We start from the raw sequence: 54,505 nt of genomic DNA on the forward strand, positions 1-54,505 counted from the left end.
ACTCAACCGATGTCTGATTTCGCTTCTAACAAGGTCCAGACACGGAAGAAACCCGTTAGCGCGCCCAGCGATAAGCCCGCCCAGATCGATACCCACATCGATACCGAGCACCCCTGGGAAGACGGTCTAAACATCCGTAAAGGCCAGATCGGGAGCTAACGACACGCCGTCATTAGACCCACTTTTTGTCTATTAACCCCCCTTAACAAGCTGATCGTTAAACGCCTGAATAGATCCAAGGTTGAACACCAGGTTGTTGTAATCAACTACCCCGCTCTTTTCGGCCGCAGGGAACGTTGCTCCAAACCGGATGACCGCTTGCGGGCGGATCTGTTCAATCAGCGTTTTCCAGGCTTTATTCTCTTTGCGGAAACGGTGCGGCTCATCAATCAACACAATCGGACGAGTATCCGCTAAAGCCTTATACGGCACCGATGCTGAACCGAGCACGGCCTGGTCATAATCAGTGGCCATCGTTGTTTTGGACTGCAACATGCCATCAGTCATCAACAAACAATTAATCCGGTTATGTTGCAACCTAGAAGCAGAAGCGAAAGAGCTCACCGCTGTGGGAAACATCTTGCGGCCCTTAGTCTTCTTTTGCGGTTCTAAAACCTCTAAAACAAGTCTAGTCTGCGTTCCGTAAATATCGGCGAAATGTTCACGGGCATAGTCGGACTCGATAAAAGCCCGAGTGCCTTCCTTGATGGCGGTCTTGGGCACCAAGATAATGAACTTGTTAAACCCGAACCGCTTATGTAGCTCGAACATAGCGCGCGTATACACATACGTCTTGCCGGTGCCGGTCTCCATACGCACATCTACACCTAGATAAGCATCCCCCTGTCGGGTGCGCAGATGTTTCGCAATAGCCGGAACGCCCTCTAGCTGGCCCTGCTGAATCTCGGCGATATTCTCCGCAATTTTCGGATCGCCAACATCGAAAACAGGGTTCGCCTCATTATGGGACGAATAATCCAGCTCAACACCATCAAACACGTGCCCAAGCGCGGCAATAGCCTGCGTCTGATGCTCAAGAGTCTGCAGACGAATCTTCATCGGATCTAGAACCTCTCGATCACTTCAACGCTCTGCCCTGATTTGAGCACCGCTAGATTCTTCTTCAACTCATGCATCACGCTAAAGGTCACCGAATACGGGAACACCACCACACGGCTCAACTGCAACTCGTTAGCCTCCAACAGCCGCACAAGCTCCTGCACATCATCCGACGTGATACCCGAATCAATGACGTAAGCAGAATCCTCACAAACATCCAACACGTAACCGGCGAGCTCGACCTTGCGGGGCTTAGCAAGCAGTCCAAAACCGTCCTGATTCAACCAGGTAGTCAAAACCACCTCACGGCCAGGCGTGCCATCAAGATCAAACTTCGACACATAATCCCCAGCCAAAAGATCCTCCACGCTGGGATCGAACGCATCAAGCTCATCCAAAGTCTTCACCGACGGAGACTCAAGACGAACCAGCTTGAACCCATAATCAATATCAGCTCCCGTCTCCTCCTTAATCTTGGCAGCCGCACGCTTAATACGCTCCCGACCAATCTCATCGATTGTTTTATATCCAGATTTATAAGCCGGCTTATTCTCTTCGATTTGTTCGGGCAGCTGAACCATGATGCAACGACGATTACCACTATCTTGAGCATTCATCCGAAGTACAGCGTGCGCTGTGGTTGCAGATCCTGAGAAAAAATCGAGAACTAAACTTTCTGAATCTGCGCCTATTTGAACAATTCTTTCTAGCAGCCCAACTGGTTTCGGATTAGTAAATACGGCTTCGCCGAACAGTCCTTTTATCGTATGCGTTGCTTTCTTATTACCCTCGATATCGTCCCAAAGCGTTTCATCATAAAATGGAATGTCGGTCCAAAGATTGGAAACATTCTTGAGTCGTCCTTCTAGATAATATTTGACATAGGGATTCCATCTGGCTTCTTTATTTTTCTTCCAGACGATCAGACCTGCAGTTTCCCAAGCAAGGTATGTTTTCCTTTCTGCTCTCCAGCGACTTTCATATCCGCCGGGACCTATAGGGAACACCTCAGTTCCATCAGGTGCGGAAAGAGAGTAATAGAGCTTAGGTCGGTCTTCCCGTCTATCGTTATTTCCGGTCTTCCTGAACTGTAAAGTAGAGTATTTACCTTTTTCATCCTGTTCATTAAATCGTTTCGCATCTTCGGTCGACAGTGGGAGCCGATTCAATTGAAATAACTGTTTATTCTTAGCGAAAATTTGCAAGTAGTCAATGCTTGATCCTAAATCACCCGCGTCTTGCCCAGTTGTTGTACCTTTAGCAACAGAAACTGTTCCGATTTCGTTTTCTTCACCAAAAATGTCAAAACATAGGAGTTGGAGATTTGCTTGTTCATTTCCATCAATACTGATGAAAATAACGCCATCATCGCTTAGAAGCTCCCTGGCTAGCACCAGGCGCGGATACATGAAGGTGAGCCATGCAGAATGGGATGATTTGCCTTGCATATCCAGGATGCGTTCGGCTTCGTCTTCACTGATGCCAATTCGCTCCACGAGCTGCTGAGCGGTGAATCCAAAATCGTCGTTGTACACAAATCCGTCGGATCCTGTATTGTACGGCGGGTCGATATAGATGCACTTGACCTTGCCTGTATAAGACTTGACCAGATGTTGGAGGGCGTCGAGGTTGTCGCCGACGATGTAAAGATTCTCGGAGTCTTTGTTCTCGGGTTCGGCATTGTGCTCCAGGTCAGGAACTACGACGGTTTCGGTCTCTAATCCCGCTAGGTATTTCGCGTATGACTTGCCGAGGAATTTCAGCTCGTAGCCTTCGCGTGTGAGGTTCAGGTCGTCTTCTCTGAGCATTTGCTCGAACCTGTCGAGCATGAAGGAGCCTTGCTCATCGAAATACTCAGGAAAAGCAGCTCGCAACCGTTTTATCTGCGCGCTGTTAGGCGTGATGGTTTCGTTGTGCTCGCGGGCTTCACGGTTCATCGTAGGTACCCCTTTCGATTCTTAGGTTGAGCATAGTTCTGGCTCAGATTACGGGTGAGGGAACCGTTGCGGCATGCCCTGTACGTCTTTAGTCTACCCGTCACTCCCAGGGTTTCCCTGGTGGCTCGCTGCTTCTGCTCGGATGCCGCTGGGCTAGGTAGGTGCTGAAGAAGACCGCGAAGGTGGCGAGCCAGAGCCAGGCAAGGGCGGAGTACCAGTTAAGTCCGCCGAAGAGCTTGATGCGGGGCAGCTCGGTTGCGATGATGAAAGAGATGCCGAAGAAAGCGCCGTAGGCGGTATCCAAGGCATAGCCCCACGGGCTCCACACGCCACGCGCTCGGCGCAGCGCTGCCGCGGCCTTGGTGAGAAGCGCGCTCGCCGCGAGGTAAACGAGGGTGGAAATCCAGAACATCCACATCTCCACTTTCGGATCACCGGTGGCCCAGAATAAGAGTATGGCCGCGGCCAGCCCGGCAACGACCACGATGAGCAGAGTAGCGCCCTTGCGGTAGCGGTACGCCCTCTCGGTAGATTTCTCACGGTTCTCGGGTGCGTGTGTGGAATCTGCGGATGCGTGCGCAGAATCGGCGGGTGCTTGCGTGGTGTCTGTGGGCTGCTCCTTAGGTTCTTGTGCGGCATCCTCGTTCATAGGATAATTATTGCCGATATTCAACGGCGAAGGGAACGGTCTATGGCAGACGCACCGCAGCATCGGCAGCTGAGCAGGAAAGTCCCCATCGGCAAGATTGTTAGCTTTCTGATTATCCTCCTGGTCGGCTTCGGGTTTGCCCTCGCGGTGGTTTTCCTTGCAGGCCGGCATTCCTTCCCGCTATGGAGCTTCGTCGTCGTACTTATTCTTTTTAGCATCGCCAGTTTCTACATGACGCGTGCGGTGGGGCGAACGCCGCGGCGCTTCGGTTACCTCCTCGACGCCGGCTACGGAATCATTGCCGGGCTGTCCTTCCTGGTGTTTCAGTACGCGTACGAATCGATTCGGTGGCCGTCGTTTCTGCTGGTGGTGTGGATGCTGGTGACCTCGATGGGGTGCAGTGCGTATATCGACAAGCGGCACCCGGCGCCGCGGGTTGGCGCAGAGGATTAGCGCGCGTTGCGAGCGGCAGTGAGCGCAGCAATACGCGCCTGCAGATGCGCGATGCGTTCCAGGTGGGCCGCGGGAACGGTACCCACGTACTCGTGGGCCCACCGATAAAACTGGTCAGCGCCGCGCAAAACGCCGTGTAGGAAAGATAGTGGCTCGGCGAGGTAGCGCTGGCCGCGGAGCTCGAAAATGAGCAGCTGCCCGCTGCGGGAGAGGGAAAAACCCGCGGTTTCCTCGCTGAAATCGCCGCGCCCCGCGCCGGTATCGAGATAGCTCTCCACCGCATCCAGCATGCTCTGCCAGAACAGCGCGATATGCGTCCACGCTTCGCGCGGCATGAGCTGTTGGCCGTTGAGTTCCAGGGAAATCCAGCCTTCGCCGGCGAACTTGCTGGCGCGTTTTGGTCCGTATCCCCACAGGGTGAGGGTGCCTGCTGGTGGTGCCAGCAGCGCGCGGCTTCATGCGGATCGGTCGCTATGGGCACGAGGTGGTTCGCTGGGTGGGCGGTTAGTTCGCACGGATCCACGATGGTGGTTTCGCGCAGCACGAAAGTTTCGACGTTGAGCTGGGTCGGCGTCGGCCATGAAGGTGTAGTCACAGGTAGTTCTTTAGTGGTCCAAGTGTTGGGTGCATGACCGGCTCACGCGGGGTGGTGGTGTGCTCGGTAGAAAGGTTTCGACCTATTATGAGCAATAGGGTGCCCATAGTGGAGTGCTTTGCCAATCGGGTGGCGCTCCCATGTCGGATATAGAGCATCCGGGGATCCCGGTCGGGAATTCGGTCAGTACCCGGGCGATGGCTCGAATCTCCTCGGTGAATCCTCTGTGTTCGAGTAGGTAGACGGCAATGCTCAGACTGGTGAAAAGCTTTTCTGGCCGACCTAGGCATGGCTTGAGTTTGCCGCAAGAATTGCGGAGATTGGTTGCAGGTGTGACGGCCATTTTGCGATTCCATAGCCTGGCGTGGTGGGCGCAGATATTACGCAGGCTGTTCATAACTCTTAGCCATGACCCCAGTGTGTCCACTCGGGTGGAATATAGATTCGCCACCTGCACTTGTAGTTTGAAAGGAGCGAGTAGGTAAAGGCTAATGAGGGAACCGAATTGCAGAATCTCAGTGATGACCCAAATCGGCATTTGACCGTTGTATGCGTCTTGGTGGTGCTTGACAAATGCCTCACGGGATCTTTTTTGCGTCTCGGCTAAGGTGACTGCAAAATTGCGAGCTTTGTTACGATCACGGTCATTATTCTGGATTTCGAGGATATGCATATGCAGGTAGGGATCTGTTTCACCGAAGGCGTGACCGACATCGACCCGTAACGCAATCTCAAATTTGCAAAGTGCTTGCCAGACTGCTGACCGTAACTTTTCGTCAAATTCGTAAAGTTCAATAACGTGGTGCATCTTCGCGCCCGGAACGAAAAGATCCGAGCGGCGGTGTGTAAGTGTGTGGTTCTGATTCGCAAATTGACGCAGCGGATACCAATAACCTGAGAGCCGGTAATAGCCGACTGATCGTAAGTGTTGTGCGTATTCCGCAGCGTCACTCAGGCCCCGGCTGGTGAGTATCTCAATCTGCTGGTGGAAAGTGGTCCAGGGCTTCGGAGTAGTTGTCATCGCGCCTCGCTGGGCCTCAGTATGTGAAGCCCGGCCCTGACCCACTCTGTAAAGAAAGTGGGCGGGCCGGTTCTGGTACCCAAAATCTACCAGAACCGGAGGGGATGTCAAGACCTTCCTGGATTCTAATTGTGAAGACCGGCCCTGACCCATTCACGAGGCGGATGTGCGGGCCGGTACTGGTGAATGAACTCTAGCAATGCCGCCGCAAAGGCTCAATGCAGCGGCCAAAGTTCATGAGCGCAAAAGCGCAAGAGCTCTGGATGCTACTTCACCCGCAGCGCGTAATAGACCGGCTCCGAATCGGGGGTGGAAAAATCGGTGCCGATGAAGCCAAATCCGGGCACGGCATCGGTGAGGGTGGCTCGAACCGACCAGACTGGCTCCTCGCCCTGGTTCCAGTCGAAAGCGAAAGTAACATCGCGCGAGTCCGCCCGGTAGCCGGACACCACGATGCCGTTGCCCAGCGGAAGGAAATTTAAACTGGCGCTCGCCACTGGCAGCTCACGCGCCTGCCCGCCAGCCACAAGCGCCGTGGTAGTCCCGGACATTGCGGATAGATACCCCAGACCACCCGGGGTGCAGGACGACATCCCCACGTGATAGTTCCCGGAGGTCATCGCCGCGCTCTGGCCCAGCAACGTTTCCAGAACCTCACGTAGCTGCGCGGTGCTCGCCTGCGGAGCCGCGCAATGAGCTGCCCGCACCCGCACGTTCGAGGGCAAGGCAGACCCGGAATTCATCTTCCCATCCAGGGTGAATGCCGCATCATCTTCCGGGAAGAACCAGCCGTCCGTCGCTGTGATAACAGGGGTGAAACTGAGCTGGGTATCCGTCGCAACTCCGGAACCGCGCGTACGGCCCGCGGCGTCGAAAACCATCCACTCAATATTTTTGTCGTTGCGCGCAAGATAGAGAACTTCCCCGTTCGGGGTGACATGGAATTCTCCGTAACTCGCCGGAAGGGTTACCTCCGTGAGTACCGCGCCATCCGTGGGCGACAACCACGAAAAACGCTGCTCCCCGACAGCAGCATCGGAAAGCAGCACCCCCGGCGCGAAGCCCTGCGCCTCCGTTCCGCTTTCCCAGATCACGCTACCATCCGCCGCCGCGCGCAGGGTGGCGGGCACCTCTGAAATATACGAGCTGGCGTAGGGGCTCGTCCACGTATTCGGCGCGCACCACATATTCGCGGTATCCCCCGCCGGTGAACACATGACCGCTCCGGGCAGGGTGTAGCGCAGCTGCCCTGTTTCCGTGTCATAAAAACCGGTGGAATCCTCCTCCGCATCGTAGGTCCCGAAGACGTGCCCCGCCGGAATAACGAAAGTTGAACTAGCGGTTGTAGGAATAACACCTTCCGTACGCACCGCCTGCGCCTCAGCAAGATTCTGCGGGACGGGGGCGTAAGTGGCCAGCGGCTGCGCGCCAGCCTCGGGAGCCGCGGCGCCCCCGGCCGCGCCAGGTTCCGCGCCACCGGAATCTTCAGCGTTCTGCGCGCTGCCCACCTCGGCCGGCGGATCGCTCACCTCATCTTCCATATCGGCAAGGAAAAACCCGGCCGGGAAACACACGAAAACAATGAAAATCCACCAGAAGAGGCCGCGGTCTTTCTTTTTCTTCGGCTCCTCGGGTGGTGGCGCGGTATTGACCCGCGTTGCGCCGTAGCTCGCGGTCGCGCCGGCGGGCTGCTGCGCACTCGCGCTCGCGGGATAGGGGAGTGGCGGGACGGTGGGCAGCAATTGCGCCGAGCTTGCGTGGGCCCGGCCGGCTTCCCGTTGGACGCGCGCTCGCTCCTCCGCGTGCGCGCGTTCCTGGGCTTGCCGGCGTTGGTCGCGTTTGATGCGCTTCTCATAATCTGCGCGCGCTGCCCGCTCATCACGCGGATGCGGCTTCGCACGCGAACCGGAATGCGCCCGCGCCACTACCGGCCGTCCTTCACCCTCCGGCTCCCCGAAGGCCGACCCGGCACTGGCGCGCGGCGGGCTTTCCGAAAATGCTGAGCGGTGCGTGCGGGTCTGCCATTCGGCCAGGTCCTGGGCGCGTTTACGTTGGCGGCGGCGTTTGAACCAGCCGCGTGCGCCGTCGTCGTCACTAAAAGCTGAACCACGCATGGACTCACGCTCCTAAGAGATCCGCGGCGCCCGCGAGCACCGTCCCCACGTCCCCCTCCACGCGCAGATCGGCGTAACGATCCGCGGTGGTGGGGCCAATATTGACAATCGCGCACGCCGCACCGTGCTGGAGCGCCTCGCCGAGCACCCACGAACCGGTCAGCACCGCGAGCGAGGTACCGACCACCAGAGCAAGATCCGCCTCCCGCGCCCACGCAAAAGACTGCTCCATCGCCGCCCGCGGTAGCGCCTCACCGAAAAATACCACCGCGGGTTTGAGCAAGCCTCCACAACGCGGGCACGGTGCCACCCGGAACGTGGAGGCCTCCGCCCCGGTGCGGTCCGCGGAAGCTAAAATCGCCACGTGCGCGGGATCGGGATCCTCCGGCCAGCCCGGGTTGAGCCGGTCCAGCTGCGCCGCAATCTCCGCGCGCGGGAACTCCGCCCCGCACTCCACGCACACGACCCGCAAAAAATTCCCGTGTAGTTCCGCGAGCCTAGTAGAACCGGCCTTCTGGTGGAGATTATCCACATTTTGAGTAGCGACGCCGTTAATGAGGCCCGCTTTTTCGAAACGCGCCAGTGCCGTGTGGGCATTATTGGCGACGACGCCGTCCAGCGCGCGCCACGTTTCCTGATTACGTTGCCACACCCAGCGCTGCCATACCGGATCCGAAACGAAAGCATCGTAATCAATGGAGGGGACATCGGAGGAACCGGTGCCGCGGTAATCGGGAATGCCCGAAGCGGTGGAGACGCCCGCACCCGCGATGACTACGGTGGTGCGCCCCTCCATGAGCTCGGCTAGTTCGCGAGCGGCCTCGGCGGTGTCGCTGGTGATCATGGTGACTCCCTCGTGCTGGCTTCCTCGCTCATCGTAACCCGAATGCCCGGCGGGGTGAATCTTTCGCCTCAGGGCAAAGGTCCGGCCACGGCGGGGCCAAACGTGGGATAATAAAACCTGTTTGAGGAACCCTCAAAGAGTGCCGGTCGCGGCACTCGCACGGAGCCTTCGCCACATCGCGGTGGTTCGCGTGCTCACACAGAAAACCTCTCGGACAGATGGTTCGAGGAACGCCGAATAAAGGAGATCTCAGTGGCTGTTGCAACCCGCGAACAGTACGACGAAATGCTCAACCGCGCCAAGGCGAATAAGTTCGCCTACCCGGCCATCAATGTCACCTCGTCCCAGACGGCCACCGCTGCCCTGCGCGGTTTCGCGGAAGCCGAATCGGACGGCATCATCCAGGTGTCCGTGGGCGGCGCCGAATACCTCTCCGGCTCCACCGTTAAGGATCGCGTGGCCGGTTCCATCGCCCTGGTGGAATACGTGCGCGCCGTCGCCAAGAACTACGATGTGACCATCGCCCTGCACACGGATCACTGCGCCAAGCAGAACATCGATTCCTGGATCCGCCCGCTCATGGAGCTCGAAGCTGAGCAGCACAAGGCAGGCAAGCAGACCTACTTCAACTCCCATATGTGGGACGGCTCGGCCGTGCCGCTGGATGAGAACCTGGAAATCGCCAAGGAACTGCTGGCGCTCTCCCAGAAGGCCAATACCATTCTCGAAATTGAGATCGGTGTTGTGGGCGGCGAAGAAGACGGCGTCGTCGGCGAAATCAACGAAAAGCTCTACACCACCGCTGAGGACGGCCTCAAGACCGTTGAAGCGCTGGGCCTGGGCGAAAACGGCCGCTACATCACCGCGCTGACCTTCGGTAACGTGCACGGCGTGTACAAGCCCGGCCACGTCAAGCTGCGCCCCGAAATCCTCGGTGAGATCCAGAAGGAAGTCGGCGCCAAGGTTGGCAAGGAATCGCCCTTCGACCTGGTTATGCACGGTGGCTCTGGCTCCACCGCCGAAGAAATCCGCACCGCGGTGGAAAACGGCGTCATCAAGATGAACGTGGACACTGACACCCAGTACGCTTACACCCGCCCGGTGGCCGACTGGATGCTGACCAACTACTCCGGCGTCCTCAAGATCGACGGCGAAGTGGGTAACAAGAAGCAGTACGACCCGCGCTCGTGGGGTAAGGCCGCCGAAGCCGGCATGGCCGCTCGCGTTGTCGAAGCGTGCGAGCGCCTCGGCTCCACCGGCACTCGCATGAAGTAAGGGTGGTGCCCGCGAAGCGGTGCCCGTGAAGCGGGCGCGCTGGGGCACTCGACGCGAGCGCGTCATTGCCTCCGCGCATGAGCCGTAACAACGGTAACAAGGGCCGGTAGCTCAATTTGGGCTACCGGCCCTTTGTGCTGCTCGGGGGCACGAGGGTTACACGGAGTATGCACCGAACGAGTCTTGAGCGAGTAACGATCTTGCGTTGGGAGGGTGCCGGTCAGGTGTTGAGTGGGTGCTATCTGGCACCTGGCAGCCCGGGCCCGTCCAGCCCGACCCCGAAAACAAGGTGCGCGGGAGAACACCGTTTCAGAGCGAATTCGTGTTCCTTACGCACACTTCGCGGGGGTCAATGTCCAGGACACGCACTTTGAGGAGGAGAGAGACTCGGTCAGCTAACAAAATGTACATGGGTGACAGTTTTTCCGCGGTTTAGTGTCCGTGGCGTACACTCTGCGGCCCTAACAGTCCAAAATGCACGTTTTGCAGCCTTGACGCTTGAGAATGACCCATTCCGCCTACCCTGGACCGGCGGGAGGCGGGTGTGTTTTTCCGGGGTGTACTTCGCATGTACAACAAATGCAGTACAGCTCTGACAACACATACCACCCCCGCAGGGGTTCGTGTGGCTAGTGAGGTTTGTGAGGTTCCCGGGATTCCCATCGCCGTCTTCCGTGTTACCCCAAAAAACGTAGTGCGGCTGGGGCGCGGTCGCGGCGGTTTTTCTGTTCTGGACTTGCGCTATGCACGCCCTCCACACCAACGGCCATATTTTGAGACAGCTACCTCGGAAGATAAGATTTACCACATAGTTATTTAAGTCGTACATGAACACCTTCCACATGGTTTACAACCACGGGGCGCCGGGAGTGCCTCGAGAAATCAAGGTGTTTCCGCAGCTGGGCCACGTGTTTGGGGCGTCTCACCGCGCCACCGGGGCGCGGAATCCGGTACGAACGGGTAACTAATAAGGGATCTAGGAATGCAAAAATTGAGAACGGGAGCGGCGCGTTCGCGAGTCGCGGTGCACCGGTTGGTCACGGGTGCGGTGGCGGCACTTATTGCTGCCGTCGTCGCGGTGGGTGGAGCGATTCCGCTGACCGCGCCGGCCATGGCCGCGAACGTGCGTGTAGTGGCAGATGATGCCAATTCTGCGAGCGGAACGAACGAATCCGGAACCAACGCGAACAGTGAAAACGCCAACGCGGCCGGCGAGACCGCAGATCGGGCCGTGGATGCGGCCTCTTCTGCGCGCTTGGAAATCGCGGTGGCCGAACCGGCAGAGCAAAAAGCCGCCGGGGTCCAAGCCGGAGCTCTGGCCAGCTATGACGTGCAATGGTCCTGCGCCGGCGTGCAAGGCCAGTGCGAGAACACCGCTCTCAGTGTCACCATCCCCGGCCTGGTTGATTACGTTTCCGATACCGATAAACTCCCACTCACCCACGTGAGCGCCACCAATTCTTCCCATGACCAGGCCGTGCTCCCGGTGCGCGAGGGTGATACCTACACCTGGAATCTGGGCACCGTACCGGTGGGAACCACCGGCGTCATGCGCGTGCAGGTACGCCCGGAGAACCTGCGCTGGCCCGAAGGTGAAGCAATCCGCCCGAAGGCGGCCGGGGAAACCAACGGCCAGGTGGCCGATCCCGTAGCACTCACCACGCCGGTGCATGCCAAGCCCAGCATCGCGGTGCGTAAATTCGCACCCGAATCCCATCCGGCTATCGGCGGTCAGTACACCTACACCATCACCGCTGGTTACGAAGGTGCCTTCAATACCAACGAAAATAAATTTAAGGACCCGGGCACCGGTGTTCCCGGCCTCATGGGCCTGACCGAAATGCGCCTGGTTGACACCCTGCCCGAGGGTGCGGAATTTGTGCGTGCCACCAATGGCGGTACCTACGATCCGGCCACCCGCACCGTCACCTGGGTAGTTCCCGGTTCGCCCATCGTGCGCGCTGTCGCCGATTACCGCGTGACAGTTGTTTTCCCCACCGGTGCTTTCACCGAGGGCGTCAGCGCCACTAACAATGTGGAAGCCACCGGCACCCCGCTTGATCCCACACTCGCGGCCGTCACCGCCACCGATTCCGTGACCCGCCAGCTGCAAAACCTGCGTGCCGAAGGTAATTTCCGCAAAACAGCCAATAAGGCCGTAACCCAGCGCGGCGGGGAAGCCGTGTGGAATATCTCGTGGTCGAATACCGGGAATGTTCCGCTGCGCATGCACGTGGCTGATAACCTGCCCTGCCGCTACGTTTCCCCGGAGAATCCCGGCGCCTGCGCCACCCCGGCCCTGCGTAATATCACGGCCGCCCTGGTGCGCCCGCTCCTCAAGAAGGTTCCCGCCAAGGTCACCTACACCACCACGGGTGGGAAGGAGCTCAGCGTCGACGTCGACCCCACCACCACCCGCAATTTCCCGCTCACCGTTCCGGCGGGAGAGGAGATCACCTCCATCGCCCTGGATGCGGACGTGATGAACGGTGAACGTGGCGATATCACGCTGGAAATCCGCGGCACCGTGGTCGATGACTTCCCGGCCGATGTGCATAACGGCACCACCGCACCCGATGGTGCCACCTACAGCTACGCCCCGAACTACGAGGTCCCCACGCTGGAAAATCGCGCCGTCGTCACCGCGCAATCCCTTGACTTTGCTGGCAATCCCACCCCGGAACTGCCCGCGAATATCACCACGGGGCAAGCCGCGGCGCAGGTCGCTATTGTGGACGGCTACCCCACCTACGGGGTGTCGAAAACCTCGCACCTGGGCGGCCAGATGGTGGGCAACCTCGACACCAAACCCGGTGAGCTCTTCCAAACCGGCCAGACCTACACCTTCGGCCTGGGCTTCTACACCGGCAAGGGCGCCAAGCTCTACCCGGTGATTATGGATCTGCTTGCCCCGGGCATGGAATACGATCCCAAGCAGCAGATCACCACTTCCGCGAACTGGCCAGCCTCCCTCCCGCTGGACAAAATGCGGGTGGAAACCGAGATGAAAACGGTGGACGGCAAGCAACGCCAGCTGGTGCGTTTCACCTGGCCGGACGACGGCACGGGCGACTATTTTGCCCCGCCCAGCACCGGAGATCAGAGCCGTTCCAACTCTTCGGAAATGGTGCTTTACTTCGGCGCGAAAATCACCGCGGCCACCGAGCCCGGCGAAAACACCAACGACATGATCCTCGCGGATGCCAAGCGCCCCAACCTCGGCACCGCCGTCGCCCCGAACCAGTGCATCCGCAACTGGTGGGCGCGCACCGATAGCCGCAAACTCACCGATAACCTCGACGGCCTCAACCGCCCCGAAGCGAGCGGCTGCACCACCTCCACGAAGTTCAACGTGGCGGGCTTGCCGGCGCTCGCGGGCAAGAATTACGTGAAGGGCGACGTCGATACGGAGTTCCAGGCCAACCCGAATTACGGGACAGTTTCGCCGGCCTCCAATGCTGAATTCAAGCTGGACCTCCTTAATAACGGTAATACCGGGGCTTCTGGTGTGGTGGTGTACGATGTGCTGCCCTACCCGGGTGATCACGGTGTGAGCGGGGCCAATACCCCCGAGAATAAACGCGAATCCACCTGGCGTCCGCGCCTGAACGGACCGCTGACCTTCGGGGAGGGCACCCCGCAGCCCAGCTCGGTGCTCTACTCCACCTCCGTGAATCCGTGCCGCGGTGAGGTCATCGCCCTGGGCGGTGAGCCGACATCCGGCCCGGAGAATTGCGAATCGGGCACCTGGAAGACCGCCGAACAGCTGGGCGGGGACTTCTCCCAGGTGCGCGCTTTCCGGGTGGAATTCCCGGATGATGCCAAACTCACTCGCGCGGATACCTGGACGATCAACGCCAATGTGACGGCTCCTGCGGCCGCGCGCGGTATCGCCTGGAATAGCTACGCGGTCACCGGTAAGAATGCTGAAACTGGCGCGCCGATCATCACGACCGAGCCGGCGAAGGTCGGGCTGACCATGCCCTTCGACCTCGACCTCACCAAGGAGAATATTCACGCGAAATCCGCTGATCTCAGCGTGCTGAGCGAGAAAACCGCCGCTGATCCCGCGCACGCCGGCCTGGCCGAAGGCGTGGTGCTGGCTGACCTCGACAAGAACAACGAAACTGATCGTTGGGCCACCGGCTCCGTGGTGGAGTATGTGGTGCGTGCCAAGAACGCCGGACCCGGTTTTGCCACCGGCGTGGAAATCACGGATATGCTCCCTGCGGGGGTCACGTACGTGGGCTACTGGAGCACGAATGGTGGATACGATGCCGCCACCGGAACCTGGCGCATCAATGACACGGTGACCGAGGTGGTCGATCCTCACACCGGCGATCCGGTGGAGGGTGCGGACCCGAATGCCACCGATGATGCCTACCTGCGCTTCACTCACGAACGCGGGATCGCCCCGGGCAGCGAAGAGGTGCTGCACCTGTACGCGGTGGTTGATGAAACCGCGCGCGCCCAGCAGGTCTGTAACGAGGCGCTCACCCCGGCCAAGGAACGCCTCGATTCGAAGGGCCAGAAGTTCGCGGGCAAACAGGCGAATGCCTGCCTGACCGTGGGCGTGGACCTGGGTGATCGCATCTGGGAGGACGTCAATAACAACGGCGCGGACGATCCGGGTGAGCCGGGCCTGGCGGGCGTTACCGTGAAGGTATTCCGCCCCGGTGATACGGAACCATTTATTACGACGACGACGGACGCCAGCGGTAAGTACCTTGTGCGCGGCCTGGAACCTGGCACGTACTCGGTTGTGGTCGACCGCGCTACCCTCCCGAAGCGTGAGGGAACCTGGGAAACTACCCATGTCCGGGAAGGCTCGGGCGATAAGGCGAAGGCCAGCTCCGGGCAGATCACGCTGAGCGATGCGGATGTGCTGGATGCCGATTTCGGCTTCCACTACGTGGCGCCGGTCCCGCCCGTGCCGCCGCAGCCTCCGGTTCCGCCGCAGCCGCCGGTCCCGCCGGCACCCGAGCCGACAACTCCGGAACCAACCGCGCCCGCGCCGCAGCCCACGACCACGGCGCCCGCGCCGCAGCCGACCTCGGATCGCGTGCAGCCGGAACCTTCGCCTAGCGCAACACCGACGGCTCCCGCACCGCAACCCGAGCCGACGACACCGGAACCAACCGCGACGGCAACTGTGCCGGCACCCGAGCCTAGCTCTCCTGAACCGACCACGCCGGTGCCGAGCACCCCGGTGCCCACGCCGACGACCACGGTGCCCGCGCCGCAGCCCAGCGCAAGCACGGACGGGCCGGCGGCGTCGTCGACCCCGAGTGCGACCCCGGCGCTGAGCCCGAGTGGCACGTCGAGCGAGACTCCGACCTCGCCCGCGAATGCTGGCACCGGCCCGCGCCTGCCGCGCACCGGCGCTGGCGTGCTGGGTGCCGCGGGCGCGGCCCTCGCGCTGCTGGCCGGTGGGGTGCTGGTACTGCGCCGTCGTGGAGAATAATCCACCGCGGTAAATCCGCAACCGTGTAGCGATAGGGCGGGAGCCCGAGCGTGAAAGCGCCCGGTCTCCCGCCTTTCGCGTATGCGCTGGGCCTAGGCGCGGCGTGTGGCGCAGGGCCCGCCATCACGCTTCGCGCGCCCGCGTCAGGCACACCTTCCCCAGGTTTGTGTTTCCGCTCACAAGTAATAGAATGGTCAGTGGTCCAGGCCACGACCTCGCGCCGGTGGCCGCCCTCACGTAACTGAACAAGTAAGAAAGAAGCCCGCACATGACGCAATCACCAGTCACTCCCGCGTATCCGGAGCCTGCCGCCCGCGATCCGCACGAGGGCAAGCGTGCGGGCCTTGCCTATTTCAACGATGCCCAGCAGGCTTTCAGCGCCGGCAATCTCAAGCAAGCCGCAGAGCTCTACCGGAAGGCCGCGGATACTTTCGAGCGTGATCCGGAGCTCTATCTTGAGCGTGCTGTCGCCAACGGCCAGCTCGGGATTTCACTCAAGGCCATCGGGGAGATGGATGAGGCCGCGGACCGGCTCGGCCGCGCGATCGCGCTCTTCCAACAGTTCCCGGAAAACGGCGACGCCGCGGTCAGCATGGGCAATTGCTTCTGGCATATCGGGGAGATCAACGAGGAAGCCGGCGATTTTGACGCCGCCCGCATCTCCTACAACCAGGCGTATTCGGCCTACCGTACCGCGCCGAATACCCAGGAGCTCCAGATCGAAGTCCTCCAAAAACTGCGGTCTATCTAGGCCTGCTCATCGATCTCAACGATGTCTATGCACGCCACCGTTACCGAGCTGCTGCGCGCCGGGCTCGCCGCCCTCGAGCGCCACAATGAAGATGAGGCCCGCGCCCGTTTCGTGGAGGCGCGGGAAATCGAACGCCGCGCCGCGGGTGCGAGGGGCGCTGGCGGCGGACTTCCCGGCGGTTCCGCGCCTGAGCTTTTTGCGCAGGTGAGTGACTCGGATGCCCTGTATTTCGCGGCGCTTGCCACCGGGCAGCTGGGGGAGAATCCGCTCAATCTCGCGCGCCGCGCCGTGGAAGCGTATCGCGTGGCGCCGGCGTCCTTGCGGGCCGCGCGCGCCTGGGAAACCTACGGATATTTTTTGCACGACGGCGCTAACGACGCCGCAGCCGCTCAGGCTATGCGGGAGGCGGCCGGCGTGTACGCAGCCCTGGGCGGGCACGATGCTCAGCAGGCTAATGCGCTGTATAACGCCGGGATCTCCTACGCGGAAGCCGGCGATCTCACCGCGGCTATCGCAGCTTTGGAAGCAGCGCTGGTGCCCGCGGGTGCACTGCCGGAGGTGGATCTGGGGCGGGTGGCTATTCGGGCCACCCTCGCCGCGGCGCGCTTGGACGCCGGGCAGTTCGCGGGGGCGGCGCGTGATTACCTCGCGGCGGAAACGGCCTTTGCGGCGCTCCCCGGCCAGGAATTTAATGCGGTTGATTGTGCTTTCGGGCGGGCCCGCGCGGTGCTCGGAAGCGGGGACTACCCGGCCGCCGCGGAGCATTTCGTGCAGGTGGCGGCGCGCGCTGCGGAGCTGGCCGGTGGGGAGCCGGCTGGCGTGGAATCAGCCGGCACCGCATCGGCTGCCGAGCGTGCCGATGCGGCGGGTGCGCCCGAGCCAAACACCACCGCCACCGAAGCCGAGCGCGCCGCCTGGGAAGTTGCCGCCATGTCCTGGCATCACGTTGCGGTGGCCCATGCCAAAAACGGCGCGCCCGCGCAGGGCGTGCCCGCTATGGAGAAAGCTGCCGCTATCTACGCGGGCTTGGGTGAGCAACTTTCCGCCGCCCACTGCCGCGGACTGCTCGGCGATCTGCACGCCGAAGTTCGGGATATGACCGCGGCGCGCACCGCCTGGCAGGCCGCCATTGCGGCGCTGGAAGCCGCTGCGGCACAGGCCGCGGCAGGCGGCGGGGAACTCCCGGCCGGCCCGGCTCGGGACCTGGAAGAATTCCGCCGCAAACTCAGCGCTGCCGGGGGAGCGCTCGCCTAGCTGCCGGCGGCGTCGTACCTATCACGTAAGCTTGGAAGTGCGGTGCTAACCGGCACCGGTTCCCGGCAACGAAGAGGTTGATCGTGACAGCACAACACCCCAGCACTATTATCCACCCGCCCCAGCAGCGCGACCAGTGGTGGCGCGATGCCGTTATTTACCAGATTTATCCGCGTTCCTATGCGTCGAGCGGCGGGCCGCTCGGCACCCTGCCCGGCATCACTGAAAAATTTGATTATTTGGAGAAGCTCGGGGTCGATGCGGTGTGGCTTTCGCCCTTCTATGTTTCCCCGCAATTCGATGCCGGCTACGACGTGGCCGATTATCGCGACGTCGACCCGCGCTTCGGCACCCTCGCCGATGCCGAGCGGCTCATCGAGGCCGCCCACGCGCACGGCATGAAAGTCATTGTGGACATCGTCCCGAACCACACCTCCTGGGATCACAAGCTGTTCCGGGAAGCGGTGCTAGCAGGTGCAGGCGCACCGCAACGCGATAATTTCTGGTTCCGCCCCGGGCGCGGGGAAGATGGGAGCGAGCCACCCACCGACTGGCTTTCTTCCTTCGGTGGCCCGGCCTGGTCTCAGGTCAAGGATATTCCCTGGGTGAAAGGCACCCCGCAGGAGCGTGAAGAAACCTGGTACCTGCACCTATTTGACCGTTCGCAGCCGGATGTCAACTGGGAAAGCCCGGCTATTCATGATGAATTTGCTCATACCATTCGTTTCTGGATGGATCGCGGCGTGGACGGGCTGCGGGTGGATGTGGCCCACGGCCTGGCCAAAGACCCGGACCTCCCGGACTGGCCCTACAAGGTGGAGGAGGTGCGCTATAACCCGGATGTAAGCGTGCCGCCCGCGCCCATGGCCAACCAGCCCGCTGTCCACGATATTTACCGCGAATGGCGCTCGATCCTGGACGAATACGGGCGCGACCGCATGATGGTGGCCGAAGCCTGGGTGGATACCGAGGAAGACCTGGCCCGCTACGTGCGCAGCGACGAAATGCAACAGGCTTTTAACTTCGAATACCTTTCCGCGCCCTGGCGCGCGGACCGCATTAATGCGCTGATTGAATCCTCGCTGCGCGCCACCGATGCCGTGGGCGCCCCCACCACCTGGGTTCTCTCCAATCACGACACCCTGCGCGCCACCTCGCGCCTGGGCCTGGAGGGCGTGACCACCGGCTGGTGCGGAAACGGCCCGAGCGGCATCGGCCCCGATGACCCGCAACCCGATGCGGCGCTGGGAGCGCGCCGGGCCCGGGCCTGGCACACCCTCACCGCCGCGCTACCCGGCTCCTACTATCTCTACCAGGGTGAAGAACTCGAGCTGCCCGAAGCTACCCAGCTGCCGCCCGAATCTCGCGAAGATCCCACCTTCGCGCGCACGGGTGGCGCGGAGCTGGGCCGCGATGGTTGCCGGGTGCCCATTCCTTGGCGCGCGGATGCCCCGGCCTTCGGATTCTCTCCCGACGGGGAAAGCTGGCTACCCCAACCTGCCGATTGGGGCTGTTTTGCGGTGGATACCCAGGAGGCCGATCCGGAATCCGCGCTCGCCTACTACACGGAGCTGCTCCACCTGCGTGCCCGCTACGACCTGGGCCTGGGAGGATTGCGCCGCGCCCCCGAGTATGCCGGAAGCGGCGTCGCGCTCATTAATTATGCGGGCGATTCCGGGAAGGGTGGTTCCGGGAAGGGTGGTTCCGGGAAGGGCGACGCCGCCGCCACCTCCCGCGGGGACCTCTTGATTATGACGGCCTTTGCTGAGCCCCTCCCCCTGCCCGAAGGCTGGGCGGTGCTCCTCAGCTCCGCACCCTTGGAGGAAGAAGGGGTGCTCCCGCCCGATACCACGGTCTACCTGGTGCCTTTCCGCACGGATACCGAGGAGTGATGCTGATGGCGCGTGGCGGCGTCGTCGCCGAAAAGGGGGTGTACCCACCGAAAGGTGCGTGCGCACCGGAACGGGCGGCGGCGCCACGACCACCGGACGCACACGCGAAGGTGACATTAAATTAGAACTGTAGAAAGCAAGATAAGTCACACTGTGGTGTAAACTAGTATCACCACACAGGTAAGGGAGCCGGGCGCTACGGTGCTGTCGCGGCTACGGCTTTCTTGCTCGCATTGACGATCATAGGAGACGTAACGATGCATTCAGTGAAGAAAATTGCTGCTTTCGCCGCAGCTGGGTTGGTGGCCATCGCGGGATTGGGTGGCTGTGTATCCAATTCCGATAGTGGCGGTAGTGACGGTGGGGCCGGCAAGGTTTACTACCTCAATTACAAGCCTGAATCTGACCAGGCCTTCCAAGAATTAGCGAAGAAATACCACGAGCAAACCGGAGTGGATATCAAGATCGTATCCGCGACCGGTGGCTCGTATGAGCCCACCCTCGCCAATGAGCTCGGGCGTGCGGATGGCCCCACCATTTTCCGGGTGGATGGCCCCGTCGGTCTGGCCAAGTGGAAGCAGTACGCCAGTGATATTTCCGATGCGCCCTTCATTGAGGCCATGACGGATAAGGACATGGCCCTCAAGGGCGATGACGGCAAGATTTACGGCGTCCCCCACGCGGTGGAAGGCTTCGGCATCATTTACAACGATGCTATTTTGCAGAAGTACTTCGCGCTACCGGGCGCCAAGGCTAAGTCCGTGGATGAAATCAAGAACTTTGACAAGCTCAAGGAAGTCGCGGATGATATGCAGGCCAAGAAGGATGAACTTGGCATTAAGGGCGCTTTCGCGGCCACCTCGCTCTCGCCCAATGAAGATTGGCGCTGGCAGACCCACCTCATGAACTGGGCACTGCATTACGAATTGCGCGATAAGGGCGTATCGGATACCGGCCAGATTGAAGGCACCTACCTGGATAATATGAAGAAGATCTTCGATCTGTACCTCACCGATTCCACGGTAGAACCCTCGCAAACCACCGCGAAGGCGGTCACCGATTCCATGGCGGAATTTGCGCTGGGCCAGGTTGCTTTCGTGCAGAACGGTAACTGGGCCTGGTCTCAGATCGATGGCGTATCCGGAAATACCGTGAAGCCGGAAGATATCCACTTCCTCCCCATTTACATGGGTGTCAAGGGCGAAGAAAAGGCCGGTATTTCGGTAGGTACCGAAGCTTACCTGACCATCAATAACAAGGCCTCGGATGCCGATAAGAAGGCATCGATGGACTTCCTCAACTGGATGCTCAACGATCCCACCGGCGCTAAGCTCTGCGCGGAGGACCTCGGCTTCATTGCTCCCTTCAAGGAATACGCGAGCTTGTCGCCCACCGATCCGCTCGGTAAGGAAGTCCTCAAGTACATGAAGGATACCGATAGGTACAACGTTGCCTGGGACTTCCAGGTGGCTCCCTCTATGGAGTTCAAGAACGGGCTGGGTCAGCACCTGAGCCAGTATGCCGTCGGTAAGGAAAGCTGGGATCAGGTGAAGGACTACTTCGTGACCCAGTGGAATACTGAGAAGGCAGCCGCCGGGGTGAAGTAGCGGGGCGGCGCGGGCGCTTATTGGCTGTGCTGCGCGCGCCACGCCGCGTGCTACGCAGCGCCCGCGTCCACTGCTACCACACCTGCCTTGCCTGAGGTGAGGCGCGGGGCTCACCATCGCGGTGGGCCCCGCGTGTCACAGGGGGTTTCTCATGAGAACATTGAAAAAACACGGGCTCGCCTTCGTGGGGCCCACGTACGTGGCGTTCGGGATAGCTTTCCTCGCCCCGTTCTTTATTGGTATTTATCTTTCGTTTACGAATTTCACCACGCTGGATGATGCTACCTGGGTGGGCGTGCAAAATTACGTCAATGCCTTCACGGAGCAACAAAATTACGTCGGGGCGTTGATCTTCACCGCCTCGGTGGCAATTGTGTCCATTATTAGCGTTAATATCATCGCGTTTTTCCTGGCGTATCTGCTCACGCAGAAGCTACCCGCCACGAATTTTTACCGCACGATTTTCTTCATGCCGAATCTCATCGGCGGGATCGTGCTGGGCTACACCTGGCAGTCCCTCCTCAACGCGATCCTCTCCAATTACGGCACCACGCTGGTTAATGATTCGAAATATGGTTTCATCGGCCTCATCTTGCTGGTCAACTGGCAGATGATCGGCTACATGATGATTATCTATATCGCCGGATTCCAGAATGTGCCCGCCGAACTCAACGAAGCCGCGCAGATCGACGGCGCCGGGCGGTGGCGGACCCTCCGTTCGGTCACCATCCCCATGATGATGCCCTCGATTACGATCTGCCTCTTCTTGACCTTGGCGAATACCTTCAAGATTTACGATCAAAACTTGGCGCTCACGAACGGCGCCCCCATGCGGGAAACCGAAATGGCGGCGCTCAATATCGTGAAGAGCATGTATGAGCAGGTCGGGCAGCAGGGAGTATCGCAGGCAAAGGCCGTGATCTTCTTCCTCATTGTGTCCTCGATTGCGCTTATTCAGCTGCGCGCCACCCGCACGAAGGAGGTGGACCTGTGAGTACCGAAACTGGCAAACGCGCCGTCGCCGCTGGGTCCCAGGGCGCCGTCGTTCCCGCGGAAACGCGCACGGAGGTACGCGACTCTGCTCGCGCGGGAGCACGCGGCACTGATCCTGCGGCAAAACCGAAGCTCAAGGCTCCGCGCCACCGGGTGCGCATGACCCCCGGGCGCTGGGCGGCTGTGGGCTTCCTCGGGATTCTCTCCCTCATTTACGTGGTGCCGCTGCTCTTCATCCTCGTGAATTCTTTCAAGGGGCGTTTCTTCATCTCGGACGATCCCTTCAGTTTGCCGGCCGGTGAAACTTTCGCGGGGATGGATAATTACCAGACCGCGCTGAACCTGTCGGGCTTTATGCGGGCCCTGGGCTGGTCATTCTTCGTGACGGTGGCCTCGGTGCTGGTGATTGTGTTCTTCTGCGCGATGACGGCCTACTATCTGGCCCGGGTGCGGAGCTGGTGGACGTCGCTGCTGTACTACCTGCTGGTGTTCTCCATGGTGGCGCCTTTCCAGATGGTCATGTTCCCGACCGTGAAAATCGCGGACAAGCTGGGGTTGTCCTCCCCGTGGGGCCTGGTGGTGCTCTACCTCGGCTTCGGGGCGGGGCTTTCGGTATTTATTTTCGCGGGCTTCGTGCGCTCGATTCCCGGGGAAATTGAAGAGGCGGCATCTATCGACGGTGCCGGGCCCTTCAAGACCTACTTCCAGGTGGTCATGCCGATGCTCAAGCCCACGGCGGTCACGGTCGCGATCCTCAACACCATGTGGATCTGGAACGACTTCCTGCTTCCGAACCTCGTGATCGGGCGCGAGGAGGCTTACCGGACCGTCCCGGTGGTCATCCAATTCCTGGTGGGCTCGAACGGAAATAAGGATCTGGGGGCCCAGATGGCGGTGCTGGTGCTCGCCATTATTCCGATTATTATTTTCTACCTCTTTGCGCAGCGCTATATTGTGGAAGGCGTTGCGGCAGGTTCCGTCAAGGGTTAAGAAGTACGACGACGCCGCGGCGCCGCGCACCCGATACCGGGAGCGCGGCGCCGTAAGTCGGCCACGTGGGGCTTTGGCCCTGCGGTGCCGGTCCGCGGGGCTTCGCTCGCCGCATAGGCTCGTAACGTTTCCGCCCGCGGGCGCGGGCGTACCGGGAGCGGGCGTACCGGGCGTTGGGCGTACCGGACCCGGGCGTACCGGGCGAGGATGTCCACCACGAGGATGTCCACCAACCGAAGGAGATGTATGCGCCGGATTTTCGATCCTGACTCACCTTTCCAGCGCGGGCTTTCCGACGCCGTCATCCTGGTGGAGCTTAATATCATGACGCTGCTCGGGCTGCTCCCGGTGGTGAGCGGCGGCGCGAGCCTGGTGGCCTCCGCGCGAGTGAGTGCCCAGTTGCTCCGCGGCGAGGCACCCCGGCCGTGGCGCCTGTGGTGGCAGCACTTCCGCGCGGCTTTGCTGCCGTCGCTGGCCTGGTGGCTGCCCACTCTCGGCCTTCTCGGTCTGGCTTGGTGGGAAAACCGCTGGGTCTCCGGCCTGGCCGGCCCCGGCAAAGCCGCCCCCGCGGCCGATTCTGCCGCGGCTCTCACTACTGACCCTGCGGCTGGGCTCAGCACCGACGCGGCCGCTCACGCCGCCGATTCCACCCTTGCTGGGAGCTCGGTTGTCGACTCCGCAATCGCCGCGGATCCGCGCTTAGCTGGCATCCTTTCGGGCCTCATTATCGTGGCCCTCCTGCTTGTACTCGCAGTGCTGGTCTGGCTGGTGACGCTCCAGGCATTCTTCTCCAACGCCTTCCTCGAACACCTAGGTAACTCGGTGCTCCTCGCCATCACCCGGCCGCTACGCACGGCCGCGTGCGTAGCGGCCGTGGTGGCGCTCCCGCTGGCCTGGCTTTATGCGCCGGTGTCGCGCTTGGCCATTTTCTGGGCTTTGGCGCTGGTCGGGCTGAGCGTCCCGCTTTACCTCACGGCCTGGCTGCAACGCCCGGTCCTCGATGCTCTCCTCGCCGAGGCCGAAGGGTAACCCGCACCGCCGGCAGTTGCCAGCGGCCCGGCATTCCCGGCGCGGAAACAAAGTGGTATTGGAGCTACAGCCAAACCCTGAATTTCTGTCGTGCAGTACCACTCTGTTCGTTCCGCTGTCGTGGAGTACCACTTTGTTGGGCAGCAGCGGGTGGAAACGGGTTAGCCCCGGCAGCCCCGAAATGAAGTGCGCGGGAGAGCACCGTTTTGGGGGCGAATTCGTGTCTCTAACGCGCACTTGACCGGGGCCACGGTTCGAAACGCGCACTTTGAGGAGGAGAGAGACCAGGCCAACTCACGGAATGTACGTGGGTGACAGTTTTTCCGCGGTTTAATGTCCGTGGCGTACGCTCTGTGCCCCTAACAGTCCAAAATGCACGTTTTGCAGCCTTGAAGCTTGAAACTGACCCATTCCAGCTACCCCGCCCCCCGGCGGAGGCGGGTACTTTTTCTGAGGTGTACTTCGCGTGTACGACATCTGCACTACAGCTCGGACAATACACACCGCACCCGCGAGGACTGGTGTGAATTCTGAGTTTGGTGTGACTATTGATGTTTGTAAGGCCCGTGAGAATATCGCGGGGCTGCTTCCTGCGGAGCTCGCTGTCAGGCGGTTGCATTCTTCTGGGCGGTGAACGACGCCGTCCTTCTCGCCGGTAGGTTCCTCGCGGATGGCTTGGCCGAAGTCTTGGTTCACGCTATCGCCACCGTTGATCAGGATGCACACCGACTCCGGCGTGACCAGCTCACCGCGCGGGTCACGGTCTCCATCCGGTTCACGGTTGGCCAGCAGGCGCGGCGTCGTCGTTCTTAAATATGAGAAGCAGCCTGCGCATGAACGATGATAGCGGGCAGGCCGGGCCGCGAAACAAAACAAACTCGGGCGGCGGGATGTGCCAGAATCACACACCCGCCGCCCGCTTAGTTTGCGTGCGCTTTGCGTCGCCGCCCGCGGTTCGCGCAGCTGCATAGCCGCCCGTCTAGTTTGCGTGCGCTTTGCGTCGCCGCCCGCATGGGTTGCATCGCACGCAGCTACACGCGCTGCACGCGCTACTTAATCGGCGCTGCCTTCACGCCCCAAATATCGCGGCCGTAGTCCGCGATGGTGCGGTCGGAGGAGAAGCGGCCCGCGCGGCAGATATTGATCCACGCCTTGCGGCCCCACTCTTCCTGCTTGGCGTAATCCGCGGCCATGCGGTCGCGGGTCGCCCGGTAATCAGCGAAATCGCCGAGGACGTAGTACACGTCCGGGGTCTCCCACGAAGAACCATCCAGCAAGGACCCGAGGAGGTCGTGGAATTCGCCGGTTCCGCCGTCGCTCACGGTACCGTCCACCAGGGCGTCGAGCACCCGCTTGAGGCCGGGCACGGTTTCGTACTGTTCGCGCGGATTGTAACGCGCCCGCAATTCCGGCAGCTCTTCTTCGCGAGCCCCGAAAATATAGGCATTTTCTTCGCCCACGGCATCCACGATTTCCACCGTGGCCCCGTCCATGGTGCCCAGCGTCAGCGCGCCGTTCATCATGAACTTCATATTGCCGGTACCCGAAGCTTCCTTCCCGGCCAGGGAAATCTGCTCGGAAATATCGGTGGCTGGAATAATATGCTCGGCCGGCGACACATTGTAGTTCTCCACGAAGAGCACGGTGATCTTCCCGCGCGTATCGGCGTCGTTATTCACGAGCTTCGCCACTTCGTTGATGAACTTGATAATCGCCTTGGCGCGCTTGTACCCCGGCGCGGCCTTCGCCCCGAAAATGAAGACCCGCGGCGGGACCTCCAGGCTGGGATTGTCCTTAATCCGGAAGTACAGATCGAGAATGTACAGCGCATTCATGAGCTGGCGCTTGTACTCGTGCAGGCGCTTAATAATCGTGTCATAAATAGCATCGGTGGGAATATCAATGCCGTCACGCCGCTTAATCCAACGCGCGAAATCACGCTTATTTTCCGCCTTGATCTCCATGAGACGGCGGTAAATATCCCCATTCCCGCGTTCCTCGATGGTGGCTAGCTTATCCAGATCCGTGACCCAGGAATCATCCCCGAGCACCTCGGTGAGCAGCGCGGCCAGGCGCGGATTGCAATTATGCAGCCAGCGGCGCGGCGTCACGCCATTCGTCTTGTTATTGAAACGCTCGGGCCAGATGTCGTACCAGTCGTGGAGGGTATCGCGCTTGAGGATCTCACTGTGGATCGCGGCCACCCCGTTAATAGAGAACGAGGCATAGCACGCGATCCAGGCCATATGAACCAGCCCGCCGGACAGCGGCGCCATGTACTCAATCTTGCCCGGGTGGAAACCGGCCTCCGCCAGCTCTGCGCGGAAACGGCGATCCATTTCCGCCACGATGTCATAAATACGCGGGAAAAGCTTGGTGAAAATCGAAGTTTCCCAGGTCTCCAGCGCCTCGGCCAGCACCGTGTGGTTGGTGTAGGCGAAGGTCTGGGAAACAATCTTCCAGGCATCCTCCCAACCCAAGCCTTCCTCATCCATGAGCAGGCGCATGAGCTCCGGAATAGCGAGCACCGGGTGAGTGTCATTGAGCTGGATCGAGTTGTACTCCCCGAAGGAACGAATATCCCCGTGCGCTTCCTTATGCTCCGCGATCAGGCACTGGAGGGAAGCCGAGCAGAAGAAGTACTGCTGGCGAACCCGCAGTACCTTGCCTTCGTAGGTGGTGTCATTCGGGTAGAGCACCCGGCACAGGTCATTCACGCGCTCGCGTTCCACAATCGCATCGGTGAAACGCTGGGAATTGAAAGCGTCGTAATCGAATTCTTCCAGGGGCTCCGCCTTCCACAGGCGCAGTGTATTGACATTCGCGGTGCCGTAGCCGGTGATCGGCATATCATAAGGAACCGCGCGCACATCCATATCCGCGAACTTCACGTGCTTGGCTTCCGCCTCCCGGCGCACCACAAAAGGCGAACCGTTTTCCATCCACGGATCCGGCTCTTCCTTCTGGAAACCATCCACGAAGCTCTGCTTGAACAAGCCGTAGCGGTAGAGGATCCCGTAGCCGACCACGGGGAAATTGAGGGTAGCGCACGAATCCATGAAACAGGCAGCCAAGCGCCCCAGCCCACCGTTACCGAGCGCGGCATCGGGTTCTTCATCGAGCACATCGGTGAGGTTGAGACCGTAATCTTCCAGGGCCTTGCGGGCATCTTCCACCAGGCCAAGGTTGACGAGATTATTGAGAAGTGCGCGCCCCATGAGGAATTCCGCGGAGAAGTAGCTGGCGCGCTGACCCTCCCGGTATTTCTTTGTGGTGGCTTCCCAGTTATCGGCCAGCCGGCTCATGGTGAGCTCGGACAGCCCCTCCCAGTAATCGCGCAGGGAGGATCCGGAGGTTGAAACACCGGATACCGAACGGGTAAAAGCCCCGAGTGGTTGAGTCAGTTCAGACATTTTTCTCCTCGAAAAATATTCGGGCACGTGCCTTCTCTACCTTAGCTGAGAAACTTTCCGAAAATGTGCAAAGATGCCCGCGGCGGGCTGTGGCGGTTATTATTGTGTAGTAAAGCGGGACGTTCGCCCGGGCTGTCCAACGGCGGCGGCACGGTAGCCGCACTGCGGCACGGGTGGCGGAGCTCTTTACACCTGTTTGATATAACGAGGAGATTAGATACTATGCCCGCGGTCATTATTCTCGGCGTCCAGTGGGGCGACGAAGGAAAAGGCAAGGCAACTGACCAGCTCGGCCAGCGTGCCGATTATGTTGTGAAATTTAACGGGGGTAATAATGCCGGCCACACGGTCAGCGTGGATGGCCAGAAATTCGCTCTCCACCTCCTCCCGTCCGGCATTCTCAATTCAGATTGCATCTCGGTGATTGGCAACGGCGTCGTCGTTGATCCCGAAGCGCTTTTCGCGGAAATGGCGGAGCTGGAATCGCGCGGCGTCTCCACGAAAAACCTCCGCATCGCCGGAAATGCCCACGTCATCACCTCGTACACAAAAATGTTCGACCGCCTCAACGAGGAAGTCCTCGGCGACGGCAAAATCGGCACCACCGGCCGCGGCATCGGCCCCACCTACGCGGATAAAGCCAATCGCGTGGGGATCCGAATCGTAGACCTCGTGCACCCGCGGCGCTTGCGTGGGCAGGTGGAGACCGCGGTGGCGCAGAAAAACTTGGTGTTGCGGGCCCTGGGGCGCGAGGAGATTAATGTCGACGACGTACTCACCGAGCTCCTCGCCTATGGGGAACGCCTCGCACCCATGATGATTAGCGCCTCGCGTGAACTCAACGAGGCCCTTGATGACGGCAAGACGGTCGTTTTTGAAGGCGGGCAATCCACCCTCCTGGACATCGACCACGGCAACTATCCCTACGTGACTTCCTCGAATGCCACGGCCGGCGGGGCGGTCACCGGCAGCGGGGTGGGCCCTACCCGAATCGACCGGGTGGTGGGTATCGTCAAGGCCTATGCCACCCGCGTGGGCGAAGGACCTTTCCCCACCGAGTTGCACGGAGATACCGGCGATTGGCTGCGCGAAGCGGGCGGCGAATACGGGGTGACAACCGGGCGCCCGCGGCGTTGTGGCTGGTATGACGCCCCGGTGACACGCTACGCGGTGCGGGTCAATGGCCTCACCGACCTGGTCCTCACCAAGCTGGATGTACTCACCGGCGTGGAAGAGATCCCGGTGTGCGTGGGCTATGAGATTGACGGCCAGCGCGTTCATGAATTCCCCATCGATACCTGGGATTTCGCCAATGCCAAGCCCATTTACGAATATCACCCGGGCTGGACGGAGGATATCTCCACGGTGCGTGAATTCGCGGACCTGCCCGCCAATGCGCAAAGCTACGTGCGCTGGCTGGAGGAGATGGCCGGTTGCCGTTTCTCGCTCATCGGGGTGGGCCCGGATCGCGAACAGACGATTGTGCTCCACGACCTGCTGGGCTGAGCTTGGCGGCGCGGCCGCGTGACGCGGAGCGGTAGCTCGCGGGCGCGCCGCCAGCTGCCCCACGGGCAGCTGCGCCGTCGTGCTTTACCCCGCTTGACCTGCGTAAATGCGATATAGGTGACTTAGCTCCCAGGACAGGCGGTGAAGATTCCTTTACTATAAGGAAAGAACGTTGTGTGGGGAGAATCACCGTTGGGCTGCGGTACGTGATGCGGAGCCCGCGGTGACCCCTCGCGCAACACCGGAGCGGGAACGCGAAGGAGCCTCCCGCGTGAAGAGATTGAGGGGCGGGAATGTCTACACACACCACAGGTAGCCTTGTCCCCATTCGGGGATGGCAACGCACCTATTCCGGGAAGGTGCACGATTTATACCGGCCCGTGCCCGGGGGTGCGATGGCCGGGATGGATACCTATCTTATTGTGGCCTCGGATCGCATCGCGGCTTTCGACCACGTTGTTCCCACATTCATTCCGGATAAGGGCGAAATTATCACCCGGATTGCCCGCTGGTGGTTCGACCGTACCGGGGATATCGCAGAAAGCCACTACCTACCTGGCGGCGTCCCGCGGGATATTGCCGCGCGCGGGATCCTGGTGCGGGCCCTGCGCATGCTCCCGTACGAAGTAATGGTGCGCGGCTATCTGACCGCGGGCGCGGTGCGCTCGCTCGGAACCCTCGGCACGCTCGATGCCATGCCGTACGACGGCGCTATCGAGGTGGGCGCCAAACTAGAACTACCTTGGGTCGGGATTGCGGAAAAGCGCCGGCCTGGCTACCCGGATATCCCCATTCCGTGGGAGGAATTCATACTTCGAGTGGGGGAGAGCACCGCAGAGCGAGTGCGCGTGCTGGCTCTCAATCTTTACCGGCACGCCCACGCCATCGCGCTGGCCCGCGGGCTGGTGCTCGCGGATGCCAAGCTGGAATTCGGTACGGATATGGATGCCGGCTCCAGCCGGCTCATCCTGGCCGACGAAGCATTCACGCCGGATACTGCCCACTACTGGCTTTCCACCGACTACCGCGCGGTGAAATCCGGGGAGGTGCTGCCCACCCCGGAAGCGCTGCGTTCTTTCGATAAGGACGCTGCCCAGGTCTGGCTCATGTCCCCGCAATCCGGGTGGAATGCGGAGCAAGGCACCCAACCGCCAGCCCTTCCCGCCGCTGTGGTGGCCGATATTCGCGACCGTTACCTGCGTGTTTGTGAAATGCTCACCGGGGAGCGCTGGCCCGGGCGGTAAGTGTGACGTGCACCGCGGAGTCGTGTTCGCGGTGCGAAATCTTACCGTGAAAGCACTCGGACGTTTTACCATTTTGATATGCATTACGCGAATAAAGTTTACGATCAGGTCGTCGCCGCCAACCCGGGCGAACCCGAATTCCATCAGGCCGTGCGCGAAGTTTTCGACTCCATTGCGCCGGTCCTCGATGCTCACCCCGAGTACGCCGACCAAGCCATCCTGGAACGGCTCGTCGAACCCGAGCGCATCATTGCCTTCCGGGTGCCGTGGGTGGATGACGCCGGGAAAATTCGCGTCAACAAAGGCTACCGGGTGCAATTCAACTCCGCGCTCGGGCCCTATAAGGGTGGCTTACGCTTCCACCCCACCGTCTACCTGGGCATGCTCAAATTCCTCGGCTTCGAGCAGATCTTCAAGAACGCGCTGACCCGCCAGCACATCGGTGGCGCCAAGGGCGGGGCGAACTTCGACCCCAAGGGTAAAAGCGATAACGAAGTGATGCGCTTCTGCCAGTCCTTCATGACCGAGCTGCAGCGCCACATCGGCCCGGATATTGATGTTCCCGCCGGTGACATCGGCGTGGGCGGGCGCGAAATCGGCTATCTTTTCGGCCAGTACCGCCGCATCCGCGATAGCTTCGACGCCGGCGTGCTCACCGGCAAAGGACTCGGCTTCGGCGGCTCGCTCGCCCGCACCGAAGCCACCGGTTACGGCGCGGTCTACTTCGCCGACGCCATGCTTGCCGCGCACGGGGAAAGCTTGGACGGGCGCACCGCGGTGGTATCCGGTTCCGGGAACGTTGCGCTGTACGCGATTGCGAAGGCGCAGCAGCTGGGCGCGCGTGTCGTCACCGCCTCGGATTCTTCCGGGATGGTGTACGACGACGCCGGCATCGACGTCGAGCTCCTTCGCCATATTAAGGAAGATCTGCGCGGGCGGGTCTCTGATTACGCGGCGCAGCGCCCCGGGGCCCGGTACCAGGCCGGGGCGAAGGTCTGGAACCTGGCAGACCTGGGGATTCGCGCGGATATTGCTTTCCCGTGTGCCACCCAGAACGAGCTCAATGAGGCCGATGCGCGCCAGCTTCTCGACGGGGGAGTGCGCGCGGTGGTGGAAGGCGCGAATATGCCGACCACCCTCGAGGCCACCCACCTGCTCCAGGAGAACGGTGTGCTCTTCGCGCCCGGCAAGGCCGCGAACGCCGGCGGGGTGGCCACCTCCGCCCTGGAAATGCAGCAGAATTCCGCACGCCAAAGCTGGGACTTCGAGAAAGTGGATGCCAAACTACACGATATTATGCACGATATCCACGACACCGCCCTGGATGCCGCCGCCCGCTACGGCCACGAAGGTGACTATGTGGTGGGCGCCAATGCCGCGGGCTTCGAGATGGTCGCGGAGGCGATGATTGCCCAGGGCGTGATCTAAGAGCGGTATGCCCGGAGCGCTCGGTGTGCCCGGAGCGCTCGCGGTGCCCGGCGCGCTCGCGGTTGCGCCGTCGTACCTTAGGTGCCGTTGTGCTCCGACGCGTCGTAGAGTGGATCCGTGACACGAAAAATCGATAGCGCGGACGCGCTGCCCCTCCTCACCCGTTTTCACGCAGGTGAGGAGCTGAGCGCGAGTGAATCGCGCACGGCTGTGCGGTTCCTTCTCGAGGAGCTCGCGGCGCGGCATCCCGGGCACGCGGTGGAAATCCGAGTCCCTTATGTTGGGGCGGTGCAGGCGGTTGCCGGGGTGCGCCACCGGCGTGGTACCCCGCCGAATGTGGTCGAATGCGATGCGGGCACGTTCTTGGGATTGTGCGTGGGTACTCTGAACTGGGATGATGCCGTGGCTTCCGGGTGGGTGGACGCCTCCGGAACCCGCGCGAACCTCTCCGAGTTTCTCCCCCTGGTGCATGTGGCCGGCTCGGCTCGATGAGCCGAGGGTGTGGCGCGCTGATCGTGGGAATCCCATAAGTCACACAAGTCTCTGGAGTCTCAATAGTCACACGCATCCCGGCGGGGGTGGTAGGTGTTTTCCGAGCTGTAGTGCAGATGTCGTACATGCGAAGTACATCTCGGAAAAACACCCCGTCTCCTGCCGGGGCGGGTAGCATCTCGAGCCAACAGCCCTACATTCCGTGGACCGACTTCCCGCGGGGCAGGGTAGGCGGAGTGGGTCATTCTCAGGCGTCAAGGCTGTAAAAGGTGCATTTTGGACTGTTAGGGCCGGAGAGTGTACGCCACGGACATTAAATCGCGGAAAAACTGTCACCCAGGTACATTTTGTTAGCTGACCGAGTCTCTCCCCCTCAAAGTGCGCGTCCTGGACATTGACTCCTGTCAAGTGCGCGTAAGGAACACGAAATCGCTCTGAAACGGTGCTCTCCCGCGCACTTTGTTTTCGAGCTTGGCTTAGAAACAATTGTGCCGGCAGCCTTAGGGCCGCCGGCACGTTCGTTAACGGAATGAGTACCTATTTGGTGGCTGGTGGAATATTGTTCGGATCGTAGTCGTCCGCCCAGTCATCGTCATTGTCATCTGACTCGTCGTAATCTGCGTAGTCTGCGTAACGAGCGTACGGATCATCCGAGGAATCGTAGTGGGATTCCTGGCGCGCATCACGATTAATACCCAGCTCACGTTCGAGAGCGGCGTAATCAGTATCCGGTGTAAAGTACTTGAGATTCCGGGCTACCTTACGCTGCTTAGCCTTCTGACGGCCGCGCCCCATGAGCTCGACCCCCTTCATCTCATCTGGGCTCTTCTAGCCCGGTTTACTATTTCGTGACCTATATTAGCCGCTGTAGCCCATAGATGGCTATGTGACATACGCGGAAATAGTACGGCGCTCCTCACCTTTCCCAGGTAGATGGCCTGTAAAGGGCCTGGCGAGCCCGCGACAGGTGTCACGCGCCACGCCCGCAGTTCAGGTCAGACAGGCCGCGGAAATGATTCGCCCCACCTCGGGGCAACGTACCTCCCGGCGAGCAACCCGCGGGTGAAGGCGCCGCGCAGCTACTTGCGCCGGTGCCCGAAGAGGGCACTACCCAGTAGTGTGACTGCACCCAAGGCGGCAATCCCAAGACCAGCCACCACGGCCAGCCCGGTTTGTTCCCCGCGCCGAGCATCGGCAATAACATCCTGGGCTACCTGCGCGGGCGAGGGAATTCCTGCGGAGCAATGGCCGGCGGGGGAATGCCCTGCGGAGCAATGGCCGGAGCACCCGTGGCCGGCGGCGTCGTCGTAATGGTGCGCGCCACCGCATTCGCACGCTCCACCGCACGTCCCGCCGCCCTCGCATTCTGCAAGTGTCACGTCGGTATCGGCGCAACCGCAACCGCACGGGCCGCAGTCATCAGCACCCGCGGCGCTGGCGCCCACGCCGGCGAAACGCTCCTTCGCGGAATCAGCCAGGCCGTTCACTTTCTCCTTCGCGGTGGACGCGAAATCGGAGGCCTTGGCGGAGGCCTCGGCCGCGGTGCTCTTCGCGCTATCCGCAAAAGCCGAAGCCTTATCCTTCGCGGCTTCTGTCAAAGCAGCAGCCTTATCTTTCAGGGTGGCCGTGGTGGAAGCCACCTTGTCTTTAGCGGCATCCGTAGCGTTTTTGATATTCGTGCGCGGATCGAGGCGATCCACCAGCTCATTGACGGTGGCGGTTAGCTCCGCGCGGGTGCGTTCGATATCGCGCTGGATGTCCTCAGGTTTACGGTTATCGGAAGCGCTCACTTCGATAGGCCTTTCTTCACGGCGTCGACGTCCTTGCTCAGGCCGCCAACAAGATTAGTTGGATACTTTCCGGATTTCTTGAGTTTGCGCAGCCCCAGCAGCGCGAGCACCGCAATAATAAGGAGCAGAATCCCGGCAACCGTCAGGTAACCGGCCCACCAGCGCCCACCGAAGACCATCGTGAAGAAAGCCGCGGCCGCGTGCAACAGGAAACCGAACATAAACAGCGCCAGCACGCCGGCCACCGCGAGGAGCACTCCGCCCATCCCGAGATTGAGGACCTTGTGCTTGAGACTGGCCTGGGTGTACTGAATCTCGTCACGAACCAGGGTGGAGAACTGAGCTGTGGCGGAGGAGAACAATTCGCCCACGGTGCGGCGGTTCGGTTCGCGTGCCGCGGCTGCTCGCGCTTCTTCGGAGGAGGACGCTACGTAGCCGGAGCCCGGAAGTGGCCCGGTGGTGCTTGCCCGTGCGTTCTCAACATCTTTTTGCGCCATCACATCCCCTTTACGTCGGCTAATAACGTGGCGATAGATACATTCTAGTGTGCCCCAGAAAGCTTTAAATAGATAACGGAAAGCTGAAAATTTCTTCCTGAGCGAGGACGCGGCGGTTTCACGGCGTGCGGGGCGGTGCCGTTCCGATGACGGGGTGATCCCTCAGTGGTACGACGCCGCAGCAGCCTCCCGCGCGGTGCGCCTATCTCGCAATGGCGATTTCTCGGAAAATTCGCCCCACATCGGCGCGGGCTACCAGTCCGATCAACACCCCGGTGGCATCTCCGGTGCGGGTGATCAGTACGGCGGGGTGGCCGCGGTCGGTGAGGGCCGTGCATACCGCCATGGCGCGGTCGGAAGGTTTGGCGTAGAGAGGAGCATCATGTGCACCGCTGTGGGCGAGGATCTCCCCGGCCGGTACCTCAGCCAGCTGTGATTCCTTCCCGGCCGCTACCATGCCGGCCACCCAGCGGGCCACCATATTAGTGGTGAGTAGTCCGGTAATCGTGGCGTCTGTGGATTCCGTGGAGTTGTCCACCACCGGCAGTTGGGCGTAGCCGTGGGCGTGCAGAATGGTGGCGACAGTAGCGAAGGTGTCCGCGGGGGAGACGGTAGCGACGTCGTGAACCATGAAGTTCTGGATTTGAGGTTCGTTACGCACCTGGAATAGTAACCGTTCGGCGGCCTCCACCAGATCGGCGCGCGGGGTGGCAATGGGCTGGCCATTCTTGTAGTTGTTATGCGCGATGGTATTACGCAGGTTGCGCAGCACCTCTCCCAAGTCATGATTGCGGACCACCGCGGGAACCCGCTTCGCGTACGCTTTCGCCCAGGCATCCCCAAAACCGCGCGAATCTAGCCCGGTGGCATGGTCAAGCTCGGCCCGGAGATCTTCCACCGCGGAAAGGAAACGTTGGGTGAGGGAGTTCGCGGTGGAAGAAGTAGCGTCGTCGTGCATATCACCATGGTAGCGAAGCGGCGGTGCCGCGAGTCGCCTGGTGGCCCGCCCCGCGCAACCGATCCGCCTAGCCCGTAAACCCGGTACCCAGGGTGCCCACCGGGCCGGGCGCGCCGTGAGTATTCGCATGCCCGGAGCGCACCACCCACCAGCCGCCTAGCAGTCCGAGCACCGCGATGGCGCCCCAGACACCCACCACGGCCCAGCCCATTCCGGCCAAAGCCATAACGGGCACGAAGGACACCGCGGAAATCTCCACCGGTACCACGGGTAGGTAGGCGTAACCGAATTGCTCGATGGTGCCCGATTCCAGCTTGGGATCCACGATGCGCAGCAGCGCCAGGCCGGTGGAGACCGAGCCGGTGGCCCAGCCCCAGGTGAAGAGCTGGCGTTCGAACCAGCCCTCGCCCATGAGCCGCGGGGCCACTACCAGGCCCAGAACCGTGCACAGGATAAGGCCGAAGAGGAACAGCAACCCGAGAGCAAGAATGTGGTCAGATACAAATTCCGGATGAATGGACGCGATACCGCACACGATAAGAATGTCTGTGCATAGGCCGGATACCGAGCGTAGGGTGCCCGCGTCGAGCAGATGGGAGGCACCCACCCCGTTCATGACGATACGCACCACGATGCCCACCAGGAAAGCGATGGCGAAAAGCGGGAAGGAAATGCCGGGGAAAAGATGCTTGAGGAGCTGGCCGATGCCGTAGCCAGCCACCGCCACCAGGCTCACAATTCCAACCTCGAAAGAGAGCGTCTCAATCGAGCCGCCGGAGAAGGTGTGGTATCCCAGGGCCGGGCGGCGTTTATTGGCGTCGAGCACCCCGGTGCGGAGTTCATCGGGCAGGGAATCCATGCCGCGGAAAGCCTTGGCCTGCCCGCGCCGCGCCCCGAATTTCGCGAGAATAATCCCGCCGATCACCCCGACCAGCAGGCCGACCGTGGCCGAGGTGAAGGCCAGTGAGGCCACTTCCGGTTGCCCATTTTCCGCGTAAATATTGCCCACGGCGGCGGCGGTTCCGAAACCGCCCGCCCATCCGGTGAAGAGCATAATTCCGAGCACGTCCGGCGAACCGAGCACCGGGGTGAGGAAAAGCAGCGCGAAAGCCATGCCGAGCGCCACCTGCGCCCCGTACATGAGCACCCCGTAAGAGGCGAAACCGCCTACCGCTTTATTGACTTTGCGGATGTCGAAATCATCGGTGAGTGCCATGCAGGCGAATACGATGACGATAAGAATCGAGGCGTAGGTGCCCATATGCTCGGAGAACGGAATCCCGGTTACCTGCCAGGAGCCGATATGCCAGCCGCGGTTTTTCGCTATCGCACCGAGTACATTCGGGCCGAGCACCAGCCCCAATGCGCCGGCGATCACCGAGGCGGGAACCAGCATATTCTGCAGCCACTTCACTCGGGCGCGCAGGAATACCCCAATGGCGAGCAGCAGGCCAATCATTCCGGCGTCGACCAGCATGGCCCACGGCGTATATGCGTTCATCGTCCCTCCTACGGTTGCGATAGTTGCGCGAAGCTTAGGGGAGGGGTGCGTGGAACCTCCTCCCATTGGTAAAGATACAGTAAAACTCCTGTGATGTTTTAGTTAGGTGTGGTGCTGGGGGTTGTGATGTGCGGAGTTTCACGCCGGGGCTTGCGTCTCGTTGTGGCTTGCGCTGTGTGCTTTTTCCTTTATTAACGACGACGCCGGACCTCTTCTCCCGTGCGTGCTCCCCCTCGATATGATGGCTATGGTGACCGCCACGCACGCGGCGCCGGCGCACCAGGCCGGGGCGGCGGGGCGCGGGCGGCGTCGTCATCAAGGAGGAAAAATATGACGGATTTGGTGACTTTCGGCGAATCGATGGGGGCTCTGACCTTTACGGAATCCCCGCAGATCGGGGCGCGACCGCGCGCGTCTTTCGGCGGTGCGGAAACGAATGTGGCCATCGGGATGGCGCGGCTGGGCCATTCCACGGCGTGGGTTGGTAGCGTCGGCAAGGATCTGTTCGGTTACATGATTATGCGCACCCTGCGCGGCGAGGGTGTGCGTTGGGATCACGCCCGCCAAATCACCACCGCGCCCACCGGGGTGCTGGTGTCGCGCCACGCGGGCTTGGGGACTTTTGCGGTGGATTACCATCGTAAGTTCTCCGCCGGGCGGCTCATTACCGCCGAGCAGATCCGCGCCATGTTTGAGCTGGAACCAAAAATTGTGCACCTCACGGGTATCACCCCGGCGCTCGGGGAGGAAGCGCGCGCTGCCACGATGCTCGCGGTGGAGCTGGCCGGGGAGCGCGGGGTACCGGTCTCCTTCGACGTCAATTTCCGCTCGCGCTTGTGGGAGGCGGCGGATGCGGCCCCGGTGCTCGCGCGGATCGCGCGCGGGGCGCATGTGGTCTTCGGCGGTACGGAGGAACTTGAGCTGCTCACCGGTGAATCCGAGGTGTCCGCGGCAACTCAGCGCCTGCTGGACTGGGGCGTTGCGGAAGTGGTGTGGAAGGATTCGACGACGGCGCGCGTGACCACACCCACCGAGTCGGTGGAACGACCCGGGCGGCGGGTCACCGTGGTGGACACCATCGGGGCTGGTGATGCCTTCGTGGCCGGGTATCTTTCCGGGTGGCTTGAGGGGCTTTCCTTCGCGGAGCGCCTGGATCGCGGGCACCTCCTGGGAGCCTTCGCGGTGGGCACCATCGGCGATTGGGAAGGCGGGCCCACCCGCGAAGAACTCACCATCGCGGAGATTTCCGGCGGCGAAGTGGCGCGCTAGCACATAGGTTGCGGGCCTTGGCTAACGCGCCACCTCGGTAGCGGTTCGGAGTGTTACGGGCTAGCGGCGAACGGCGGGGGTATCGGTACCGTTGCCGTCCCAATCGCCCACGAAGAGCTGATCGGAGGCCCGCCCGTAGGTGAGGACCTGATCCGCTTCTCCAGCGGTCAGCGAGTTCTTCACATAAACGGTATTGCCGCGGCGCACCGCCAGCGTATCTACGCCGTCGCCATCGAAATCGCCCAGGATTGTGGCGTCACCCGCACGGCCGTAAGAAAAAACGGTATCCGCCGCGCCACCCCCAATAACGTTCTTGACGTAGTACAGGTTGCCGCGCCGCACCGCGAAGGTATCCTTCCCGTCCCCGTCGAAATCGCCGGTGAGCACAGTATCGCCCGCGCGGCCGTAGTGGACCACCTTGTCGGCCTCTCCGCCGTGCAAAGAATTGAGGACGTAGAAGGTATTGCCCCGCCGCACCGCGAAGGTATCCTTCCCATCGCCATCGAAATCGCCCACCAGGATCTCATCACCGGCACGACCGTAGGAGAATTCAACATCGGCAGCCCCGCCGTCGACGCTGTTCTTCACGTAGATCTTATTGCCGCGCCGCACCGCGAACGTATCGACACCGTCGCCGTCCCAGTCACCCACGAGAACCTCATCGCCCGCGCGCCCGTAGGAGAACACATTGCTGGCCTGGCGCGAGGTCCAATCATTGGAAACATAGAAAACATTGCCGGTGGCGGGCATATCCGTACCGGGGCCGCCCGGCGTGGGCTTGGGTGCGGGCGCCGGAGAGAGACGATCCACATCGGCCTGAGCGCGCGCCACATCAGCTTCGGCGGCGGCAAGCCGCTGGCCAAATTCGCCGAGCTGTGCGGCGCGGGCGGCGGCACGATCACGTTCCGCGCTTGCCGCGGCGAGCTGTTCTGCCAGTTTCTGGACAGCTTGCTTTGCGGACTTCGCGCTCTCATAGGTTTCGGTCGCAGCAGTGAGCTTGGCCTGCCCGGCATCGAGTGCGGCTTTGGCGGCCTCGTATTCACGCGTGGCAGTTTCTAGTTTCGCCTTCGCGACCTGGGCTTCGACAGATTCGGTGGTGCCTTGGGTAGCTGCTTCAAGTTCGGCTGTGGCATCGGCCAAATTCGTGCGAGCCGGGGAGGAGCCGTGTGCCATCTCATCTTTGAGACCATTCATGTAGCGCTGCAATGAATCGGAGTACTCGGCAACCGTTTGCGCTTCGGAGTGATCCCCGTAGAGAGGAGTGTGATCAAAGGTATTTGCCTGAATATTGGGAGCGTAAGCCATTCCCGTCACGGTGTAATCGCGGTTGACAATATTAAGGTAATGCCCGACTTTTGCGAAATCCGTGACGCCCTGATCGTGGAGGGCCTTTTCGTTGTGATACCAGAGCTTGAGAGAGAGCTCATCTCCGGCATAGCGGGCGGAAGCGAGGTTCTCCGCCACATTGAACGCCTTAATATGAGCCATCTTATTGGTGCGGGACTGCGCGTTCACCTGCAGCTGCGCTACCGCCATAAGGTAGTCCGTGACCTTGAGGGGCTCGAGCTGATGCTGCGCGCGCAGCTCGTTGATCTTATTTATAAGGTTGAGGGTTTTCGCCATGGAATCCAGGTTCGTAGCATCATCAGCTGCACCCGGATGGGTATAGGAGGCCAGCGGCTTACCCAGGTAGTCCTTGTCGGTGCTGAAAACATCCAGAGCTTTTTGGGCGCTCCGTGTTTCATAGAACCCGAGGGCACCTCGGTCCCATTGCTGCTGCGCTGCGGCCTTGGATTCTTCAAGCTTAGCCCGGGCAGCGTCAACCTTTTCCTGGGCCGCTTTGGCAGCCTCAGGATTGGGCGCGATGGCCTTATCGTAAGCGGCCTGTGCGGCATCGCGGCGGGCCTTAGTTGACTCGGCATTTGTGGTGAGATGGGGCATGGCGGCTGCGGCGTCGTCGTACCCCTTCTTCGCGGAATCGAAACCGGAAGCTTTCGCTACCGCGGCATCATAAGCCTGCTGCGCGGCCTCCGCCTGCGCATTCGCCCGCGCGTAGGCCTGCGCGGCGCTCTGGATATCCGCGGTGCTCGCGCCGCTCTCCTTCATCTCGGTGAGAATGGAGTCGCGAGCCGCGATGGCGGCGGTGAGCCGGGCGCGAGCCTCGGCGAGCTGCGCTGCGGAATTGTCACCGGGCGTGGATTCGCTGGCGGCGGCGGGAGCGGGACTGAGGACCGGCAGTGCCTGGGCGGCGAACGGGACCAGCAGAGCCCCCGTCATGAGGAGCGCCGATGTGCGCATAAGAGTTCTCTTTCTGTTTCGACCGTGAAAGTGAAAGGGATGATTCCCGGTGCGCAGGCTAGTGGGCGTTCCTGGGTATAAACCGGACATAGATTGGGAAGATGCTGGCCTAGCGGAAGGCTGCTAGCGCGCGGAGCGGGGCGGTTAACGCATGCACGGCACCGGCGCCGCGAAATACCCGTATATGACACCGGCACCGCGCAGCGAATCGGATTCCCGAGAGGGGAGATCACGCTTCGCCACACGGCGCCGACGGAGAGTTCAGGACTTGCGAGAGCTAGAGAATTTATTACTTACCGGTGGAACCGGGGCTGGCTTTACCGTCAGTGGTGTAGGACTTTGCGCCGGTTCCGGCGAGCGCCCCACCCTGGACGATAATGTAGGAATCGCGCAGCTGGCGGCCAGCGAAGAAATCTTCAAGAATTTCGCGGGTGCCGGCAGCGTAGCGAGTCTGTGCGGACAGCGAGGAACCGGAGGTATGCGGGGTCATCGCGTTACGCGGCATAGTGCGCCACGGATGGTCCTCGGCCGGAGGCTGCGGGTACCACACGTCCCCACCGTAACCACCGAGCTGACCGGATTCGAGAGCCTTGACAATGTCGTCGCGCACCACAATTTCAGCGCGGGCGGTATTGACAATGTAGGAGCCGCGGCGCATCGAATTGATCATCTTCTCGTCCACCATATGATAGGTATCCGAGGTGAGCGGGGAATGGATGGAAACCACGTCCACGCTGCGCATGAGATCCTCGACGGTTTCATGATAGGTGGCACCGAGTTCCTTTTCCGTCTGCGGATCGAGACGGTACAGATCGTAGTAGTGCAGGTTGACATCGAAGGGCTTCATGCGCTTGAGCAGAGCCCGGCCGATACGCCCGGCGGCGATAACACCGACGTCCATGCCCTCCAGGTCATAGGACCACTTGACGGCATCGGCAATGTTCCAGCCCTTTTCGTCGGTGACGATGCGATGGGCGGGAACGAAATTACGCACCAGGTTGAGGATGGTCATGGCCGCATGTTCAGCCACTGAAATCGAGTTCGAGTAGGTCACCTCAGCAACCGTAATATTGCGCTTCATCGCTTCGGTGAGGTCCACGTGATCAGAGCCCACGCCGGCGGTGATAGCAAGCTTGAGGTTCTTGGCCTTCTCCAGGCGATCCTTACCCAGGTAAGCGGGCCAGAACGGTTGAGAAATAACCACGTCCGCTTCCGGCAGGTGCTTCTCAAATTCCGAATTCTCGCCTTCCTTATCGGAGGTGACGATGAGTTCGTGCCCGTTCTCCGCAGCCCACTTCTTCAGGCCCAGGGCGCCGGATACACATGCCACCATCTCACCCGGAGTGAAATCGATGCCCGACGGCGTAGGGGTGCTGGAGCCACCCGGGTAGGAATCAATCGTGGGGATGGAATCACGAATGTACTTGGGCGGGAAGCCGTCCACGGGATCCGGGTACAGCACCATGAGAATTTTCGCCATTAAAAATCACCTCTTTTAGTAGTGAGACGCCAGCCACTTCGCCGGCTCGGTTAGTACTTTAGTCCCAGGTGGTGTGTGCGTGTCAAGCCTTTTTCTTTAGTGTCGCTAAGGTTCGTGATCTGTCGCAAAAAAGTGCGGAATAGAGCGGCTATGTAACGGTTTTACGACAATAATTACCTTATCTATTATTGCAATTGCGAATATTTCCGATAGTGGAGGTGGTACTAACGTCCCGGATTTGTGGGCGCGGGTTCGCTGTTGTTGGGCGGGCTCGGCTGTGGTGTGGTCATTGCGCGGAGGTGCTGAGATGCGCCGAAGGCCCAATTGTACGTTGCTAGTGGGGATGATGCAGCGCACAGGGTTGGGGATGTTTTTGGTAGGCATCTCGAACTGGGTCACCAAAGCAAAGATAAGGAGGTGGCGTGAGTGCGAGAAATTGTTGTTGTAGCAAGGGGATCGGGTGGTGGCTCCGACCGGCGTCGATCCGGTGACCTTTCGATTTTCAGTCGAACGCTCTACCAACTGAGCTACAGAGCCGAAAGAGAAACACCCGGTTTCCCGGGCGTTCTTCCTTCGCGACCCCGACGGGACTTGAACCCGCGACCTCCGCCGTGACAGGGCGGCGCGCTAACCAACTGCGCTACGGGGCCATTTGCTAGGCAAATAACCATCGCGTACCCCCAACGGGATTCGAACCCGTGTTACCGGAGTGAAAGTCCGGCGTCCTAGGCCTCTAGACGATGGGGGCTCAAGAACGTTGTTCTCAAAGCGTCCCCGCTGAGGGAACGGGTATAAGCTTACGTAGGATTCCAGGTCTTAGCAAATTGAACGAGAGTGTTCTCGATCACCAACCTAGTTTTCCGCGGTAACTCGCGCATTCCGGGAAGTGACCACGCTGCGTGCGGGCGGCGTCGTACCAGATAGACGCTACGTACGCGCCTCGCAGTTATCTCACGCCGGAGGCGAAAGAAGTTCGACGCCGCTTTTTCTGTCGCAAGCACCTACTAGGCTTTCAGACATGAACGCATCGGTACTCGCGGGGGCCTTGGCCGCCTGGAAATCTCACGTGCTCGCGCCCTTGGTGCGGGCGGAAACTGAGGTGCCCACTCCGGAACCCACCCCCACCTCGGATCTGCACGAAGTCGCGGAACAGGCCGTCGCCGCCACGGTTGATATCGCGCAGCTACTCGGGGTGTGCTTGCTAGGTGCGTTTATCGGCTGGGTGATCGCGGTGGTGGTTGTCGCGGTGGTCAAAGCCGGTTTCCGGCGCCATACCGGGCTGATTGATGTGGTGCGTGGCATTCAAGTACCCACGCAATTCACACTTGCGGTGGTGGGTGCCCGCTTTGGATTGTTCTCCTACATGGAGAATTTCCCAGAACAGGATCGGCCCAATTGGTCGCCCGTGCTCAAACACCTGCTGCTCCTCCTCATTATCGCGGGCCTGACCTGGCTTCTTGTTGGTGTGGTCAACGGTGCAGCGCGCTCGTACCTCAAATTCGTGGAGCGGGTGGCTGAAACGCGCTATCGCCGGGTCCAAACGCAGCTGCAGATTTTGCGGCGCTTAGCGGTGGCCCTCATTATCGTGATCGGCCTGGCTGCCATGCTCATGACTTACCCGGGTGCAAAAGCCGCCGGCGCTTCACTTTTCGCATCCGCGGGCGTGATCTCCCTGGTTGTTGGTATTGCTGCGCAATCCACCCTGGGTACCCTCTTCGCTGGGCTGCAGCTGGCCTTCTCAGATTCCATTCGTGTCAATGACATCGTCATCTGGGATGGGAATATGTGCACTGTTGAGGAAATCACGCTGTCCTACGTGGTCCTCAAAGTATGGGACGGCCGGCGTCTCATTGTGCCTTCCAATAAACTCACTTCCACCACGTTCGAAAACTGGAGCCGGCGCGATCTGGACATCATGGGTTCGGTGGTCCTTCAGCTGGACTGGAGTGCTCCCATAGCGGAACTACGTGCCGAACTTGACCGTATCCTCGCTCATACTGACCTCTGGGATGGCGACACCGGCACCCTCGTGGTGGGGGATGCCTCCACCGCGAACGGCCTGCAAGTCTCCGCGATTGTTTCCGCCTCCTCGCCCGGCGAACTTACCGACTTGCGAAACCACGTGCGCGAAAAGCTCATCGTGTGGTTGCAAAACAACGCCCCGGATGCTTTCCCGCACACCCGTTTTTATAACGACGCCGCTGAATCTCCCACTCTCGGTGCTCTTCCCGCGGGAAGTGATGCGGAGCAGGCAGAATCCGATGTGGAACAGCGCGGAAGAGATGCGGCTGGCGAATCACGCGAAGCTAAGGCTGAAGAAGCTGAGGAAGTCGTGGCCGAGGAATCCGCGCGATGCGCGTCTGTGGAGTCGGGGGAGTCGGGGGAGCCGGCCAAGCCTGCAGCTCGCGAAGTCACCCGCACCTCCATCGGTGCCCAGGAACAAAGCGACGCGGATACCACCTTCGACCCGCAGGATTACCGGGAAACCCGGATCCTCTCCGCAGCTGATATCGAAGCGGCGGTACGCCCGGAGCGGGTACCCGTAGCAAGCCGCCCCGCAAGTACGGCTGGCACGGAAGGCCCGGCCACCCGCATCCGGGAAGGTCACGAAGCTTCGCTGTTCACCGGATCTATCCAAGCAGAAAAGCGCGGCCAAGAATTCTCCGGGCCGGGAGCCGAAGTTCTGGCGGAGCGCGAACATAATGCCGCGCGCCGCACCGGTCAGCAAGAACCTATTCACGAAACCGGCAAAGTCCCAGCAGAATCATCGGCTCCTCCCACCGCGGTATTCCCGGCCATTTCCGAAGAAACAGATGGAACTGACGCCACAAAGCAACCTGACAACAATAAGGAAACTGAAGAAAGGACAGCACATGGCACGGATGCTCCCGCAAAGCGATGAAGAATGGGCCCGGGTTCTCACCCCAGCAGAATTCACGGTCCTGCGCCAAGCCGGAACCGAAGCGCCCTTCACCGGCGAACTCCTGAACGAAGAACGCGAAGGTATCTACCGGTGCCGGGCCTGCGGGGCAGAACTTTTCCGCTCCACCACCAAATTCGATGCCGGATGCGGCTGGCCCAGCTTCTATGACCCTTCCCGCAGTGATGCCGTGCGAACAGACGTTGATTACAAACTCGGATACCCGCGCACTGAAGTCCGCTGTGCCACCTGCGATTCCCACCTCGGGCACGTCTTTCCAGATGCACCTCATACCCCTACTGGGCAGCGTTACTGCATGAACTCCGTAGCACTCACCTTCGAACCCGAAACTGAGCCCGCATCCGGCTCCCAGCCCTCGCCCGCGTCCGGGCCACTATCCAAACCCGCAAGCACGTCCACCACCGCATAGATTCGGTAGAATCACCGGTGTTGCACACCGCGGCCAACGGGGGCTCTTCCCGGGGTGGCGGTGTCCACCGGGTCGCGACAAAGGAGAAACCATGCCGAGCCTTCATGTCATGTCCGCAAACCTCCAGCAAGGTAAGCCCTCACGGCGCCCGCGCCCGGGCACGGACAAAGTGACATGGCAGCGCGAATCCATTAGTAAAGCCATTCGGCAGATCACCGCCGCTGGCCCGGACCTCCTCGCCCTCCAAGAACTCAAAGTCACCACTGCCGGAGGGGACCTCTACGCACCCCTCCTCGCCGCAGGTAACTACCACGAAGCCATTTTCGCGCCCACCAAGAATGAACGCGGCCGGCTCCGCTCCACCAAAAAAGGGCAGGCCCGCGGCGTTGGCACTGCGCTCCTCTCCGTCTACCCCATCGGCGCTCGTGAAGTCATCAACCTCCCCGTCCACCAGCAAGAAACATGGCTGAAAACCCTGCGGACAAATATCGGGATTGGTGAAATCCCCCGGGTTGCGATCCTTGCGGAAATTAAAGTGGCGCCCGGGTACTCCGTCGTCGTCGCTGCAACGCACCTCACTTACACGTACCGCCTCAACGTTACGCAACTACGCACCGTAGCCGGAGCCCTCGCCGGGTTCGCCCAGCGCCACGGTCTGGAGAAGGCCCCGCGCCTCATTATTGGGGATCTCAATATCCGCGGCTGCGATGTACCCCTAGCCGCCACCGGATATGAAGCGGCTGCCGAAGCCCTCACCTACCCCTCCGATGAGCCGGAAAGCCAAATCGACCATATCCTCGGAACCGGGGTAGATGTGCGCGCGGCGGAAAACCTCTTCTTGCCGCTCTCCGACCATCGCGCTTTGCGTGCCACCGCCGTCTGGACATAGGCTCGCCCTGCGCTGCGCTGCGCTGCTACACCGTCGCACTGCTGCGCTGCCGCACCGCGCGCTCGAGACGCGCCCTCACACCTGAAGAAGTCTGTCTACACTAGTGCTGTTATGGCCTCTGTACTGCTCAACTTTTGGGTGATTATCGCGATTATGCTCGTCGGCTACCTCGTCGCGCGCTGCAAAATCGTGCCCCCGGGAAGCGACCGCACCCTCACTCAGCTCGTCTTCTACACCACCCTGCCGGCACTTATGTTCACCACCCTCGCGAACTCCGACCCGGCCTCCTTCTTCGGTGTCAACGGGCTCGCCAATATCATCTCCTCGGTAGGAACCGGACTCATCTATACAGCCCTGGCCGCCACCCTGCTCAAAAGCCGAGGAACCGAACTCACCGTCGGCGCGCTCGTTGCCTGCTATACCAATATCGGCAACCTGGGCGTGGCCTTCCTCGTGGCCATCACCGGCGACCCCACCCCGGCCGCCCCCATCCTGCTTTTCCAAATCCTCGTGATGGTGCCGGTATTCTTCTCCATCCTCGACAACCAAACCGGGAAGAAAACCGAAGGGCTGTGGCGCACCATCCTCTCCCGCCTCAAAAACCCGCTACTCATCGCGGTCTTCGCCGGGCTTATGGTCGCCCTCCTCGAAATACCCATTCCGGAACTCATCTCCGCACCGCTCACCAAAATGGCAGGTGCGAACGTTCCCATTATTTTGCTGGCTATGGGAATGTCCCTACGCGGGGCGCACCTGCCCCGCTTCGGACGCGAAAGCGCACCCCTCATGCTCGGCATCTTCTGCCGGCTCGTCCTCGGGCCGCTTATTGCCTTCGGGGCTGGTTATCTCCTCGGCGCGCGCGGCGAAGCCCTCATGGCCATCGCCATCATCGGAGCCTTCCCCACCGCCAACAACGTGTTTGTTTACGCGCATCGCTACCGTTCCGGCGTCACTATGGCTCGCGACGCCGTCATTATCACTACGGTCGGTTCACTCCTCGTTATCCTCCTCATTACCGTCATTGCCCAAACAGTATGAGGTCACGATCCTTTCACAGGATTGTAATCAGGCCCGGGTGCCTCCCCGTCCACCTCAAAATCAGGCTGATCGTAGGTGTAATCCGGATCCGGAGCCGCGGGAGTAGGGGAGTTCATATCGGCGGTATCGAGTACGCGATCCTCCCCACCAAGGGTGTGCGACGCCGCCCGTGCCGTGACCGGCGAGGGCGATTCCTCCGCGCGGGTATTGAGCTCCTTCGCGTTGTATTCCAGCAGCTGCTTCGCCACCGCGGTACCCGCCAAATCGCGCAGATCCAGATCCGGGAGCTCCGTAAGCGGCTTGTCCGGGGTACGGCGCAGCACCTTGAATACTTCCCACACGATAGAAATAAGTGGAATCACAATAATCGCACCCAGCAGTCCCGCCACGAACGTACCGGCCGTCACGCCCACCGCAATAACGACCGGGTGGAGCGAAACCTGATGCCCCATAATCAGCGGTTGGAGCACATGCCCCTCGAACTGGCCAATGAGCGCCACGCCCACCAGCACTACCAAGGAAATAACCACACCCTTCGTGGCCAAAGCCACCAACGCTGCAATAATCATGGCCGCCGGGGCACCAAAAAGTGGAATAAAGGCACCGATGACCACCAGCACAGCCAGGGGAGCGGCCAGCGGAACCCCGCAAGCCACCAGGAGAATCGCGGCCATAACGCCGTCGCATAACGCAATAAGAATCGTGCCGCGCGCATACCCCGAGAAGCTATACCACCCGGCGGTAGCAGCCGCGTGGGTACGCCGCCGCGCCCGATCCGGGAGCACATTAATGAACCACAGCCACATATTCTTCCCGGCCGCCAGGAAGAAAATCGAGCAGAAAAGCGCCAGCGCAATCAAGGTGAAAGCCAGCGCAACCGTGCCGGCCTGCGAGAGCGCCGTCGACGCAATATTTCCCGCATTGTCCTGCAGATACGCGGCCGCGCGTTCAATGCCCTCATTCAGGGCCGCGCGCAGCTCATCGACCGTAATATTAATCGGAATTGGCCCGTCCGCAATCCAATTAAAAATCCCGTCCAGGCCGCGCTGCATCTGCTCGGAAAGACTCGACCACTGATTCGCCACCGAATCAACAATCCAGTAAATAATCCCGCCCAGCGCCGCAAACAGGCCGAGCAAAGCCAGCGCGGTTGCCAGCGCCCGCGGCATAATCCGATCCAGAATATTGACAATCGGATGGAGCAGCGAGGTCATCACCAGCCCGAGGAACACCGCCACCAGCACCCACTGCACCGAGGCCGCCATGTGGAAAATACCCCAGATGGCAATCACCACGCCGATGAGGAGCCAGGCGCTCACGCCCCATGTCACAAGAACCGGCTGCACCCCGGCCGGATGAATCTCCACAACGGTGCGCTGCGAACGCCCGCTACTATCGGCTGGGTCCTTCGCGTAACGCTCCACGGCCTCTTCGGCCACGCGCTCAATCTGTTCGCGCCGCGACACCGCCGAGCGAATCCGATCCATCAGGGAGGGTGACTTCTTTGATTCCTTCACAAGCTTTAGCTTACTGAAGAACAGTCTGTGCCGCGGGTATTAGTGCGCCGGTGCGTTACGGCGCGGCATTGGACTCGCGCTGCGCGCGGTAGTACGACGACGCCGCCACCCGCCGCGCTACTCATTTGGCCGCAGCAGGTCAATTTCGCTTTCTAGCCACTGAGCTAGCTCGCCAGCGGCAATTCGCGCGTCGATCTCACGCTGTTCTTCCGGCTCCTCAATGCCGACGAGGAAAGATTCCCCGCATTCCCCGAAAGGCACTGCGATGACTTCGCCATCCTCGCTGCCCGCCCACCAGAACTCGGGGCGGTAGCCGGCCGCTGTGAGCGTCTCCCACACCACCCGGGCACGTTCTTCATATTCGGGAGTGAAACGCCCCACCGGCGTATTCCACGCATCGGGCAAACCATCCGGAATGCGCGGGAACACCGCCGCGGGATCGCGCCCTTCAAGCATCTCGGCCGGGATAATACGCGGAGTATCCCGCTCGCTCACCCGCCCCGGCGCCACCGGCCGCAGCGCCAGCTGCCCGCCGGTAGGCTCTCCCAACACTCCCGCCTGGAAGCGGGCGGTTCCCACAGCTACCAGCTGCCCGGCCAGCGATTCCAGATCCACTTCGTTCTCGGCTACCTCGCTCTCGCCCACCTCGGTGAGAAGCGCCAGCGCAGCTGCATCCGCGGCCGGAGTCGCGGAAAGGACGAGAGCGGCGTCGTCGGCAAGAACACGGCGCTGCTCCGAGCCGTTCGCGTACGTGATAGCAACAAGGCAATAACCCTGCTCCGGAGTGGCGGTGATATCGAATGCGGCAATCGGTTGCCCGGAAACGGTGAGCGAGGTGATATTCATGCTTCGAGGATACTCCCCCGACGCGTGTGTTAGCCTGGCCGCGGGCGCGCAATAACCGCCGCGGACGAGGGAGCCGTACCCGCCCAGCGCAAAGACGGCCACAATACCTATGGCGTGGATAATTTTGCTGTTCTCCGGGGCGCTTGAAACCGTCTGGGCGGCGGCCCTTGATAAATCTGAACATTTCTCGCGGCGCGGGCCGGTAGCGGTCTTTGTGCTGGCCCAAACACTCTCGCTCCTCGGCCTGGCCTGGGCTATGCGCGAGATCCCCACCGGCACGGCCTACGCGGTCTGGGTAGGTGTGGGCGCGAGCCTCACCGTGCTGTACGGCTGGCTGAGCGGCCAGGAAAGCACCTCGCGCGCTCGCGTATTGCTGCTGAGTGTGCTCGTCGCTTCGGTGGTGGGACTCAAGGTGGTGAGCTGATGGCCTGGGCGATTCTGGTAGGTTCCGGTATTTTCGAGGCCGTATGGGCGACGGCGCTCGGTGATTCGCGCGGGCTCACCCGCCCGGTGCCGGCCCTAGTATTTGCCTGCGCGCTCGTCATTTCCATGTGGGGGCTCTCGCGGGCGCTACGCGAGATTCCGCTCGGCACGGCCTACGCAGTGTGGACGGGGACCGGCGCGGTGCTCACCGTGGCAATTGCTGCCGCGCGCGGAGTCGAGCAACTCACCGTACTGAAAATGGTGTTCCTGTGCGGGGTTGTTGGCGCGGTGGTGGGGCTGCGGCTGGTGGAGCGGTGTGAGCGTGCGGGTGGATGACACCATAACGCTCTTCGAGCTTTATTCGCCCGACTATCCGGATGTTCCTGCCCGCACCCTCATTGCGTATGTGGATGACCCCTTCATGTATGACAGGTGGGAAAGTGGTGATGACGAAGAATATACCGGGTATGAGGACTACCGGCTGAGCGCCGTCGCCAAAAAGATGGCGGTGTATTCCTCCTGGGAGGAATGGAACGGCGGCCGCGAAGTTAATGATAACGGCGTCATGCGGCCGGTGGCGAAGGACGATCCTCTTGTGGGCGATCAACTGATTCTCAGTGTGAGCCTTGCGATACATGGTGAAGAATTTGAGGCTGGTGAGGTGGATAACCTCACCCCGGACGTTATCCTGCGCGGAACGGTTCGTACTGCGGAACTGGTTGCCAATGCTTTAACCGGTCAAAAATGGTGGCGCTGCGAAGTAGATTGCGGGTTCTTGATTACGCTCGCTCTGCCGGGCGATATCGATCCTGCTCCGGCTCCGGGCACGCTCGTCGATGGCCAGGCGCTCCTGCTAGGATCCACGGGATTTTGGGAAGATAAAGAGCCTGGTGTGTACCAGCTGCGTGGCCAGGGCGAACTGTGAAGTAGTGCCCTTCGGCGAACGAAGAAAATGGTAGGCCCCGTGGGATTCGAACCCACAACCCTTGGTTTACTTGCTTGGCTCACCCCACCCTTTTTAAAATAATGCGACATTTTCACCACGTTCGCTAAAAGTGAACTATAGGGCGGAGAAAAGTTCAATCTTTCCGCCTAGCCATTGAGGCAAAACTGAAAAATGTACGCATGAACAAACTTAACAAATGGAACGTTCCCGCAGGATGGGAAGAAGCACTTTGCGATTGGGGAAAGACTCAAACTCTCGCTGGGCACCGCGAAAGTTCTCGCGCGTACCGCACCGCAACCCTGAGAAGCTTCGCAAGAACGGTTGATAAGCCGCCGAATGAGGTCACTGAACAAGACATCATCGACTGGGCAAGCGGCAAAGAAATAGCCCCCGAAACCCGGCACGGCTACTACATCGCGGTAAGAGCTTTCTTCGACTGGTTCTCCAAAGGAGACAGCCCAGCAAAAGTGCTCGGGCCTGTGCACCGGCTACGAGCAACGGCACGGCCGACACCGGAAGCCGTATATGAAGACGCGCTCGACGGCGCGCCTCCCCGAACCCAGCTCATCCTCCGCCTCGCAGGTGAGGTCGGACTAAGAGCCAACGAAATTGCCCAGATCAAAAAAGAACACGTCGGAAAAGACCTCCTTGGATACTGCCTCCAAGTGTGCGGCAAAGGAGGAAAAACCCGCATGGTTCCCCTCCCCACAGATATCTATCTAGAGATGGAAGAAATGCTCAACATGACCGGAACATGGCTATTCCCAGGAAGCAAGAATGGACATCTCTCCGCAGCGTGGATCGGAAGACTCGCCCGCCGGGAACTCCCCGACCCCTGGACTCTCCACACTCTCCGGCACCGGTTCGCAACCCGCGCTTATCTTGAGGGCCACGACATTATGGCCGTGAAAGACCTCCTCGGGCACGAATCAGTAGCAACGACCCAACGCTACGTCGGTTCCGATCCCCATGCGATGCGAAACGCAATGCTCGGCGCGCGTCAAGACCGCTACAAATACTGTGCCCCGCTGCCAGCGGATACGGCAATGCCAGCGGGTACGGCAATGCCAGCGGGTACGGCAATGCCAGCAAATGCGGCCACGCTGGCCATGCCAGCACCAACCCACATCCCAGGACTATAGAGAAAGAAAACCAATGATTATTGCTATCTGTAACCAGAAAGGTGGCGTCGGTAAAACGACGATTGCCACGAATCTCGCACACCGCCTCGCGCGCGCCGCCGGTGCCCGCGTGTTGCTTGTGGATGCCGATCCGCAAGGGAGCGCGACGACGACGCTCGGCGTCGAAGTAGATGCCGATACTTTGACACTCAATGACGTGCTCGCAGCGACCGCCGCCGGCGCGCCACCCGAAACCGCCCGCCAAGCAATCCTGCCGGTGTCTGGTTGGGGTATTGACCTACTCCCCGCCGATAGAGCTTTGTGGGATCGGGAAAATGACACCGCCTTAGGGCGGGAATATAGGCTGAAGGCAATCCTCGCACCCCTAAGCGATGTCTACGACGTGATCGTGGTGGACTGCCCACCAAGCCTCGGGATGCTCACGACCGGCGCGCTCGTCGCCGCAGATACCGCGTTGATCGTGACGACCGCGCGGGAAACTGCCTGTGGTGGGGTTGCGGAGATGATCACCACCATCGCCACAATCAAAAACCTCTACAACGGTGGTCTGGAGCTTGCTGGCATCCTCGTGAACGCATACCAACGAGGCCGCCTCGACACCCGGAAATGGCTCACCGAGCTAGAAGCAACCTACGGAGACTACCTTCTCGCTCGGTATATGCCGGCCAGGGAAGCGTTCCCCCACACCGCAACTAACCACACGCCAATAAATGGCGGTGACCCGTTGATTGAGGAAGCATTCAAGACCCTACAAGCCACACTCGCCGGCAACGCCGTATCCGCTGGCGCTGCCGCACCTGCTGGCGTGGCCGTATCTGCTGGCAATGCCAGCAATGCCAGCAATGGCAGCACCGCTCTGTAAGGAGACCGCCATGAAAATGACGAAGAAAACCTTGCTCCGCCTGCTTACCAACCCCCACGACATCAACTTCCGGAACATGATCGCAAACGATACCGTGACGCTCTGGCACGCAGCAGCATCAAACGCAACCCTGCTCGAAATGCGCCTGGACTCCGACCCCTGGAGAATGTCGGGCAACGACATCATCAAACACGGCAGCGACCAGCAGCTCGTTGATCTGTACTTCACGCTCAACGAAACCTACGCCCAACTCGAACGGGCGATCAAACACCTCGACAAAGTCAAAGACACGCACAAAACAGAAACGGAAGAACAGTAATGAAAAAGCCTGACACCGCCGCTATGCAAACGCTCAAGAAAGCACCGATTACGAACCCTATCGTTGCGGGTGGAGAAGATATCATCCTCGCTGGCACCGCTGGCACCGCTGGCACCGCTGGCACCGCTGGCACCGCTGGCACCGCTGGCACCGCTGGCACCGCTGGCAAGGCCAGCAGCCAGCAGACCGCGAAAATCACCATCCGCCTCCCCCGCGAAGACGCTGACCGCATCCGGGGCGCTTGGCTCGCCGACTGCGCCACCGGCAACCGCATCTCACTCTCCGAATGGATAACCGCGATTCTCAACGCCCGCGTAGAAAAGTACACGAATGTCGTACCGGTTGTTGCCGGTGCTGCGCCCAAAGGCAACATCTAAACCCAAGACTGAAAGGAAAACCACCATGTACTACCTAGATCAATCCTCGAAGCTAACCACCCACGACGTGCGCTACGCGGTCCGGCAAGCGGTGATCAAAGCCGGGCTGGAAAGCCTGGAAAAGCAAGGGTTGAACGAGACCGACTACGACATGGATGAGGTGATCGGGAAACTAACCAGCGATGCCGACGCTGTTTTCGAGGCATGGACCGCTCGTATTATTACCGCCGCGCGTGAAGACCTAGCAGGCCAGATGCTTTCTCGTCTTTCCTGTAAGAGCGAGGAATACGACCGCGAAGCGGGTTCTGCCTATGAAGAATATGAGGAAGCCCGAGAAGAGTTCGACTACAAGCACGACGAGAGTGCCCCTGTATGGGATGCTTACGCGGAATACCAGCACCTAAAAGGCATGGACCTCGCCTGCGAGAAACACAAGACCTACATCCGCGAAATCCTCGCCAAAGTACCCTCTCTGGCTGACCTCGTCGTCCCAGACGACCACCCGAGCAACGCCGCCACGGTGGAGGAGGCTGAATAAATGCAACCAGAAGAAAACCTTGCCGGCAACGAGACAATTGCCGTATCTGCTGGCAATGCCAGCACCGCCAGCCAAGCTGGCATGGATCGCAACGCCGGTTGGGACATGCTCGCCAGCTTCATGAACCGCATGAAAGAACACGAACGCAACGGGACCTGGCGTAGCTACAGACCCGGTGAGAAGGAACCTGAAATAGGTGAGGAGGAGTGATGCAGTTATCTAAGGCTGATACCGCGCGGTTGGAAGCCGCCGCGAGCATGGCACTCCATGCCCCAATCACAATCAACCTCGACAACGGCGCGGTCGCCGTTGTCTCCCCGGGCGGACATATACGGATTGACGGCCAGGAATGGAAACCGGAAACATCCTCCGTGCCAGCCGTGCCAGCCGTGCCAGCCGTGCCAGCCGTGCCAGCCGTGCCAGCCGTGCCAGCCGTGCCAGCCGTGCCAGCCGTG

At 60.9% G+C, this 54,505-nt stretch carries 47 protein-coding genes and 3 tRNA genes; 30 read left to right on the forward strand and 20 right to left on the reverse strand.

What is annotated here, in order from left to right:
- Positions 1-192 precede the first annotated feature (192 nt).
- The 3 genes from ACRQEG_RS06370 to ACRQEG_RS06380 form a co-directional block, all read right to left on the reverse strand.
- Positions 193-1,059, reverse strand: coding sequence for a DEAD/DEAH box helicase family protein (locus ACRQEG_RS06370; protein ID WP_320758218.1), 867 nt, complete (start codon positions 1,057-1,059; stop codon positions 193-195).
- Positions 1,060-1,064: 5 nt separating this feature from the next.
- On the reverse strand, positions 1,065-2,996 hold the full coding sequence (locus ACRQEG_RS06375; RefSeq protein WP_320758217.1) for a site-specific DNA-methyltransferase: 1,932 nt from the start codon (positions 2,994-2,996) through the stop codon (positions 1,065-1,067).
- Between the two features lie 100 nt (positions 2,997-3,096).
- The gene (locus tag ACRQEG_RS06380) at positions 3,097-3,645 is read right to left on the reverse strand and encodes a hypothetical protein (RefSeq protein ID WP_320758216.1); all 549 of its coding nucleotides are present in this window, start codon (positions 3,643-3,645) and stop codon (positions 3,097-3,099) included.
- 42 nt (positions 3,646-3,687) lie between these two features.
- Between ACRQEG_RS06380 and ACRQEG_RS06385 the strand changes: the two genes are divergently transcribed.
- Complete coding sequence (locus tag ACRQEG_RS06385; protein ID WP_320758215.1) at positions 3,688-4,098, forward strand: hypothetical protein; 411 nt, start codon at positions 3,688-3,690, stop codon at positions 4,096-4,098.
- On the opposite strand, the gene ACRQEG_RS06390 is transcribed toward ACRQEG_RS06385, so the two are convergent.
- The 4 genes from ACRQEG_RS06390 to ACRQEG_RS06405 form a co-directional block, all read right to left on the reverse strand.
- Complete coding sequence (locus tag ACRQEG_RS06390; protein WP_435733822.1) at positions 4,095-4,433, reverse strand: hypothetical protein; 339 nt, start codon at positions 4,431-4,433, stop codon at positions 4,095-4,097. The two genes, ACRQEG_RS06385 and ACRQEG_RS06390, sit on opposite strands and share 4 nt — an antisense overlap.
- A gap of 345 nt (positions 4,434-4,778) precedes the next feature.
- Positions 4,779-5,714 carry an Abi family protein gene (locus ACRQEG_RS06395; protein ID WP_320758213.1) on the reverse strand — a complete coding sequence of 312 codons (936 nt, stop codon included), beginning with the start codon at positions 5,712-5,714 and terminating at the stop codon, positions 4,779-4,781.
- A 266-nt stretch (positions 5,715-5,980) separates the two neighbouring features.
- Entirely contained in the window at positions 5,981-7,828 is a 1,848-nt protein-coding gene (locus ACRQEG_RS06400; RefSeq protein ID WP_435733823.1) for a hypothetical protein, read from the reverse strand.
- Positions 7,829-7,832: 4 nt separating this feature from the next.
- On the reverse strand, positions 7,833-8,672 hold the full coding sequence (locus ACRQEG_RS06405; RefSeq protein WP_435730841.1) for a Sir2 family NAD-dependent protein deacetylase: 840 nt from the start codon (positions 8,670-8,672) through the stop codon (positions 7,833-7,835).
- 246 nt (positions 8,673-8,918) lie between these two features.
- On the opposite strand from ACRQEG_RS06405, the gene fbaA reads away from it, so the two are divergent.
- The 10 genes from fbaA to ACRQEG_RS06455 all read left to right on the forward strand — a co-directional run bounded on the left by fbaA (position 8,919) and on the right by ACRQEG_RS06455 (position 24,740).
- Positions 8,919-9,947, forward strand: a complete 1,029-nt coding sequence (gene fbaA, locus ACRQEG_RS06410; RefSeq protein ID WP_257960156.1) for a class II fructose-bisphosphate aldolase — start codon at positions 8,919-8,921, stop codon at positions 9,945-9,947.
- 982 nt (positions 9,948-10,929) lie between these two features.
- Positions 10,930-15,411, forward strand: a complete 4,482-nt coding sequence (locus ACRQEG_RS06415) for an SdrD B-like domain-containing protein (RefSeq protein ID WP_435733824.1) — start codon at positions 10,930-10,932, stop codon at positions 15,409-15,411.
- A 268-nt stretch (positions 15,412-15,679) separates the two neighbouring features.
- Positions 15,680-16,162, forward strand: coding sequence for a tetratricopeptide repeat protein (locus ACRQEG_RS06420; RefSeq protein ID WP_016442182.1), 483 nt, complete (start codon positions 15,680-15,682; stop codon positions 16,160-16,162).
- Positions 16,163-16,183: 21 nt separating this feature from the next.
- Positions 16,184-17,416: a hypothetical protein gene (locus ACRQEG_RS06425; RefSeq protein WP_435733825.1), complete on the forward strand. Its 1,233-nt coding sequence runs from the start codon at positions 16,184-16,186 to the stop codon at positions 17,414-17,416.
- Positions 17,417-17,499: 83 nt separating this feature from the next.
- Positions 17,500-19,308: a glycoside hydrolase family 13 protein gene (locus ACRQEG_RS06430; RefSeq protein ID WP_320758065.1), complete on the forward strand. Its 1,809-nt coding sequence runs from the start codon at positions 17,500-17,502 to the stop codon at positions 19,306-19,308.
- Between the two features lie 257 nt (positions 19,309-19,565).
- Positions 19,566-20,915, forward strand: a complete 1,350-nt coding sequence (locus ACRQEG_RS06435) for an ABC transporter substrate-binding protein (RefSeq protein WP_320758066.1) — start codon at positions 19,566-19,568, stop codon at positions 20,913-20,915.
- A gap of 151 nt (positions 20,916-21,066) precedes the next feature.
- Complete coding sequence (locus ACRQEG_RS06440) at positions 21,067-21,909, forward strand: carbohydrate ABC transporter permease (protein WP_016442187.1); 843 nt, start codon at positions 21,067-21,069, stop codon at positions 21,907-21,909.
- A 158-nt stretch (positions 21,910-22,067) separates the two neighbouring features.
- A complete protein-coding gene (locus tag ACRQEG_RS06445; protein ID WP_081637306.1) occupies positions 22,068-22,898 on the forward strand; it encodes a carbohydrate ABC transporter permease in 831 nt (276 codons plus the stop codon).
- A 246-nt stretch (positions 22,899-23,144) separates the two neighbouring features.
- The gene (locus tag ACRQEG_RS06450) at positions 23,145-23,927 is read left to right on the forward strand and encodes a hypothetical protein (RefSeq protein ID WP_320758067.1); all 783 of its coding nucleotides are present in this window, start codon (positions 23,145-23,147) and stop codon (positions 23,925-23,927) included.
- Positions 23,928-24,557: 630 nt separating this feature from the next.
- The gene (locus ACRQEG_RS06455; RefSeq protein WP_320758068.1) at positions 24,558-24,740 is read left to right on the forward strand and encodes a hypothetical protein; all 183 of its coding nucleotides are present in this window, start codon (positions 24,558-24,560) and stop codon (positions 24,738-24,740) included.
- Positions 24,741-24,976: 236 nt separating this feature from the next.
- On the opposite strand, the gene ACRQEG_RS06460 is transcribed toward ACRQEG_RS06455, so the two are convergent.
- A complete protein-coding gene (locus tag ACRQEG_RS06460; protein WP_320758069.1) occupies positions 24,977-27,340 on the reverse strand; it encodes a glycogen/starch/alpha-glucan phosphorylase in 2,364 nt (787 codons plus the stop codon).
- Between the two features lie 222 nt (positions 27,341-27,562).
- On the opposite strand from ACRQEG_RS06460, the gene ACRQEG_RS06465 reads away from it, so the two are divergent.
- The 4 genes from ACRQEG_RS06465 (at position 27,563) to ACRQEG_RS06480 (ending at position 32,010) form a co-directional block, all read left to right on the forward strand.
- Positions 27,563-28,846 carry an adenylosuccinate synthase gene (locus ACRQEG_RS06465; protein ID WP_016442191.1) on the forward strand — a complete coding sequence of 428 codons (1,284 nt, stop codon included), beginning with the start codon at positions 27,563-27,565 and terminating at the stop codon, positions 28,844-28,846.
- Between the two features lie 293 nt (positions 28,847-29,139).
- The gene (locus ACRQEG_RS06470; RefSeq protein WP_435730837.1) at positions 29,140-30,090 is read left to right on the forward strand and encodes a phosphoribosylaminoimidazolesuccinocarboxamide synthase; all 951 of its coding nucleotides are present in this window, start codon (positions 29,140-29,142) and stop codon (positions 30,088-30,090) included.
- A gap of 78 nt (positions 30,091-30,168) precedes the next feature.
- Positions 30,169-31,518 (forward strand): NADP-specific glutamate dehydrogenase, encoded by a 1,350-nt coding sequence (gene gdhA, locus ACRQEG_RS06475; protein ID WP_435730836.1) that lies wholly within the window; start codon positions 30,169-30,171, stop codon positions 31,516-31,518.
- A gap of 117 nt (positions 31,519-31,635) precedes the next feature.
- Positions 31,636-32,010: a sterol carrier family protein gene (locus ACRQEG_RS06480; protein ID WP_320758072.1), complete on the forward strand. Its 375-nt coding sequence runs from the start codon at positions 31,636-31,638 to the stop codon at positions 32,008-32,010.
- 537 nt (positions 32,011-32,547) lie between these two features.
- On the opposite strand, the gene ACRQEG_RS06485 is transcribed toward ACRQEG_RS06480, so the two are convergent.
- From ACRQEG_RS06485 to ACRQEG_RS06505, 5 genes are all read right to left on the reverse strand, one after another.
- Positions 32,548-32,823, reverse strand: coding sequence for a DUF3073 domain-containing protein (locus ACRQEG_RS06485; protein WP_016442195.1), 276 nt, complete (start codon positions 32,821-32,823; stop codon positions 32,548-32,550).
- Between the two features lie 266 nt (positions 32,824-33,089).
- Positions 33,090-33,800: a DUF3618 domain-containing protein gene (locus tag ACRQEG_RS06490; protein WP_320758073.1), complete on the reverse strand. Its 711-nt coding sequence runs from the start codon at positions 33,798-33,800 to the stop codon at positions 33,090-33,092.
- Positions 33,797-34,297, reverse strand: a complete 501-nt coding sequence (locus ACRQEG_RS06495) for a phage holin family protein (RefSeq protein ID WP_274735031.1) — start codon at positions 34,295-34,297, stop codon at positions 33,797-33,799. The genes ACRQEG_RS06490 and ACRQEG_RS06495 overlap by 4 nt, the downstream gene beginning before the upstream one ends.
- A 202-nt stretch (positions 34,298-34,499) precedes the next feature.
- Positions 34,500-35,255, reverse strand: a complete 756-nt coding sequence (locus ACRQEG_RS06500; protein ID WP_274735030.1) for a CBS domain-containing protein — start codon at positions 35,253-35,255, stop codon at positions 34,500-34,502.
- 67 nt (positions 35,256-35,322) lie between these two features.
- Entirely contained in the window at positions 35,323-36,756 is a 1,434-nt protein-coding gene (locus ACRQEG_RS06505; RefSeq protein ID WP_320758074.1) for a sodium/glutamate symporter, read from the reverse strand.
- 330 nt (positions 36,757-37,086) lie between these two features.
- Here ACRQEG_RS06505 and ACRQEG_RS06510 point away from each other — a divergent pair, with 330 nt between their 5' ends.
- Positions 37,087-38,025, forward strand: coding sequence for a sugar kinase (locus ACRQEG_RS06510; protein WP_435730835.1), 939 nt, complete (start codon positions 37,087-37,089; stop codon positions 38,023-38,025).
- Positions 38,026-38,085: 60 nt separating this feature from the next.
- Here ACRQEG_RS06510 and ACRQEG_RS06515 read toward each other — a convergent pair whose 3' ends face one another.
- The 5 genes from ACRQEG_RS06515 to ACRQEG_RS06535 all read right to left on the reverse strand — a co-directional run bounded on the left by ACRQEG_RS06515 (position 38,086) and on the right by ACRQEG_RS06535 (position 42,551).
- On the reverse strand, positions 38,086-40,323 hold the full coding sequence (locus ACRQEG_RS06515) for a CAP domain-containing protein (protein WP_320758076.1): 2,238 nt from the start codon (positions 40,321-40,323) through the stop codon (positions 38,086-38,088).
- A gap of 289 nt (positions 40,324-40,612) precedes the next feature.
- Positions 40,613-41,803 (reverse strand): NAD-dependent formate dehydrogenase, encoded by a 1,191-nt coding sequence (locus ACRQEG_RS06520; RefSeq protein ID WP_126135954.1) that lies wholly within the window; start codon positions 41,801-41,803, stop codon positions 40,613-40,615.
- A 461-nt stretch (positions 41,804-42,264) separates the two neighbouring features.
- Positions 42,265-42,340 (reverse strand) — tRNA-Phe (locus ACRQEG_RS06525).
- Positions 42,341-42,379: 39 nt separating this feature from the next.
- Positions 42,380-42,453, reverse strand: a tRNA-Asp gene (locus ACRQEG_RS06530).
- 25 nt (positions 42,454-42,478) lie between these two features.
- Positions 42,479-42,551: transfer RNA gene (locus tag ACRQEG_RS06535), tRNA-Glu, on the reverse strand.
- Positions 42,552-42,821: 270 nt separating this feature from the next.
- Here ACRQEG_RS06535 and ACRQEG_RS06540 point away from each other — a divergent pair.
- From ACRQEG_RS06540 to ACRQEG_RS06555, 4 genes are all read left to right on the forward strand, one after another.
- Complete coding sequence (locus ACRQEG_RS06540) at positions 42,822-44,705, forward strand: mechanosensitive ion channel family protein (RefSeq protein WP_274734120.1); 1,884 nt, start codon at positions 42,822-42,824, stop codon at positions 44,703-44,705.
- Positions 44,677-45,153 carry a peptide-methionine (R)-S-oxide reductase MsrB gene (gene msrB, locus ACRQEG_RS06545; RefSeq protein WP_126135801.1) on the forward strand — a complete coding sequence of 159 codons (477 nt, stop codon included), beginning with the start codon at positions 44,677-44,679 and terminating at the stop codon, positions 45,151-45,153. The genes ACRQEG_RS06540 and msrB overlap by 29 nt, the downstream gene beginning before the upstream one ends.
- 91 nt (positions 45,154-45,244) lie before the next feature.
- Positions 45,245-46,042 (forward strand): endonuclease/exonuclease/phosphatase family protein, encoded by a 798-nt coding sequence (locus ACRQEG_RS06550; protein ID WP_274734118.1) that lies wholly within the window; start codon positions 45,245-45,247, stop codon positions 46,040-46,042.
- A 111-nt stretch (positions 46,043-46,153) separates the two neighbouring features.
- Positions 46,154-47,080 (forward strand): AEC family transporter, encoded by a 927-nt coding sequence (locus ACRQEG_RS06555; RefSeq protein ID WP_274734116.1) that lies wholly within the window; start codon positions 46,154-46,156, stop codon positions 47,078-47,080.
- 2 nt (positions 47,081-47,082) lie between these two features.
- Here the strand turns inward: ACRQEG_RS06555 and ACRQEG_RS06560 are convergent, their stop codons facing one another.
- Both ACRQEG_RS06560 and ACRQEG_RS06565 read right to left on the reverse strand, forming a co-directional pair.
- Complete coding sequence (locus tag ACRQEG_RS06560) at positions 47,083-48,597, reverse strand: AI-2E family transporter (protein WP_274734114.1); 1,515 nt, start codon at positions 48,595-48,597, stop codon at positions 47,083-47,085.
- A 117-nt stretch (positions 48,598-48,714) separates the two neighbouring features.
- The gene (locus ACRQEG_RS06565) at positions 48,715-49,443 is read right to left on the reverse strand and encodes a hypothetical protein (protein WP_126135798.1); all 729 of its coding nucleotides are present in this window, start codon (positions 49,441-49,443) and stop codon (positions 48,715-48,717) included.
- 109 nt (positions 49,444-49,552) lie between these two features.
- Here ACRQEG_RS06565 and ACRQEG_RS06570 point away from each other — a divergent pair, with 109 nt between their 5' ends.
- The 10 genes from ACRQEG_RS06570 to ACRQEG_RS06615 all read left to right on the forward strand — a co-directional run.
- Entirely contained in the window at positions 49,553-49,867 is a 315-nt protein-coding gene (locus ACRQEG_RS06570) for a DMT family transporter (RefSeq protein ID WP_274734113.1), read from the forward strand.
- Positions 49,867-50,202 carry a DMT family transporter gene (locus ACRQEG_RS06575; RefSeq protein WP_274734111.1) on the forward strand — a complete coding sequence of 112 codons (336 nt, stop codon included), beginning with the start codon at positions 49,867-49,869 and terminating at the stop codon, positions 50,200-50,202. The genes ACRQEG_RS06570 and ACRQEG_RS06575 overlap by 1 nt, the downstream gene beginning before the upstream one ends.
- The gene (locus ACRQEG_RS06580; protein ID WP_274734110.1) at positions 50,183-50,791 is read left to right on the forward strand and encodes a hypothetical protein; all 609 of its coding nucleotides are present in this window, start codon (positions 50,183-50,185) and stop codon (positions 50,789-50,791) included. The genes ACRQEG_RS06575 and ACRQEG_RS06580 overlap by 20 nt, the downstream gene beginning before the upstream one ends.
- Positions 50,792-50,991: 200 nt before the next feature.
- Positions 50,992-51,954, forward strand: a complete 963-nt coding sequence (locus ACRQEG_RS06585) for a tyrosine-type recombinase/integrase (protein WP_284905994.1) — start codon at positions 50,992-50,994, stop codon at positions 51,952-51,954.
- 13 nt (positions 51,955-51,967) lie between these two features.
- A complete protein-coding gene (locus ACRQEG_RS06590) occupies positions 51,968-52,816 on the forward strand; it encodes a ParA family protein (protein WP_274734107.1) in 849 nt (282 codons plus the stop codon).
- Between the two features lie 10 nt (positions 52,817-52,826).
- Entirely contained in the window at positions 52,827-53,135 is a 309-nt protein-coding gene (locus ACRQEG_RS06595; protein WP_274734106.1) for a hypothetical protein, read from the forward strand.
- Positions 53,135-53,512 carry a hypothetical protein gene (locus ACRQEG_RS06600; protein ID WP_284905996.1) on the forward strand — a complete coding sequence of 126 codons (378 nt, stop codon included), beginning with the start codon at positions 53,135-53,137 and terminating at the stop codon, positions 53,510-53,512. The genes ACRQEG_RS06595 and ACRQEG_RS06600 overlap by 1 nt, the downstream gene beginning before the upstream one ends.
- Before the next feature lie 25 nt (positions 53,513-53,537).
- Entirely contained in the window at positions 53,538-54,050 is a 513-nt protein-coding gene (locus tag ACRQEG_RS06605; protein WP_284905998.1) for a hypothetical protein, read from the forward strand.
- A complete protein-coding gene (locus tag ACRQEG_RS06610) occupies positions 54,051-54,260 on the forward strand; it encodes a hypothetical protein (protein WP_284906000.1) in 210 nt (69 codons plus the stop codon).
- Positions 54,260-54,505 (forward strand): hypothetical protein (locus tag ACRQEG_RS06615; RefSeq protein WP_284906002.1); only part of this gene is annotated, 246 nt, incomplete at its 3' end. The genes ACRQEG_RS06610 and ACRQEG_RS06615, both read left to right, overlap by 1 nt.

It is taken from the genome of Actinotignum stranguriae (assembly GCF_051265215.1).
Lineage (GTDB): Bacteria > Actinomycetota > Actinomycetes > Actinomycetales > Actinomycetaceae > Actinotignum > Actinotignum schaalii_C.

Coding starts and splice junctions, on each gene's coding strand:
- ACRQEG_RS06370 (WP_320758218.1), bottom strand. CDS start 1,059: ATGAAGATTCGTCTGCAGACTCTTGAGCATCAGACGCAGGCTATTGCC.
- ACRQEG_RS06375 (WP_320758217.1), bottom strand. CDS start 2,996: ATGAACCGTGAAGCCCGCGAGCACAACGAAACCATCACGCCTAACAGC.
- ACRQEG_RS06380 (WP_320758216.1), bottom strand. CDS start 3,645: ATGAACGAGGATGCCGCACAAGAACCTAAGGAGCAGCCCACAGACACC.
- ACRQEG_RS06385 (WP_320758215.1), top strand. CDS start 3,688: ATGGCAGACGCACCGCAGCATCGGCAGCTGAGCAGGAAAGTCCCCATC.
- ACRQEG_RS06390 (WP_435733822.1), bottom strand. CDS start 4,433: ATGCCGCGCGAAGCGTGGACGCATATCGCGCTGTTCTGGCAGAGCATG.
- ACRQEG_RS06395 (WP_320758213.1), bottom strand. CDS start 5,714: ATGACAACTACTCCGAAGCCCTGGACCACTTTCCACCAGCAGATTGAG.
- ACRQEG_RS06400 (WP_435733823.1), bottom strand. CDS start 7,828: ATGCGTGGTTCAGCTTTTAGTGACGACGACGGCGCACGCGGCTGGTTC.
- ACRQEG_RS06405 (WP_435730841.1), bottom strand. CDS start 8,672: ATGATCACCAGCGACACCGCCGAGGCCGCTCGCGAACTAGCCGAGCTC.
- ACRQEG_RS06415 (WP_435733824.1), top strand. CDS start 10,930: ATGCAAAAATTGAGAACGGGAGCGGCGCGTTCGCGAGTCGCGGTGCAC.
- ACRQEG_RS06420 (WP_016442182.1), top strand. CDS start 15,680: ATGACGCAATCACCAGTCACTCCCGCGTATCCGGAGCCTGCCGCCCGC.
- ACRQEG_RS06425 (WP_435733825.1), top strand. CDS start 16,184: ATGTCTATGCACGCCACCGTTACCGAGCTGCTGCGCGCCGGGCTCGCC.
- ACRQEG_RS06435 (WP_320758066.1), top strand. CDS start 19,566: ATGCATTCAGTGAAGAAAATTGCTGCTTTCGCCGCAGCTGGGTTGGTG.
- ACRQEG_RS06440 (WP_016442187.1), top strand. CDS start 21,067: ATGAGAACATTGAAAAAACACGGGCTCGCCTTCGTGGGGCCCACGTAC.
- ACRQEG_RS06445 (WP_081637306.1), top strand. CDS start 22,068: ATGACCCCCGGGCGCTGGGCGGCTGTGGGCTTCCTCGGGATTCTCTCC.
- ACRQEG_RS06450 (WP_320758067.1), top strand. CDS start 23,145: ATGCGCCGGATTTTCGATCCTGACTCACCTTTCCAGCGCGGGCTTTCC.
- ACRQEG_RS06460 (WP_320758069.1), bottom strand. CDS start 27,340: ATGTCTGAACTGACTCAACCACTCGGGGCTTTTACCCGTTCGGTATCC.
- ACRQEG_RS06465 (WP_016442191.1), top strand. CDS start 27,563: ATGCCCGCGGTCATTATTCTCGGCGTCCAGTGGGGCGACGAAGGAAAA.
- ACRQEG_RS06470 (WP_435730837.1), top strand. CDS start 29,140: ATGTCTACACACACCACAGGTAGCCTTGTCCCCATTCGGGGATGGCAA.
- gdhA (WP_435730836.1), top strand. CDS start 30,169: ATGCATTACGCGAATAAAGTTTACGATCAGGTCGTCGCCGCCAACCCG.
- ACRQEG_RS06485 (WP_016442195.1), bottom strand. CDS start 32,823: ATGAAGGGGGTCGAGCTCATGGGGCGCGGCCGTCAGAAGGCTAAGCAG.
- ACRQEG_RS06495 (WP_274735031.1), bottom strand. CDS start 34,297: ATGGCGCAAAAAGATGTTGAGAACGCACGGGCAAGCACCACCGGGCCA.
- ACRQEG_RS06500 (WP_274735030.1), bottom strand. CDS start 35,255: ATGCACGACGACGCTACTTCTTCCACCGCGAACTCCCTCACCCAACGT.
- ACRQEG_RS06505 (WP_320758074.1), bottom strand. CDS start 36,756: ATGAACGCATATACGCCGTGGGCCATGCTGGTCGACGCCGGAATGATT.
- ACRQEG_RS06510 (WP_435730835.1), top strand. CDS start 37,087: ATGACGGATTTGGTGACTTTCGGCGAATCGATGGGGGCTCTGACCTTT.
- ACRQEG_RS06515 (WP_320758076.1), bottom strand. CDS start 40,323: ATGCGCACATCGGCGCTCCTCATGACGGGGGCTCTGCTGGTCCCGTTC.
- ACRQEG_RS06520 (WP_126135954.1), bottom strand. CDS start 41,803: ATGGCGAAAATTCTCATGGTGCTGTACCCGGATCCCGTGGACGGCTTC.
- ACRQEG_RS06540 (WP_274734120.1), top strand. CDS start 42,822: ATGAACGCATCGGTACTCGCGGGGGCCTTGGCCGCCTGGAAATCTCAC.
- msrB (WP_126135801.1), top strand. CDS start 44,677: ATGGCACGGATGCTCCCGCAAAGCGATGAAGAATGGGCCCGGGTTCTC.
- ACRQEG_RS06550 (WP_274734118.1), top strand. CDS start 45,245: ATGCCGAGCCTTCATGTCATGTCCGCAAACCTCCAGCAAGGTAAGCCC.
- ACRQEG_RS06555 (WP_274734116.1), top strand. CDS start 46,154: ATGGCCTCTGTACTGCTCAACTTTTGGGTGATTATCGCGATTATGCTC.
- ACRQEG_RS06565 (WP_126135798.1), bottom strand. CDS start 49,443: ATGAATATCACCTCGCTCACCGTTTCCGGGCAACCGATTGCCGCATTC.
- ACRQEG_RS06570 (WP_274734113.1), top strand. CDS start 49,553: ATGGCGTGGATAATTTTGCTGTTCTCCGGGGCGCTTGAAACCGTCTGG.
- ACRQEG_RS06575 (WP_274734111.1), top strand. CDS start 49,867: ATGGCCTGGGCGATTCTGGTAGGTTCCGGTATTTTCGAGGCCGTATGG.
- ACRQEG_RS06585 (WP_284905994.1), top strand. CDS start 50,992: ATGAACAAACTTAACAAATGGAACGTTCCCGCAGGATGGGAAGAAGCA.
- ACRQEG_RS06590 (WP_274734107.1), top strand. CDS start 51,968: ATGATTATTGCTATCTGTAACCAGAAAGGTGGCGTCGGTAAAACGACG.
- ACRQEG_RS06595 (WP_274734106.1), top strand. CDS start 52,827: ATGAAAATGACGAAGAAAACCTTGCTCCGCCTGCTTACCAACCCCCAC.
- ACRQEG_RS06600 (WP_284905996.1), top strand. CDS start 53,135: ATGAAAAAGCCTGACACCGCCGCTATGCAAACGCTCAAGAAAGCACCG.
- ACRQEG_RS06605 (WP_284905998.1), top strand. CDS start 53,538: ATGTACTACCTAGATCAATCCTCGAAGCTAACCACCCACGACGTGCGC.
- ACRQEG_RS06610 (WP_284906000.1), top strand. CDS start 54,051: ATGCAACCAGAAGAAAACCTTGCCGGCAACGAGACAATTGCCGTATCT.